Genomic DNA, 50,471 nt, shown 5'->3' on the forward strand with positions numbered 1-50,471 from the left:
AGCTGATCCTAATGAAATGTATACAGGATATAGTACCTTAACAGTACATCCTGCAGTAATTGATGAATTTTATAGTAACCGCTATTTACCTATCCAATCTCTAAATATTAAACATTCTTTTTATGCCAATGAGTTTGTGATCTTAAAAGATGAATTGGGTAGTGCCAAATCTGCATTGCTTAAAGTAAATGCAGATGCTAGCAAATTGGAACCTTTATTTTTGAGTAATGATCCAATCTGGGGAATTGCTGCTCGTAATGCACAGCAACGAATGGCATTAGAATTGTTACTAAATGATGATATTCCTTTAGTCACAATTACAGGTAAAGCAGGAACAGGTAAAACGTTACTTGCTTTAGCGGCTGCATTGTCCAAAGTAGAAGATGAACAAAAATATAAAAAGCTACTCATTGCAAGACCTGTTGTACCTATGGGTAAAGATATTGGTTATTTACCTGGAGAGAAAGATGAAAAATTGCGTCCCTGGATGCAACCGATTTACGATAATTTAGAGTTTTTATTTGATACCAAAAAAGCAGGCGATATCGACAAAATTTTGATGGGACTGGGTAGTATTCAGGTTGAAGCCTTAACGTATATTCGTGGACGTTCTATTCCGGGTCAATTTATTATTATTGATGAAGCTCAGAATCTATCCCGTCATGAAGTCAAAACGATTGTATCGCGTGTAGGTGAAGGTAGTAAAATTGTACTGGTTGGTGATCCCGATCAAATAGATCATCCTTATCTCGATTCAATCAGTAATGGATTAACGCATGTCGTAGAGCATTTCAAACAAGAAGGAATCAGTGGTCATATTACGCTGGAAAAAGGAGAGCGTTCCAAACTGGCTCAACTGGCTGCTGATTTGCTATAACGTCATTATTAATTTATTAAAAAAGACTCTAGTGTGCATTAGTAGCACAGTAGAGTCTTTTGTTTATTATCTATTACTATACTCGTAAATATATGTCTTAATGATCTGAAGGATTCACTAGAGTAAATTCAGTACCATTTTGCTGATGTAAAAGATTCTTTTCAGCAAATTGATCAAATAAACTAGCAGTAAAGTTAAAATCTAGATGATCGATAGACTGTAATACATACTGAGCACCATCATAACTTTGGATAAAATGATTAAAAAAAGCGATATCTACAAAGTCTGTATTAGAGATATTGGCTTCGATCATTGTTCCTTGCTCACTTTCGAATAAGCAATGTTCACCGTGCCAATGCCATGTCCATTGCATACCCGAATAAAACACAAATTCCTCGGTTGGCTCTACATCATAAATAAGATCAAACAACCATTCGAAATTAGTAGATGTAAGTGGCTTCGATAACAAAGATTTTTGATGATCGGGAATTACTTGTTGCATAGAAGCACATAATTCTCTAGCCATATCGGTATAGAGTTGGAATAGCTTTAAAATATCAGCTTCGTTAATCATATACAAAATCCTTTCACATCCAGCCTGTCCAGTACATACATGTTGTCCGATTAATTCAATGATAGCTCTAGCTGAATTTTCATGAGTTGTGGTTCTGTAGTTACAGCAGTAGCTTTTAAATAAGCTATAATTTGTTGTGGATAAAAACCAAGATCAAATTCGTTTTCAAGCATCCGGCAGGTGGTATCAGGCAATTGCAGACCATTAAAAACAAGCTTGTCTACATAAAATTGGATTGCATTTTGAGGCTGATTCACGATTTCGTAATGACCTGTAATATCCAAATCTAAATTGCCTTCTTTGCCATGAATACTCAATTGATTTTGTGCAAATTTGAATTGAAATGATTCTGGTAACTGACCTTGGACATGTAAAAATTGATTCAGTTGCTGCTCATCAATAGAGATGGTGTAATGTGTTCCACTAATCTGGATCGCCCCGGGCTGTGATTTCAAGTAATCCGGGAACTGCTGCATCGATATAGCAATAGCTCTGAAATATTTTTTAACTTCATACAGTCCAATATTTTTCCAATACTCATTCATTTCATTCATTAATTGACGAGCAATTTCAGGATTAGAACTTGTAGCAAGACTTTGATGAATCGATTGTTGCAAATTAGCTACACGTATACGCTGATTAGATAAATTACTGCTAATCTCTCCTAATTCTGTTGCTGTAGCATATAACTCATTTTTTTGTTGTGTAAGTTGTGTATACTGCTCTTGATAATCACTTAATAGCAACTGGTCATGATCAATAATCATTCGATAGTAATCGTAAAAAGCGATCATTCCCGACAGACTACCTGTAGATAAAAAAAGAGCCCAAAAATCATCTCTTTCTCCTGTATAATAAGAAACAAGCACAGAATCTGCTTGATGCCTTGCTTGTGACAATAGCTTTTCTTGATGATTCAAACTTTTTTCTAATTGAGTATATTTCGTTTGAGCTACATGTTGCTGATCTGTAATCCGTTTGATTTCTTGATCTAATTCATTCACAGATAGACTATTTTCTAATAACTGTCGTGTTGGTTCGTCTAATTGTGGTGGTGCTTCTAATGCTTGTGCTTGCGCCGAAGAGAGCAAACACTGCGAAGTTAGAGCTAAAGTCAAACAGAAGCAGACGATTTTAACCGAATATAAGTATTTCATAGATCGCCCCTCCTTAGCGCTTGGATATCTAAGCGCAATTTTTTACAATATTATTCCGAATAATGCATAATCTATCATTATTATAGCATCGTACGTATTACTGTTGAATATGAGTCTAATTATACCTATTTTAAAATGCATGGAGGTTACAAAATTGATTATTGATATTTTTGGAGCAGGAGCTATAGGATTACTTTTTTATAGCAAATTAATAAGTAATGATTCTTCAGCTATTATTCATTTGTGGACACGTACCGTAGAACAAGCATCTATTATGAATCAACAAGGTATAACGATCCAAACATCTACTATAGATCATCATAGTGAACCACAGTTATGGATTCCATCTGCTACACAAAATGCTTATGCAATCGATGAATTAAATAACTATTCTCATATACCCAAAGCGGATTATATATTAGTCACGGTTAAGCAGAAAGATATAACAGCAGATTTAGTTGGTAAAATTCAGCAACGAGCAGGGCAACATACTCGTATAATCTGTCTACAAAATGGAGTACGAACCGATAGCTTATGGCCTTCACCATGGCAGGTTTATGCAGCAATTACCACAGAGGGTGCTAAAAGAATGTCTATAAACGAAGTCCATTATACCGGTATAGGAAAAACGGTTATAGGTAGTCGAAGTAATCTTTCTAGTGCTAGAGTAGGTAATAAGACCAAATCAATAGATAAAGAAGAGCAACTATTAATACAACCTTTGCTAAACGAACTACAACAAGCAGGATTTGATATTCGGTTGTCGAATAATATCGATAAAGATATATATCGGAAGCTTATTATAAATGCTGTAATCAATCCATTAACAGCGATTTGGCGTATAATGAATGGTGAATTACTTGTTTCTGAACAGAGACTATTTGTAATGCAGCAATTGTATAATGAAGTTATTGAAGTATATCAAGCCGCAGGAATAGAGAGTTCTTCTTTATGGTGGGAAGAGATTTTAGAAGTATGTCGTGCTACATCTACCAATACATCATCTATGCTTGCAGATGTATTACAAGGTAAAACAACAGAAATAGAGTGGATTAATGGTAGTATTATTAAAATGGGTCAAGATTACGGTATAGCCACACCCGCAAATTACTGGGTATACCATTTAGTTGAGGCTATGAATAGACAGGAGGATAATTGATGGGGGTATTTTTGGGATTATTATTGAACGGGTTTATCTTTTTAAGTCTAGTTCCATTTATTCCATTTGTATTAACATATGTGATTAATAGGCTAAAAGGTAAAGAAAAGAAACCAGCGATAGGTATGGCTATGGATGTAACCACTCCTTTTTTATATATTTCTGTAGCCGCTTTGTTCAATAATACATTCAATACCAAAACAGGATTCTATATTTTCTTATTGATTTTATTGTTAGGGATTGGTCTAATTGGTGGTGCACAAAACCGATTAAAAGGAAAAGTGGACTACAAACGATTATTTCGTGCCGTTTGGCGTGTTTCTTTTTTATTGTTGAGTATAGGTTACATTGCTTTATTGATTACTGGTATTCTGCAATACATAACACAATAATTTTGTCGAAAAATGGAATATATTTGCTTGATGTTAGGTATTCGACCGTGACGTGAAGCATAATATACGCTTAAATGTGACAGTTTTATATAAAATAACGAAAAAAAGATGATTTTTTAAATATAAGTTATAGATTTTTTTGACCACTGGTTGTATAATTTAAAAGCATATACCACATTTTTTAGGGGGAAACTGCTAGATGAAGAGAAAAAGTTGGTTAGTACTTATGGCGCTTGTCATGGCGTTCGGAACTTTGCTTGCAGCTTGCGGCAGCGGTTCTAGCAACACAGGAACAAGTGGAGAATCAGGAGATGGCACTACAGCAGCAGCTCAAGACTTACACATTAACATGAGCGCTGAGCCTCCAACGTTTGATCCAGCTCAGGCAAAAGATAGTCAAACAAATACTGCCTTGAGACTAATGTATGAAGGTCTTACACGTCCAGGTACAGATGGTAATCCTGTTCCAGGCGTTGCTGAAAAATGGGATGTTTCTGAAGACGGATTGAAATATACTTTCCATCTTCGTGATAATGCACAATGGAGTAACGGCGAACCTGTAACAGCTAAAGATTTCGCTTATGCTTGGGAACGCGTTCTAAGCCCAAAAACAACTCCAGCATCTGAGTACGCTTACCAACTTTATTACATCAAAAATGGACAAGAATTCAACGAAGGAAAAGTTAAAGATTTCGCTGATGTTGGTGTTAAAGTCGTAGATGACAAAACACTAGAAGTGACTTTGGCTAATCCAACTTCTTACTGGTTGGGATTGACTTCTTTCTACACGTACTACCCTGTTAATCAAAAGAATGTAGAAGCTAACCCACAATGGGCTTCTAAAGCGGATACAATGATTACTAACGGTGCATTCAACTTAACAACTTGGACAACAGGTCAAGAATTGGCTTGGACAAAAAATGCTAAGTATTGGGATGCTTCTAGTATTAAATTAAATACAATCACTTCTTCATTGGTTAACTCTGGAGCTACTGAGTTCTCAAGTTACCAAAGTGGACAATTGGATTATGCTGGAGCACCTACTGGTGAAATTCCAACAGACCAAATTCCAGCTGCAAAACAACAATACCCAGATCAATTCCAAGCTAAAGGTATTGCAAGTACGTACTACTACTTGTTTAACGTTAAAGAAAAACCATTTAACAACTTGAAAATCCGTCAAGCATTCTCTATGGCGATCAACCGTCAAGCGATTGTAGACAACGTAACATTGGGTGGACAAATTCCAGCTTATGGTTATGTACCACCAGGAATCAAAGGTAACAACGAAGAATTCCGTACAGAGTACAAAGATAGCTACTTCACAGAAGATGCTGCTAAAGCTAAACAATTGCTAGCTGAAGGTATGAAAGAAGAAGGTTATACTACTCTTCCTGAAATTACTTTGATTTACAACTCTAGTGAAGCTCACCAAAAAATTGCTTTGGCAATTGCTGATATGTGGAAAAACAATCTTGGTGTAAGTGTTAAAACACAAAACCAAGAGTGGAGCGTGTTCTTGGATAATCGTCAAAGTGGTAACTACCAAATCGCACGTGCAGGTTGGACAGCGGATTATAACGATCCTATGACTTTCTTGGATATGTGGATGACTGGTAATGGCAACAATGATGCAAAATACAGCAATCCTGAATATGACAAATTGTTGAAAGATGCGCAAGCAACTCAAGATAATGCTAAACGTATGGATGATATGTCTAAAGCAGAAAAAATTCTAGTGCAAGATGATATGGCTATGATGCCAATCTATTACTACACTAGCGTTTCATTAGTTAAACCAAATCTTAAAGGTATATTTGTAGACTTTAGTGGTGCAATTGACTTTACTCGTGCTTATTTCCAATAATTAAGTAAGATTTCGGTTTAATGATTGCAGCGGGATATGTATGTGTGGATTCTCCATCCATATATATCCCGTTTTTGCGTGTTTATCATTTTTCCATATATTGCTATTCTAAACATGATAATTTCAAGTTCTACTTGTTATCTATTAGATGAAGTTTTAAAATGAAAAAGTTGTTGAATAATGACGAGCTGTTTTTAAACATATTCAATAAACTAGAAAATGTGATAAAGGAGGTTCTTGGGGAAATGGTTCGTTATATCGCCAGTAAATTTTTGTATATGCTGTTATCATTGTTCATTTTGGCATCAGCTACATTTTTCCTGATGAAAGCTATACCTGGTAATCCGTTTATGTCAGAAAAAAATGTACAGCCTCAAATCAAAGAACGTCTAATGGAGCAGTATGGATTAAATAAACCAATTGCTGAACAGTATTTACAGTACCTAGGAAATTTAGTTAAAGGTGATTTGGGGATTTCGATGAAATACCAAAATCAGGAGGTTACACAACGTATTGCTGATACATTCTCACCTTCATTACAAATCGGTATTTTCGCTATTATTATTTCGATTGTAGCGGGTATTGTATTGGGATTAATCGCTGCACTTTACCATCGCAAATTAATTGATAATGTAGCTATGATTATTGCTGTATTAGGTATCGCTGTTCCGAGTTTTGTATTGGCAACATTGATCCAGTATATTTTTGCTCTAAAACTAGGTTGGTTTGATGTTATGGGCTTTAATGAACCAAGTGACTTTGTACTTCCAGTTATAGCACTTGCTGTTCAACCGATTGCATTTATAGCACGATTAACTCGTTCAAGTATGCTAGAAGTATTGAATGCAGATTATATCAAAACAGCTAAAGCAAAAGGTCTAAATGGTTTTACCATTATGACTAGACACGTTGTACGTAATGGTATTCTTCCAGTAGTTACGTATGTAGGTCCTATGACTGCAAATATCGTAACGGGTTCTGTTGTTATCGAGCAAATCTTCGGTATCGGCGGTATTGGTAGAGTATTCGTAGATAGTATTACTAACCGTGATTATACAATGATTATGGGAGTAACTATTTTCTATGGTGTGTTGTTGATGCTTGCTCGTTTTGTTACAGATATTTTATATGTGCTGGTAGATCCGCGGATCAAATTATCAGGTCGGAAGGGGAGCTAAACGTTGTCAGCTAGCGGAAACAAAAACAATCAAAATGCGACTACAGATGTGGTCGGCGAACCAATCGCACTGCAACAGGAAAGTATCTCTTTATGGCAGGATGCTTGGATTCGTTTAAAAGGTAATAAAGTAGCTATGTTTAGCTTGGGTACTTTGATTCTTATTATTATCGCTTCGATCGTTGGACCAATGATCTCTGCTTTTAACTATTACTCTAATGATTTGATGAATACTAATAAGCCACCTTCTGGAGTTCACTGGTTTGGTACAGATAACCTTGGACGTGATATGTGGGTTCGTACCTGGATGGGTGCACGAATCTCTCTTATCGTAGGTTTGGCAGCAGCAGCAATTGACTTAATTATCGGTATTATTTATGGTGGAATCATGGGTTACTTCGGTGGCCGTGTAGATAACATTATGAACAAATTTTCCGAAATTCTTTATTCTATTCCTTATTTGCTAGTTGTTATTCTATTGTTGGTTGTATTTGAGCCAGGTTTGGGAACAATTATCGTTGCTTTGACTGTAACAGGTTGGATTACGATGTCCTGGATCGTTCGTGGTGAAATTATGCAACTGAAAAGTAGAGACTTCGTATTAGCAGCTCGTTCTATGGGTGCAGGTGCTGGACGTCAATTGTTCAAACATCTTTTGCCTAATGCTTTGGGTCCTATTATCGTTACTGTAACTCTTTCTGTACCAAGTGCTATCTTCTCTGAAGCATTTTTGAGTTTCTTGGGTCTAGGTGTACAGGCTCCTGTCGCTTCGTTGGGTTCTATGATCAATGATGCATTAACAGGATGGAATTTGTATCCTTGGCGTATGTGGTTCCCGGCTGCTCTAATCTGTTTGACAATGCTTGCATTTAACTTGCTAGGCGACGGTCTTAGAGACGCATTGGATCCAAAATTGAGAAAATAAAATCTATAGGAGGTGGAACAAGTGGAGAAAATCTTAACAGTAAAGAATTTAAGCGTATCCTTTCAAACGCGTGCTGGTGAATTTGATGCGGTAAAAGATGTCAATTTTGAAATTGGCAAAGGCGAAACGCTAGGTATTGTTGGGGAATCCGGTAGTGGTAAGAGTGTAACAGCTCAAACAATTATGCGTCTGATTCCTTCTCCGCCTTCTAAGATCAAAAGTGGAGAGATTGAATTCCTAGGTCAAAGTCTACTTGCTAAAACGGATAAACAAATGGAAGCAATTCGTGGTAAAGATATCGGTATGATTTTCCAAGATCCGATGACTTCCTTGAATCCAACAATCAAAGTAGGTAAACAAATTACAGAAGTATTGCGTAAACATCAAAATATGTCTTCTGCTCAAGCTAAAGAAAGTGCGCTTGAAATGTTACGACTGGTTGGTATCAAAAATTCTGATGTTCGTTTTAATCAATATCCTCACCAATTCTCTGGTGGTATGCGCCAACGTGCGATGATTGCAATCGCTCTAGCTTGTCGTCCATCATTGCTAATTGCGGATGAGCCTACAACAGCACTAGACGTAACGATTCAAGCTCAGATCCTTGATCTGATGAAAGATATGCAACAAAAATTGGGTACTTCAATCATTTTGATTACCCATGACCTTGGTGTAGTAGCAGGTATGTGTGATCGCGTGGTTGTTATGAAAGAAGGCGATGTTGTTGAAACAGGAACAACTGCTGAAATTTTCAAAAACCCTCAACATCCATATACACAACGTTTGCTTAATGCATTGCCACGTTTGGATGAGCCTAAAAAACCTAAATTAGCGTCTGCTAAACTTAATCTAGACCCACGTAAACCGTTGGTTGAAGTAAAAGGATTAAAACAGCATTTTAATTTAGGTAAAGGTAATATCCTTAAAGCGGTTAATGATATTAGCTTCAACATCTACGAAGGTGAGACACTTGGAGTTGTAGGAGAATCTGGTTGTGGTAAATCAACAACAGGTCGTACGATTCTTCGTTTATACGAACCTACCGGTGGTAGTGTGAAGTTTAACGGAACAGACATTTATGATCTGTCTCCACGCAAAATGAAAAACATGCGTAAAGATATGCAAATGATTTTCCAAGATCCATATGCTTCTTTGAACCCTCGTTTTAATATTATGGACATTATCGGTGAGTCTCTAGATATTCATGGTCTGGTGAATAGCCGTGCTGAACGTAAAAAACGTGTAGAAGAATTGCTGGATATGGTAGGCTTGAACCCAAGTCATGCTCTTCGTTATCCTCATGAATTCTCCGGTGGTCAAAGACAACGTATCGGGATTGCTCGTGCACTTGCTGTAGATCCTAAATTTATTATCTGTGATGAGCCATTGTCTGCTTTGGACGTATCGATTCAAGCACAGATTGTTAAATTGCTAGAAGAACTACAACAACGTCTTGGATTGACTTATTTGTTTATTGCGCATGATTTATCCATGGTAAAACATATCAGTGACCGTGTAGCGGTTATGTATATGGGTAAAATTGTAGAATTGGCTGAAAGTGAAGAACTGTATGCTAATCCTCTACATCCTTACACCAAAACTTTGCTATCTGCGATTCCTATTCCTGATCCAGAAGTAGAAGCAAATAAACGTAGAATCTTATTGCCTGAAGAACATCTTGCCGCTTCTCAAGAAGCAGCAGCAACTTTGGCAGCTAAAGATCCGTTTAATTTAGAAAATTCTCAGTTGATCGAAGTATCTGAAGGTCACTGGGTTTCTCAACCTTCTGCTTAATTTATACTTTCAAATCAAAAAACCGCCATTTGCTGGCGGTTTTTTGGTTGTTACTAAAAATATTCAAATATTTTAAGAATAGCTTTTGACTAAACAGTACTAACTTCGTTACAATCAAATAAGATTTAATAAGTTACGATTAGTAACAATCAAAAGCAATAGCGATGAGGAGGACTTCACCCCATGAATGTGATTCCGGAGAGCCTACCCGCGAATCAGCCGCTCGCTGAGCGGTACATCAATGATTTTGCATCGGTAAGCAGTTTGTATAATATGAATGTCTCTGATCCACAAACATGGATCAAACGTGCAGAATGGCTGGATCAGAGTAAAGACTGCCGAATCGACCGTGGAGCTTTAGTTGACTGCTTAACCATATATAACGGTAAGTACAATAATCATGAAGCTGTACAGCAATCTTTAGCAACACTACGAACAGATGAAGCACTTGTGATGGTAGGTGGACAACAAAGCGGACTATTTACAGGGCCACTGTTAGTCATTTACAAAGTGATTACATTGTTAGCATCTGCGCGTGAAGCGTCACAGCGTCTACAACGTCCAATCGTACCTGTATTCTGGATAGCAGGTGAAGATCATGACTGGGATGAAGTGAATCATACGTATCTACCTGATCAAGATGGAGCGGCTGTGAAAATTCGCTTAGATCATGAACGTGGTGGACATTCACCGGTGAGTCGTACATTTATTCATGAACAGAATACTGAACATATTTTGAATCAATTTGAAAGTCTGTTACCGGATACTGAAAATAAAAATCAATGGACACAGACATTGCGAAATATTATGGAGCATGCTACAGATTTGAGTAGTGCATTTGCTGAACAATTGGGTCTTTTATTTGGCCGTTTTGGATTGGTACTCATCGATTCAGATGATGCTGCTATTCGTCGCTTAGAAATTCCAGTATTTCGTCAATTGATAGAACATAATGATAAATTGACGCAAGCATATATGTCTGCTGCTGAGCAAGTAAGACAGTATGGATATGAAGAACAAGCGACAGTAGATGAAGAAAGTGCTAATTTGTTCTATATCCATAGTGATGAAGTATATACCAACGAACGTTTGTTATTGTTCAAACGCAATGGGATGTTTACAGATCGTAAAGGATTAGTTGTTTTTACCAAACAAGAGTTGTTACAGTTGTTAGAGCAATATCCAGAACGGTTTAGCAACAATGTATTAACACGTCCTTTGATGCAGGATTCATTATTCCCTGTACTTAGTACCATTTTGGGAACAGGCGAGATTGCATATTGGGCGTTAACAAAACAAGCATTTCCTGTCTTGAATCTACAAATGCCTCCGATTGTTCCTAGAATGTTATTTACAATGGTGGAAGAAAAAGTTAAAATTTTGATGCAACAGTATCAATTAACATTTGATGATGTCAGACAACGCTTTGATGATATTCGTCAGACCTGGTTAAGTGAGCAAGAAGATTATCATTTAGAAAAAAGATTCACTACATTCCGCGAGCAATTTCAACAATTGTATGCGCCTTTTGTAGACTCTTTGCATGAGATCGATCCTTCATTACCGCATCTCGGAGAAACGACTCAGCATAAGATTGATTTGCAAATTGATTATTTGTACCGCAAAAGTCAAAATGCGATAGCACGTCAACATCAGACAGGATTACAACGTTTGGATCGAATCGCGTATGCGTTGTATCCGTTTGGCAAGCCGCAAGAACGTACGATCAACAGCTATTACTATCTTGGACGTTACGGAGAGCGCTGGATCGATCAATTGTTAACCCTTGAGCCTGATTTTAACGGTTCGCATCGTCTTGTTTATTTATAAAAATAGGTTATCTATTCCAACTAACAAAGGAGAACTGTACAATGACATCATCTATTCAAGCAAGTATTGTTGCCGATATGGCACTTGCTCCTGAGGGACATCTTAAAATTGATTGGGCATCTTCTCATATGCCGGTATTAAATCGTATTCGAGCAGAATTTGAAAGAGATTTACCTTTCAAAGGTTTGAATGTAACGATCTGTTTGCACTTGGAGGCTAAAACCGCTTATTTGGCTAAAGTTATCCAAGCCGGTGGAGCTAATGTCACTATTACAGGTAGCAATCCCTTGTCTACACAAGATGATGTATGTGCAGCTTTGGTAGAAGACGGTATTACTGTATTTGCAAAATATAATCCAGGTGTTGAAGAATATAAAAGCTTAAACTTAAAAGCGTTAGAAGCGAAGCCTGATCTGATTATTGATGATGGTGGCGATCTGATTACATTTTTGTATGGAGAACGTCCTGATCTATTATCAACAATTCGTGGTGGAGCAGAAGAAACCACAACTGGAATCATCCGCTTAAAAGCTTTACAAAAAGAAGGAACGCTGAAAATTCCGATGGTTGCTGTAAATGATGCGTATTGTAAGCATCTATTTGATAACCGTTATGGAACAGGACAATCCGCTTTTGATGGTATTATTCGTACAACCAACTTAATTATTGCAGGTAAAACAGTTGTAGTAGTAGGTTATGGCTGGTGTGGTAAAGGTATAGCGATGCGTGCTAAAGGTTTGGGTGCTAATGTTATCGTAACCGAGGTTGATCCAATCAAGGCGGTAGAAGCACATATGGACGGCTTTGGTGTGATGCCGATGAATGAAGCTGCCAAGCATGGTGACTTCTTTATTACAGTAACAGGAAATAAAAGTGTTATTGCAGGCGAGCACTATGACGTGATGAAAGATGGCGCTGTGATTGCAAATGCTGGACATTTTGACGTTGAAGCGAATAAGCCTGATCTAGCATCTCGTTCTCAATCGATTCGTACAGTTCGCAAAAATATTGAAGAATACAAATTGACTGATGGACGCCGTATTTATCTGCTTGCAGAAGGTCGTCTGGTTAACTTGGGAGCAGCAGATGGTCATCCGGTTGAAATTATGGATATGACTTTTGCTTTGCAAGCAGTAGGTCTTCGTTATGTGAGCGAACACTATGAGCAGTTGGAAGCAGGAGTGATCAGTGTGCCTTACGAACTGGATGAACAAGTGGCACGCTTTAAACTAGAAAGTCTAGGTATTCATATTGATACATTGACTGAAGAACAAAAATTATATTTAGATAGCTGGTCATAATCTGTAAGCAATCTTAATATATTTAAAAAATAAAATAAAAGTTACTCATGCATAACAAAAAGAACTGATTTTTCCGATAAAGAGAAATCAGTTCTTTTTTATGCCTATTTTTGCAAATGAATTGGCTGATTTACATAAAATAAAATTTTTCAGTATTTTTCTAAAAAAAATGATATTAAAAAAGGATTTTGATTTTCTGCGTCGAATCTATTATGCTTATGGTAGTGGTGGATAGTGGGACAAAGTGGGAGACTATGGTTAAGAGGAGTGAAACGTCAATGTTTATGGGAGAATTTCAACATAGCATTGATGAAAAAGGTCGGATTATTATTCCTTCCAAATTTCGTGAACAACTCGGAACTTCGTTTGTAGTCACCCGCGGATTGGATCATTGTCTATTCGTCTATCCTATGGAGGAGTGGTCCCTCCTTGAGCAAAAGCTCAAATCTCTACCGCTGATGAAAGCGGATGCCCGTGCATTTAGTCGTTTTTTCTTCTCCGGTGCAACCGAAGTGGAATGGGACAAGCAGGGCAGAGTCAATCTGCCGGGAAATTTACGGCAGTATGCCAAACTCGAAAAAGAGTGTGTTATTATTGGCGTTTCGAATCGGGTAGAGATTTGGAGTAAAGAAACATGGTCAGAGTATTATGATACTTCTGAACAATCTTTTAATGAAATTGCAGAAAAGCTGGTTGATTTTGATTTCGACCTGTAATCGTCCGGGAGGTTTACATCTTGTTTCATCACATCACAGTATTAAAAGAAGAAGCGACAAAAGCACTTCAGGTTAAGCCTGATGGTATTTACGTTGACTGCACACTCGGGGGAGCTGGTCATAGTTCAGTTATTGCTGCTGAACTTGGAGCAGGCGGAAGACTAATAGCTTTTGATCAAGATGATACGGCACTTGCCAATGCGAAAATAGTACTTGCACCTTATGAAGATCGAGTAACGTTGATCAAAAGCAATTTCCGTCAATTGGAAGAGTCGCTATTGGCAGCAGGAGTACCGGTCAAAGATGGAGTTCCGCAAGTAGATGGCATTTTGTTCGATCTTGGCGTTTCTTCACCTCAATTCGACGACGGTGACAGAGGATTCAGCTATAACCATGATGCAACTTTGGATATGAGAATGGATCAATCTGCCGAACTCACAGCCAAAACTATAGTGAATACTTGGCCGGAAGAAGAAATCGCCCGCATTTTATATCGATATGGTGAAGAAAAATTTTCAAGACGGATTGCTAAAGTCATTGTTGCCAAGCGAAGTATCCAGCCGATCGAAACAACGGGGGAACTGGCTGAACTTGTCAAAGAAGGCATTCCAGCAGCAGCAAGAAGAACAGGGGGACATCCTGCGAAACGGAGTTTTCAAGCACTTCGTATTGCTGTAAATGATGAATTAGGTGCTTTTGAAGAAGCTCTTCATCAAGCAGTACGTTGTCTAACGCCTGGGGGAAGAGCAGCGGTTATCACGTTTCATTCTTTAGAAGACCGTATTTGCAAACAAATTTTTGCGGAATATGTGGAAAAAAACGTCTCACCACCTGGTTTTCCAGTCTACGTTAGTACTGGTGGAGAACTGAAGTTGATTAATCGCAAACCAATCCTTCCTTCGGAAGAAGAATTGGAAGAAAATTCGCGTGCAAGATCGGCTAAATTGCGTGTTGCCGAAAAGGTGGAAAAACAAACGAAAACTTAATTTAGAGGAGACGGATCAATGGCTTATACGCGCGGCAATCTAGCTGTCAAAGAACAATCGGCTGAAAAAGCTGCTCGACGATATCGTGAGACTACAAAGGTAGTCCTACGTCGTAGCGCACTCCCAACGAAAGAAAAGCTGCTTTATTTGATGACTATCATTTTTTGTGCGACAGTAGCAAGTGTAATTGTTTTTCAATATGCACATATCTATGAAGTGAATAAAAATATTCAAAGTATGGATAGTGAAACGGCAAGTATTAAAAAGCAAACGACACAAAACGAAATTCGCAAATATTCGTTACAAGATCAAATTGTTGAACGTGCCACTGCTCTAGGTTACATAGAGCCTACGGATACGGCTCCGATCCAAGTATCTCGGGTAAAGGGAACAGAAGCAACAACCTCGACGACGGATGAGACACAAGGCAAGTAAAACGGGGGAAACAACAGTGAATAAGAGAATAAAACTTCGTACTTTATTTATAGGGGGATGTATTACCCTCTTTTTTGCTGTACTGATTATTAAAGTATTCTGGCTACAAGTGGTTCAAACAGGTGTTTGGACGGACAAAGCTATTAAACAATGGACAGCTAACAGCGATATTTCAGCTAAGCGTGGTACGATTACAGACCGTAATGGTAATGATCTAGCAATGGATGCTCCGGCTTATAATGTTGCTCTTAATCCTAAAATCATCGCTAAGTATGGGATTAAAAGTGATGTTGTAAGTCAGCTTCATGCTATTTTAGGCACTGATGAAGTAGAAATTGAAAAGCAAGCCACTTCGGTTATAACCAGTGGTGATAATATCGGTCAACTCTTCACATGGCGTGAGCTTAATTCAGGTGGTCGTCTGATCGATCAAGAAAAAGCAGATCAAGTCAATGCTTTTATCAAACAGCTAAAAGAAAAAACTGGTCAAAAATGGGATGTAGGTGTGTATTTAAGCGCTGATTCCAAACGCTTTTATCCTAAAAATGAACTTGCTTCTCATGTGATAGGTTTTACGAACAAAGATGGCAACGCTGTTGCGGGAATTGAAGCGTATTATGATGAAAAGCTTAAAGGGACAGATGGTCATATTCAATATCTTCGTGATAAACAAGGAGATAAATTACCAGATTCCAAAGATGTCTATACTCCTGCTAAAGATGGAGATAATCTGACGTTAACGATTGATGAGACAATTCAGTATTATATTGAACAAGCTATGAAAGATGCTTATGAACAATTGAAACCTGAAAGTATTACAGTGATTGCAGCAGATCCTAATACGATGGAAATTCTAGGTATGGCAAATATGCCAACTTTTAATCCTAATAAGTTTAATGAAGTTACCGATCCTAAAGATTTCCGTAATCTGGCTATCAAAGCGATCTATGAACCAGGTTCTACATTTAAGATTGTTACTCTTTCTGGAGCAGTACAAGAAAATTTATTCAATCCTAATGCTAAATATCAATCAGGTTCTATTCGAGTAGGTGGATATACTTTACATGATTTGAATCATAGCGGATGGGGACCGATTAGTTACTTGGAAGGATTGAAACGTTCAAGTAACGTAGCTTTTGTTAAGCTTGGTTATGAAATGCTTGGTGCAGAACGTTTGCGTAAATATATCGATTCGTTTGGATTTGGAGAACAGACAGGCATCGAATTGCCTGGTGAAGCTAAAGGTGCAATAAACTTCCATCCTAATATTCCGACAGAAGTAGCAACCGCTGCTTACGGACATGGATTGGTACAAGTGACACCCATTCAACAGTTAGCCGCTATTTCTGCGGTAGCCAATGGTGGGAAATTATTAACACCACATCTAGTCAAATCGATCACTGATCCCAATACAGGTGTCACTGAAAATACACAGCCTAAAGTCGTTCGTCAAGTGATTGACCCGGCAACTTCTGAAAAAGTACGTGGTTATCTGGAACAGGTCGTTTCGGATCAGGAAATTGGAACAGGTCGTCATGCTTATATTGATGGTTATCGTGTTGCAGGTAAAACAGGTACTGCTATTAAAGTTATCAATGGTAAGTATGATTATACGAAGCAAGTGGTATCTTTTGTAGGATTTGCACCTGCTAATGATCCTAAGATCGCTATGATCGTAGTGATTGACCAACCGTCAGATTCGAAGCTAGGCGGAGGTACAGCAGCAGCTCCGGTATTTAAAAAAATCGTGAGTCAAGTATTGCCGTATATGGGTATTTCCAAAGTCTTTGACGATGGTGAAACAAAACCTAAAGCAGAAGTGGCTTCTAAAAAACTAATGGCTTCCTATACTGCTCCTACACTAACAGGTAAAATGCTTGCAGATGCGAAGAAAAAATTGCTTGCAGATGGTATTTCCTATACAACAGTAGGATCAGGTACAAAAGTCGTCAAACAGTATCCAGCTAGTGGAGCAGCTATGACAGGCGGACAAACCATTTATTTGATGACAGAAGATCCAACCAAAATGAGTATTCCTGATCTAAAAGGTGAATCTTTGCGGGATGCTCTGCAAATCTTATCGTTGATGAAAGTAGAAGTAACAGCGACAGGCGAAGGATATGTATCTGAACAGGTAGAGTCTTCTAGTAGTGGTAGACGATCTGTAACACTTACACTTAAATCTGCTCGAGCAACAGTCACAGGAGTCGATGATACAGAAGAAGATCCAGCGACTTCAGTTGAAGCCACCACACCAAAAGATGGAGCAACAGACAGTACAGAATCTACATCTTCTGAAGGGTCTTCAACAGACAAAGATACTTCTACAGATCCAAATGCTACAGAATCAAAAGATACAACATCTTCCGATACCAAAACAGATTCTGGCACTACCACTGAAAGCAGTACGGGTAGTAAGGGTAAATCGGAAAGCAGTACAGAGCAAAGCCCTACAAGTAGTCTTAAAATTCCAGAGCCTACCGGGGCGCCAACGAATTAATGTAATCTACGATCACCCGGCATCATCAGCAAAGATAGAGTGCAACTGACTCTATCTTTTGTCTGCTATTTGTCGGGTATCGTTATTAATATTTAGAAAAGAGGTAAAACTATGCTTTTGTCAGAAGCAGCACATCTGCTGATCACATCTCAAGTGCTAGGTGATGTTCACACAAAAATATCCGGTATGGAGATTGATTCTCGCAAAGTGAAGTCAGGTGATCTGTTTATCTGTCTGCCTGGTTTTACAGTAGATGGACATGATTATGCCGCTCAAGCGATTCAAAAAGGTGCTACTGCCTTAGTAGTAGAACGTCAACTTGAATTAGATATTCCACAATTGATCGTTAGTAGTTGCCGTCACGCGATGGCTGTATTATCTGATCATTTTTTTGAATATCCAAGTAGAACGTTAAATATGATCGGAATTACAGGAACAAATGGTAAAACCACAACTTCTTATCTGATTGAGCGTATTATGAATGATGCGCATATCAATACAGGGTTGATTGGAACTATTGAAATGCGTTATAACGGTACAGCAACACCTATGCCTCGTACAACACCAGAAGCGTTAGAATTACAACGTTTGTTACACGAAATGGTGCAAGCAAATGTAAAAAGTTGTGTGATGGAAGTATCCTCTCATGCTCTAGAGCAAGGAAGAGTAAAAGGAACAGATTACCGTACAGCTATTTTTACAAACATAAGTCAAGACCATCTCGATTATCATGAGACGATGGAAGAGTACATTGCAGCCAAAGGGCTGTTTTTTGCACGTTTGGGGAACCGTTATGAAATAGATCCTGCAAAGCGTAAATATGCTGTTTTGAACAACGACGATCCTGCTGCTGAATATTTCCGTAAAATTACAGCGGCAGATGTGATTACATATGGAGTCGATCATCCTGCTGATGTATATGCTTCACAGATTAGAATTACATCTCAAGGCACGACTTTCCAAGTGGATACGTTTAAAGGCAATACAGAAATCACACTTCAAATGGTCGGTAAATTCAATGTTTATAATGCTTTAGCAGCGATCACAGCTGCTCTCATTGAGAATATTCCGTTAGAACACATAAAGTCTAGTCTTGAACAGATTGCTGGTGTAGATGGGCGTGTAGAGTCTGTAGATGGCGGTCAACCTTTTGCAGTGATTGTGGATTACGCTCATACACCGGATGGATTGGAAAATGTATTGCGTACGATCAATGAATTTGCAGAAGGTAATATTATTACTGTTTTTGGATGCGGTGGTGATCGTGATCGGAGCAAACGACCTTTGATGGGACAGATTGCTGCTAAATATAGTGATTATGTATTGATAACTTCAGACAATCCGCGTACAGAAGAACCAGCTACTATTTTGGAAGATATTCAAAAAGGATTAGAAGAGCAACAGATTGCTACAGACAAATACGAATCTATTGTTGATCGCAGACAAGCGATTGAAAAAGCGGTTGAAATGGCTAAGCCAGGAGATGTAGTATTGATTGCGGGAAAAGGTCATGAGACGTATCAGATTATCGGTCAACAAACATTGGATTTTGATGATCGGTTGGTAGCCAAAGAAGCGATAAGGGGTCTTTACAAGTGATAAATACAACACTCGGTCAAATAGCCGATATATGTGGTGGACAGCTTCAAGGTTCAGCAGATGTTCGTTTAAAAGGCGTTAGTATTAACTCCCGTCAATTGGTTGAAGGCGGATTATTTATTCCTATCGTTGGTGAAAAGTTCGATGGACATGAATTTGTGACATCAGCCTTAACTGAAGGAGCTGTAGCTTCATTATGGCAACATAATCATGGAACGCCACCGTCTGGAAATATAGTCATTGTTCAAGATACTTTGCAAGCACTACAACAACTAGCTGAAGCGTACGTTCAACAAACAGGTGTGAAAGTAGTCGGTATTACAGGTTCGAATGGTAAAACGACAACAAAAGATATCGTTTATGCTTTGCTAGCAGAAGCTTATCAAGTGCACAAAACAGAAGGTAATTTCAATAATCATATAGGATTGCCTTTGACCATATTAGCAATGCCTGAACAGACTGAAATCTTGATTTTAGAAATGGGTATGAGTGGACGCGGTGAGATTGAACTGCTATCAAATATCGCTCATCCAGAGACAACGATTATTACCAATATTGGTGAATCTCATCTTCAGCAATTGGGCAGTCGGGAAGAAATCGCACGTGCGAAATTAGAAATTGTCAGTGGATTACGTTCAGAAGGCTTACTTGTCTATTTAGGTGATGAACCTTTATTAAAACAAATTTTGGCGGAACCCGCATTTGAGCAAAAAGAGATGCGTAAAATAACATTTGGGCTAGATCATACGAACAATGTGTATCCAACAGGCGTAATGTTTCAAGGTAAACATACTGTTTTCACAACAAATAGTGAAGCAGACGAAGCATGGACATTGCCTTTGCTAGGTATGCACAATGTGACTAATGCTTTAGCAGCGATAACAGTAGCTCAACATTATGGGGTCACAGCAGAACAGATCCGTCAAGGCTTATCCAAGCTACAACTGACAGGAATGAGAATTGAGATCATTCAAGGTCGTAATGGAATCACTTTGTTAAATGATGCTTATAATGCAAGTCCTACTTCAATGAAAGCCGCTATAGACGTATTAGGTAATCTCAAAGGATATCATCGTAAAATTGCAGTACTCGGTGATATGTTAGAGTTGGGCGAAGAGGAAGCGATATATCATCAGGAAGTAGGAAAATATATCGATGGACAAGCAGATCTGTTATTCACGTATGGTGTGCTTGGACAACAGATAGCTAATGGAGCTGCTAAAGTATTAGATGCTTCTCAGATTCATTCTTATCTTTCCAAACAAGAACTGATTAACGATCTATTGCAAATGGCTCAGGAGAAAGATGCTATTTTATTTAAAGCATCGCGCGGGATGAAGTTAGAAGAAGTCGTACAGGCGCTGATGCCTGATTCAACAAGTAACGCAGAGGCGCTGGAGGAGTAAAACGACATGGATTTTCGAATATTATTTTTAACAGCAGCAGTTTCATTTGTATTGGCAGTGATTGCTGCACCGCTTTTAATTCCGGTATTGCGCCGTATGAAGTTTGGACAGCAAGTACGTGATGATGGCCCACAGAGTCATTTGAAAAAAGCAGGCACGCCGACTATGGGCGGTATTATCATTATGATTGCTTTTACATTAGCGTACGTAAAATTTTCTGTAGTAGATACTAACTTCTGGGTGTTATTGGTGGCTACACTTGGATTCGGGTTAGTAGGGTTTTTGGATGACTTTATTAAAATTGGTTTGAAACGTTCACTTGGACTAACAGCAAAACAAAAGTTGTTTGGACAGTTGTTATTTTCTGCAATTGTCTGTTATATTTTGCTCAAAAGCGGACATAGCACAGCACTAGGTATTCCTGCTACATCGTTTTCATTTGATTGGGGTCCTTGGTTTTATTATCCATTTATTGTGATTATGTTGCTGGCGATCAGTAATGCAGTTAACTTTACCGATGGATTAGACGGATTATTGTCCGGGGTAAGTGCGATAGCTTTTGCAGCGTATGCAGTAGTAGCGGTTCAAGCGACTTCACCTGCGGCAGCAGTATGTGCAGCAGCTATGATCGGTGCTGTGATCGGATTTTTAATATTTAATATGCATCCAGCTAAAGTATTTATGGGTGATATGGGTTCTTTAGGTATCGGCGGAGCGATTGGTGGCATAGCGATTGTAACCAAAAGCGAATTGCTCTTTTTAATTATTGGTGCTGTTTTCGTGATTGAATTGCTGTCTGTTGTAATACAGGTTGTATCTTACAAAACAAGAAACGGGAAACGAGTCTTTAAGATGGCGCCGATTCATCATCATTTTGAATTGTCAGGTTGGTCTGAATGGCGTGTAGTAACTACATTCTGGGCAGTTAGTCTAGTATTAGCAGTGATCGGAATTTATTTGAGCAAGGGGTTGTAATACATGAATGATCCTGAGACATATCGTGGACAACAAGTGATCGTAATCGGATTAGCACGAAGTGGCGTAGAAGCAGCCAAAGCTTTGCATCGTCTGGGAGCCATCGTAACGGTTAACGATTTGAAGCCAAGAGAACAATCACCAGAAGCAGCAGAGTTAGAAGCTTTGGATATTCAAGTGATTTGTGGAGGGCATCCTGAAGGTTTGATTCATAAAGGGATCGCTCTTATGGTCAAAAATCCAGGTATTCCTTATACAGCTCCTCCAATCAAACAAGCACTCGATTTAGGGATAGAAGTGATCACAGAAGTTGAATTAGCTTATCGTATCTCTGATGTGCCTATGATTGGGATTACAGGATCTAACGGTAAAACGACCACAACAACATGGGTAGGCAAAATGTTGGAAGCTAATCATCTTCATCCTATCGTAGGTGGTAATATAGGGATTCCATTATGTGAAGCTGTTAGTGACGCTCAGCCAGAGAATTGGATCGTAGCCGAATTAAGTAGCTTTCAATTGAAAGGCACACGTGATTTCAATCCGAAAATCGCTTGTCTGTTAAATGTAGCAGAGACACATCTGGATTATCATGGTTCGATGGATGATTATGTTTCTTCCAAACGTAAAATTTTTGAAAATCAAGGCAAAGACGATACAGCAATCATTAATTGGGATGACAGTTATTGCCGTAGCCTTGTGCCTTATATTCAAGCAGGTACTTTAATTCCATTTTCGATCACAGAGAACTTGGGCAATTATATAACAGCAGCCAAGCCATCCGCTTCAGCTACACATTCACCATTATCAGCAGGGTTATACGTATCTCCTGCCTATATTCCAGAAATGGAAGATGAATTACCGCGTACAATGATGTATTGTGATCAAGATGGAGAAGTGGCTATTTTACCTGTACATGAATTGGGTATACCTGGTCGTTACAATGTAGCCAATGCGTTAGCAGCTTGTGCGATTGCTATTACAGCTGGATGTCGTCCTCAAGATCTGGCTGATGTCTTACGTGATTTCCGAGGTGTAGAACATCGCTTAGAATATGTAAAAGAACATGATCAAGTGCAGTATTATAACAATTCCAAAGCAACCAATGCCAAAGCAACGATTACAGCATTATCCGCTTTTCAAGATAAAGGCATTGTGCTGATTGCTGGTGGTCTGGATCGTGGTTCTGATTATAAGGATTTGTTACCTGTATTTCAGCAACAGGTTAAAGCGTTAGTTGTTTTGGGACAGACCCGTCACAAATTAGCTAAAGTAGCAGAACTTGCAGGAATTACAAAAGTGCAAATTATCGAAGAATCAGAGCAACCAGAACTAGCTATCAAGCAAGCAGTAGAGCAAGCGGCAATGTTTGCTGAACCGGATAATATTGTATTATTATCTCCTGCATGTGCAAGCTGGGATATGTTCTCGTCTTATGAAGAACGTGGTCGTGCTTTTAAAGAAGCTGTACACCAGCTATAAGGTTCAACTGAGATAAGTAGCATAAAACGTACATCTACTTTACAATAGATCATTCAGCTACTTAACGAATAAATAACAATAATGAAATTTGAATTAAGGAGGTGATTTATCATGCGGGTCGTATTGACCGGCGGAGGTACAGGTGGTCATATCTATCCAGCACTTGCGATTGCTCAGCAGTGTGAGACCGAAGGATTAGATGCTGAATTTTTGTATATTGGTGGCAAAAGAGGATTGGAAAACAAAATTGTTCCTGAAGAAAAAATCCCTTTTGAATCTATTGATATTACCGGTTTTAGACGCAAGTTATTTTCTTTAGAAAATTTCAAAACGATAAATCGCTTCATTCAGGGTGTGAAAACTTCAAAACAGTTACTTAAAGAATTTAAGCCTGATGTAGTCATAGGAACAGGTGGCTATGTATGTGGACCTGTAGTATATGCCGCTGCCAAGCTTAAAATACCAACTATTGTACATGAGCAAAATGCGATTCCTGGATTAACGAATCAATTTTTGAGTGGATATGCAAGTACAGTAGCTGTAAGTTTTCAAGATTCAGTGAATCGTTTTCCGCGTTCAAAGCATGTGATGTTTACAGGCAACCCGCGGGCGACTATGGTACAAAATGCAAATCGTGAACGTGGACTTGCTTCCTTAGGTCTACCTGCTGATGCACAGATTGTATTAGTTGTAGGAGGTAGCAGGGGCGCTAGAGCACTTGTAGAAGCAATGGTTCAAATTGCTCCTTTGCTCAAACAAAACAATCCAGCAGTACATTATGTATTTGTAACAGGCGAAATTTATTACGAAGAAATTCGTGAACGTATTCGAGATGCTGTAGGATCATTTCCTTATTATCTTCATGTACTTCCGTATATTCCTAATATGCCCGAAGTTCTAGCAGCTACTTCGTTGTTAGTCGGTCGTGCAGGTGCTTCTTCGTTGGCTGAGGTCACTTCATTAGGTACGCCATCTATATTAATACCGTCACCTAATGTTACAAATAATCATCAAGAAGCTAATGCTTGGGCTTTACAAAAAGCAGGCGCAGCAGAAGTATTATTAGAGCGTGAGTTGACAGGGGAATCATTGTTAGCTCGAATAGATAAAGTAATGAGTGATGAAGAGGTTAGACAGAACATGTCCAAAGCAGCAACAAGCTTGGGTACACCTCAATCTGCATTTTTGATTGTTGAAGAAATGAAGCGTTTGTCAGGTGTTCTGTCCCGCTAGAAGGGGGAAGTTAACAAAATGCAGCAGTGGATGAATCTTTTATCCCAGCATGCTGTCGGTCAAGTTCTTATCAATGAACCGTTAGCAAAATATACAACATGGAGAATTGGCGGCCCTGCTGATGTACTGGTGATACCCAGCAATCAAGATGAGCTAAGTACACTTATGACTATTTTGCATGAGCATGATATTCAATGGACACAGCTAGGACGAGGTTCTAATCTTTTAGTCGCAGATAAAGGAATTCGCGGAGTGGTTATCAAATTAGGCGAAGGTTTTGATTACGCTAGATTTGAAGAAGATCGGATTATCGCAGGTGGTGCACACTCTGTCGTCAAACTTTGTGTTTTAGCTGCTAAAAAAGGATTGTCTGGTCTTGAATTTGCTGGCGGTATTCCGGGGTCTGTAGGTGGCGCTGTCTATATGAACGCAGGAGCTCATGGATCAGATACATCTAAGATTTTGCAGTCTGCTCGAATAGTTCTTCATGATGGACAAATCGTGAGCTATAGCGTAGAAGATATGCAATATGCTTACCGTCATTCGATTTTGCAAGAACAACCTGGAATCGTTGTTGAAGCCTCATTTCAAATGAAAACAGGCGATCGCGATACCATTATGGCTGAAATGAATAAACATAAAGATCGTAGACGGATTACACAACCTTTACAGCAACCTTCAGCAGGAAGTGTTTTCCGCAATCCACCTGGAGATCATTCTGCTCGCTTAATCGAATCAGCAGGACTCAAAGGGTACCGGATTGGTGGAGCCGAAATATCGACTCAACATGCTAACTTTATTGTAAATGTGGGACAAAGTACCGCAGCTGATGTATTAGAGTTAATATCACATGTGCAACAAGAAGTATCTAAACAGTTTGGCGTACAACTTCAACCTGAAGTATATCTGATGGGTGAAAAGTAAAAGTGAACCGTATCAAACCGTAGCCAAAGCACATTTAGGTATTCAGCATTCTGCATGATATAATGACAAAGACTTTATTTCAGACAAGTGGATGACTGAATTCAGTTGGTACAAAAGACTATATTGAATAAAACCTAAAAAAGATTTGTGGAGATCGCTATGGTAAAGCAAAAATTAACTGTTATTCCAAATAACAAACCGGCTGGCAATCGGAGACCTTCTTTTAATCCAAAAATAACTCGTAAAACGCGACTGATTATTTTATTGTCGCTTATCCTTTTAGTCGTAATCGGAATTGTATTTTGGTTTTCGCCTATTGGTAAAATATCTCAGATCACGTTTAAAGGAAATACGTTTACAGCCAAAACCGATTTGTTAAATGTAAGTGGATTGGCGAAAGGAAATGCTTTTTTTGGTACATCGGCTACAACGATCGAAAAGCGATTATTAACGATCAGTTCGATCCAAGATGCAGAAGTAATCAAGCATTTTCCAGGTCAAATTGATGTGACGATCAAAGAATATCCTGTAGTTGCTTATGAACTGCAAGATTCAGGAGAACTCACAGCTATTTTACAAAGTGGAGCTTTGGTAAGAGCAGATACACGCGGAGTGGCTGTTGAAAAACCTGTGCTTACAGGATGGTCTGATTTTGAAGCTCAGAAAGTGCAATTATGCAAAGTATTAGGGACTATTCCTAATGAGTTGTCTTCTGATATTTCTGAAATTAGTCCTTCACCAACGCCTTCGTTTCCAGACCGGATCAAAATCTATACACGTTCTCGCTTTGAAGTGATCACAAGTGTGTCACTTTTGGCAGACAAAGTAGAGTATCTAAATCAGGTTATCGAGACTCAACCGCCAGGTGTCATTACAATGCTTGAAGCAGATGCCTATACGCCTTTCAACCCGGAAGACGTAGCAGATCAGGAAGTTGCACCGTAAGATTTAGCCTTTTGTAATCGATAAATGCGAACGTTTTGTAAAATCATATAGATACAATACTTTCTGCAATGACCGAAAGATGCTAGAATGAAAGTTGTAGATATTAAAGTTTTGTAAACTTTTAAAAATTTACGGTGAAAATAGCCTACCTGATCGTTTTTTCTTCAACCTTTTTATAATGCAAACCAGTGTTCAAAAAGTTTGGAGAAAAAAGAGGGAAAGCATATGTAATGTTGAATATTAATGTAGAGAGCAATTTTGGGAAACAATTTATTTCGGAAATTCAATTTCCAACACATAATGGTGTGATTCTAAAATATTCGAATACACCGTTTTTATTACAGGATAGCGGGAGGTGCCTAGGGCTTGAGCAACAATGACATCATTGTTAGTTTGGACATCGGTACATCCAAAGTTCGTGCTATTATCGGGGAAATCAACAATGGAACCTTTAATATTATTGGAGTTGGATCTGCCGACTCGGAAGGAATTCGCAAAGGTGCGATCGTAGATATTGATCAAACTGTGCAATCCATCCGTAGTGCTGTTGATCATGCTGAGCGTATGGTCGGCATTCAGATATCTGAAGTTATCGTTGGTATTTCAGGCAATCATATCGGACTTCAAACGAGCCACGGAGTAGTTGCCGTATCCAATGAAGATCGTGAGATTGGTGAAGAAGATATCGAACGTGTTTTGAAAGCGGCAGAAGTAATCGCTCTGCCACCTGAACGGGAAATTATTGACGTTGTTGCTAAACAGTACGTGGTAGATGGGTTAGAAGGAATTCAAGACCCGCGCGGAATGATTGGTGTTCGTCTAGAAGTAGAAGCTACTATTATTACAGGTGCTAAAACTTCGATCCATAATCTTCTTCGTTGTGTAGAAAAAGCAGATTTGCGTATCAAAGATCTTGTATTGATTTCATTAGGTGCAGGTCAATTGGCTTTGTCCAAAGATGAAAAATCGATGGGATCGATTCTAGTTGATATTGGTGCAGGTTCATCTACTATTGCAATCTTTGAAGAAGGTTCGCTTAAAGCGACATCAACTTTACCGATTGGTGGAGAATTTGTAACGAACGATATCGCTTATGGATTACGCACATTAACAGAGCATGCTGAAAAAGTAAAACTGAAATATGGTTGTGCATTGATAGATGATGCTGCATCTGATGTAGTATTCAAAGTTATGCGTATTGGCAGTAACGTAGACAAAGAATTTACACAGCAAGATTTAGCAGCCATTATTGAGCCTCGTGTGCAAGAAATTTTTCAACTGATTCGTCAAGAAGTCACAAGACTCGGTTATCAAGAGCTTGCTGGTGGTTATATACTGACAGGAGGTACAGTTTCAATGCCGGGCGTTTTGGAAGTAGCTCGCGAAGAACTGGCAGCTTCTGTAAGAATAGCAGTTCCTGATTATATTGGTGTACGTGATCCTGCTTATACAAGCGGGGTAGGCATTTTGTACAATGTCATCCGCAATATCCGTGGTGGTGGAAGCACGGCTGGAGCTAACAAAAAAGCACCAGCACGTAACAAAACAACCTCGACCCCGGAAAGCAGTGCCAAGCCGGGCTTGATTGAACGGTTAAAAAATATGTTCAGTGAGTTTATATAAGCTAGAGTTCAATATTATATTGAAACAAGCTATTCATGGACAACGAGGGGGAGATGGGAAAGTATGTTAGAATTTGATTTCGAAATGGAAAGCCTAGCCCAGATCAAAGTCATCGGTGTAGGTGGCGGCGGAAGTAATGCTGTTAACCGTATGATTGAGAATGGTGTTCAAGGCGTGGAATTTATAACAGTTAATACTGATGCTCAAGCATTGCACTTGGCTAAATCTGAACACAAATTGCAAATCGGTGATAAACTGACACGCGGTTTGGGTGCAGGAGCTAATCCAGATGTAGGTAAAAAAGCAGCTGAAGAATCTCGTGACCTGATCATGAGCACTCTTAAAGGTGCAGATATGGTATTCGTTACTGCGGGTATGGGTGGCGGAACAGGAACAGGTGCAGCACCGGTTATTGCTGAAATCGCTAGAGAATGTGGCGCATTAACAGTAGGTGTGGTAACACGTCCATTTACATTTGAAGGACGTAAGCGTTTTTCACAAGCAGAACTAGGTATCGAAGGATTGAAAGAAAAAGTCGATACATTGATCGTTATTCCTAATGATCGCTTGCTTGAAATTGTAGATAAAAAGACACCGATGTTAGAAGCTTTCCGTGAAGCAGATAATGTGTTGCGTCAAGCGGTACAAGGTATCTCTGATCTAATTGCTGTACCGGGACTAATCAACCTTGACTTTGCCGATGTAAAAACGATCATGACTGAGCGTGGTTCAGCTTTGATGGGTATTGGTGAAGCTACAGGAGAAAATCGTGCAGCAGAAGCAGCACGTAAAGCGATTATGAGTCCATTGCTTGAAACTTCGATCGAAGGTGCACGTGGTGTGATTATGAATATCACTGGCGGTAACAACCTTTCCTTGTATGAAGTCAATGAAGCAGCAGAGATCGTTATTTCAGCTTCTGATCCAGAAGTAAATATGATCTTCGGTGCGATTATTGATGAAGACCTCAAAGAAGAGATCAAAGTTACTGTTATCGCAACAGGATTTGAACACAAACCAGCACAACCATTGCCACCGGTACGTCGTCCGTCTCAGCCTGTCGATGAATCTACACCTGCTGCACCAACCAATGCAGAAGACAAAGCTCCGACATCACGTCCGTACAACAATACAAATACTACACAACCTAGTGGAGATCAGTTGGATATTCCAACATTCCTACGCAATCGTTCTCGTCATAAAAACGATTAGGTGCTAGCAATATAATGATTATGCGAAGGGCTTGTTTTCTACGGAAAACAGGTCTTTTTCATTTGAGTATATGTGGAGTTGAATCTACAGCTATTCTCTTTGATGGAATAAGTTGAAAAGATGAGTTACAGGTTGAATAGTTGTATGATTGAAGTAAGATACAGTTATATTCAATATAGTTAAAATATTTTGTTTACTATGAGGTGTATACATGGAGAAGTTTGTAAGCCGTATGATAGATAGCGGACCTGAATTATTTGAGTTAGATACTTCTGCCTATAGTCAAGGAATCACAGCAGGATTTACCGGACGTAAAGGTGGAGTTAGTCAAGCGCCTTATGATTCTTTTAATTTAGCGTATCATGTAGAAGATCAACCGGAAGATGTATTGCAAAATCGCAAACTATTATGCGATGAATTAAAGTTTGATTATACTCACTGGGTATCTGGTGAACAGGTACATAGTAATCATATAGAGATCGTTACAGCAGAACATGCAGGCAAAGGTTGGCTTGATCGAGAAAGTGCTTTTCAAAATACCGACGGATTAATCACGAATGTACCAGGTATCTTGTTAACTTCATTTTATGCAGATTGTGTACCGCTGTACTTTATAGATCCTGTACAACAGGTCGTAGGGCTTGCTCATGCAGGTTGGAAAGGCACTGTCGCTAATATTGCAGGTGAAATGATCGAAGCGATGAGAACGCAATATGGAAGTGTTATATCTGATATCCATACTGCGATAGGCCCTTCTATCGGTGGGGAAAGTTATGAAGTCGATGATAAAGTGATGGATGCCGTAAACGTTTGGAAAAGCAAGTTAATGGGTAATGGTGAACAACCTCTTTATGCCCGTCCGGGTGATAATGGTAAAACTTGGCTAGACCTCAAACAATTAAATCGACAATTCATGATTTTTGCAGGAATTCCTGCTGACCATATCGAAATGAGTAATTGGTGTACTTACCGTAACCATGATCTTTTTTTCTCGTATCGAGCTGACGGAGGAACAACCGGCAGAATGGCGAGTTGGATAGGTATAGAAACGGAGTGAAATACAGTTGGGATTACAAGAACGAATAGAGCAAGTCGAACAACGAATTCATCAAGTCTGTGAACGAAGCGGACGCAAGCGTGAAGACATTCAGCTTGTAGCTGTAACCAAATATGTTTCTGTTGCCAAAACGGCGGAGGTACTAGATGCAGGTCTATTACATCTAGGAGAAAATCGCTGGCAAAATGCTGAAGATAAATGGAATCAATTACACGAACGTGGAGTGTGGCATTTTATCGGTCACTTACAAACCAATAAAGTAAAAGATGTAATTGGCAAATTTGAATATATTCATTCCTTAGATCGCTTATCACTAGCAAAAGAAATACAAAAAAAAGCAAGTTCTATGGATATTCGTGTTAAAGTATTAGTACAAGTTAATATCTCTGGTGAAGAATCCAAATATGGATTGCCACCGGAGCAAGTGAATTCGTTTTTTGAAAGTATTGCTTCGTTCTCAAATCTAGAAGTAGTAGGTTTGATGACGATGGCTCCAGAAGTTGATGATGCAGAAATGACACGTCCTGTTTTTCGAGGACTTCGTGAATTAAAAGATGATATCAATAAGCGTGGATTAACTAAAAATCCACTAACACATTTATCTATGGGCATGTCGGGTGATTTTGAGATTGCTATAGAAGAAGGCGCTACACTAGTGCGACTGGGTTCCATATTAGTAGGGAAAGAGGAGGATTAACGATGGGAGTAATGAATCGCTTTATGAACTTCTTAGGGCTTCAAGAAGAAGAGGAAATTGTTGAGCGCGAACAGATTATGGATGATGATGAAGAACCTCGTGAAACCTCTGGCACAGAATTACGTAAGAACAATAGAGCCAGCAATGTAGTTAGTATTCATTCTCAGAAAAATGTAAAAGTGATTTTGAATGAGCCGCGCAGTTATGATGAGGCTCAAGATATTGCAGACCATTTGCGATCTCACCGATCGGTTATCGTCAATTTACAGCGTGTTCGTATCGATCAAGCGACACGTATTATTGATTTTATGAGCGGTACCGTCTATGCACTTGGAGGCAGTATTTCAAAAATCGGGGGCAACATTTTTCTGTGTACACCGGATACCGTCGAAATTGAGGGCACGATCGCTGAAATTTTAGGCGAAGATTACGAATATAACAAGATGAGGTGACGCAATTTTGGAAACGGCTTTTGCAGTTTTAAATGCTTTATATCGAATCTACACGTATATGATTATTATTTATATTTTGCTGTCCTGGTTGCCTAGCGCGCGTGAAAGTTCTTTTGGGCAAATTTTGGCACGATTAGTAGAACCTTATCTTGCTCCTTTCCGTCGCTTTATACCACCGATTATGGGAGCAATTGATATATCTCCGATTGTAGCTTTATTCGTATTACAATTGGCATTTAGCGGATTAGTATTTTTATTAAGAAGTCTTATTTACTAATTTTAATTATTTTGTAACAAACAATCTATTACACTTGCTCTAAATATGAAAGGTATGAACAACATCATGCAAAGCAATATTTATCATCATTTTCATCCAGATGAGCGAGAGTTTGTGGAACGGGCTGCGGAGTGGATCGATAACGCAGCCCGTTATCATGAGCTAAAGCTGACCGATTTTTTAGATCCACGTCAAGCTTATATTCTGAATATTCTCGCTGCTCGTAATCTAGATGTGCATATTCGTTTGGATGGAGGATCAGAACATTCAGAACGTAAACGTGCCGTCATCGGACCGGATTATATGGATTTGGATAACGAAGATATGCAGTTATCAGTATTATCGATCACGCCAGAAGGGCGTAAATTCGCTGATTTGGAACATGGCGATTATATGGGTTCTATTTTGGGACTGGGGATCAAGCGAGGTAAAATTGGAGATATCCACGCGTTGGCGGATGGTTGTCATACGGTGGTATCGTCTGAGATTGCTTCTTATTTGCATTTAAATTTAACACAAGTTCATCGCTTGCATGTAATGACAGAGATTTTACCGATTACTGAATTACAGGTCGCTACTCCAGAATTGCAATCGATGGAGCTAACTGTAGCTTCTTTACGCTTAGATGGGATAGCAAGTGATGTATACCGACTAAGCCGTAGTAAAATCCTGGTGCCAATCAAAGCGGGACGTTGCCGTGTGAATTGGAAAGTAGAAGAAAATCCTTCTCATGCTTTGCAACAAGGCGATATGATTTCTATTCAGGGGCTTGGTCGCTTTAAAGTATTAGAAATGGATGGAATTACAAAAAAAGGAAGATATCGAGTCAAAGTAGGTAAATTTGTTTGATAAAGAATAGAATAGGCTTCTATTTAAATCGTGAATATACAGCAAATTTATTTATTTTTTAACGTCTTTGGCAGGGATATATCCTTATGCGTCGAAATGAAGTATCATAGCAATAACGAGGCAATTCAACGGCCTAAACATTACAGGAGGTGTCCAACATGCCATTAACCCCGCTGGATATACATAATAAGGAATTCTCGCGTCGTTTGCGTGGTTATGACGAAGACGAAGTGAATGAATTTCTAGATCAAGTGATCAAAGATTATGAAGGGGCGATTCGTGAAAACAAAGAACTGCAAAGTCAGTTAATGTCTATTCAAGAACGTCTGGATCATTTTGCAAATCTGGAAGATACGTTGAGCAAAACGATTATTGTTGCTCAAGAAGCGGCAGATGAAGTTCGTAACAATGCGAAAAAAGAAGCTCAATTGATTATTAAAGAATCCGAGAAAAATGCGGATCGTATTATCAATGAGTCTTTATCCAAATCTCGCAAAGTTTCGATGGAAGTAGAAGAACTCAAAAAACAAGCTTCTATTTACCGCACACGTTTCCGTACATTGGTAGAAGCTCAATTAGAGCTACTTAGCCAAGATGGATGGGATGCTTTGGAAAATCAAACGCGTGAACTTCAACGCACAAGCAATGAACGTGATCGTGAAAGAGATCGTCTAGAAGATCGCGATCGTGACCGCGATAGAGACAGAGATCGTGATAGAGACCGCGATAACGAAGAACAACATAGTTCAGGTGATTTGTACTAAGGTTACAGGTTCTAAGTTGACATTTATAGTCTAAAGCGCTATAAATATTCTATAACTTTATTTCAATTGATTCGTGTAGACGAATATAAATATGAACATCAACATTCATTGATAGGGTCAGTAAATTATACATCGTGTTCACAGAGAGTTGGCGGTTGGTGCAAGCCAATGAACATCGTATAATTGAATATCCCCCTGGAGAAGCGAGGCTGAACGAGCATCAAGTAAGCCAAGCCGGAGTGCCAACCGTTACAGAGGCACCGCATCATTTGTGCGGATCTAAGGTGTCACTTCACCTGAATACAGACAAAACAGTAGAAATACTGAATTTTAGTTTGTATAGATGTATAAAGGTCGAAGTGAAACAAGGGTGGTAACGCGAGCAACCTCGTCCCTTTTATGGGATGGGGTTTTTTGATGTTTTCATACGGGATAGTTAGAGTGCATTCGATATTAATAGATGGGGAAGGATGACAAAATCATGCAAAGAGTCGATGTCAAAGAAAAAGCACGCACACGTGATTTACGGATTTTAAATAAATGGAATGAGGAAAATACATTCCAACGTTCGATTCAGAATCGGGAAGGTAAGCCTAACTTCGTTTTTTATGAAGGTCCACCAACAGCAAATGGTAAGCCACATATCGGTCACGTTTTGGGACGTGTCATCAAAGATTTTGTAGGTCGTTATCAGACGATGAAAGGATACCGTGTTGTTCGTAAAGCAGGATGGGATACACATGGTCTTCCTGTTGAACTAGGTGTTCAGAAAAAATTAGGAATCTCTCACAAACATGAAATCGAAGAGTATGGTGTAGAGAAATTTATTCAAGAATGTAAAGCAAGTGTATTTGAATATGAGCAACAATGGCGTGATCTTACATCTGGGATTGGATATTGGACTGATCTAGATCATCCATATGTAACGCTTGAAAATAACTATATCGAAAGTGTGTGGAACAATCTTGCGACGATTCATGATAAAGGTCTATTGTATCGTGGACACCGTGTAAGTCCATATTGCCCTGATTGTCAGACAACACTGAGTTCTCATGAAGTTGCTCAAGGATACAAAGATGTCAAAGATTTGAGCGCAACAGCGAAGTTCAAGCTTGATGACAGCGGTGAGTATGTTCTTGCTTGGACAACAACACCTTGGACATTGCCTTCTCACGTTGCTTTAGCAGTTAATCCAGATATGGATTATGTACGTGTAAGTCAAGATGGAAGTGTATATATCGTTGCTAAAAATTTGGTAGACGATGTGATGAAAGATGGTAAAGGCGAATACGAAGTACTAAGCACATTAAAAGGTGCAGAATTAGTAGGCAAAACGTATGCTCCGCCATTTAACTATTTTACAGCAGAAAAAGCGAACATCATTCTAGGAGCAGACTTTGTTACCGATGCAAGTGGTACAGGTATTGTTCATATGGCGCCAGCACATGGTGAAGATGATTACCGTGTATGTCGTGAAAATGGTATTAGCTTTGTGAATATGGTAGATCTAGAAGGTAAATTTGTAGCTGAAGTGACTGATTTTGCAGGTCGTTTTGTAAAAGATTGCGATATCGATATCGTGCGTTTGTTGTCTGAAAAAGATCGTTTGTTCAGCAAAGAAAGATATGAGCATACGTATCCATTCTGCTGGCGTTGTGATACACCACTATTATACTATGCAATGGATAGCTGGTTTATCCAGACGACAGCCGTTAAAGAACAATTGATCGCTAACAATAAAGAAGTAGATTGGTATCCAGGTCATATCCGTGATGGACGTTTTGGTAAATTTTTGGAAGACTTGGTGGACTGGAATATCAGTCGTGATCGTTATTGGGGTACACCGCTTAACGTATGGGTATGTGCAGAAACAGGTGAACAGTTTGCACCGCACAGTATTGCAGAACTTCGCGCGCGCGCGATTGGTGATGTGCCTGAAAATATCGAATTACACAAACCGTATGTAGATGATATCAAAGTACGTAGTTCATGTGGTCAATATGAGATGTTCCGTACACCGGAAGTGATCGATGTATGGTTTGATAGTGGATCAATGCCATTTGCGCAACAGCATTATCCTTTTGAAAATCAAGATACATTCCAAGAGCAATTCCCGGCAGATATGATCTGTGAAGGTATCGATCAGACCCGTGGTTGGTTCTACAGTCTACTTGCGGTATCTACATTAATCACAGGCAAAGCTCCTTACAAAGCAGTTATGGCGACAGGTCATGTATTAGATGAACAAGGACAGAAAATGTCCAAGTCTAAAGGAAATGTAATCGATCCGTGGGAAGTCATTGATGAATACGGAACAGATGCTTTCCGCTGGGCATTGCTATCTGATAGTGCGCCATGGAACAGTAAACGTTTCTCTAAAGGTATCGTAGGTGAAGCGAAATCCAAAATGGTGGATACACTTGTAAATACACATGCATTTATGACATTGTATGCAACGATTGATGGATTCGATCCAGCAGAACATCCTTTCCAACCGTCAGAGCATAAGTTGGATCGTTGGATTCTATCTCGTCTGAACAGCTTAATCAAGCAAGTTGAAAAAGGGCTTGCTGTAAATGATTTCTTAAATGCTTCCAAAGCGATCGAAGCTTTTGTAGATGAATTGAGTAACTGGTATATCCGTCGCTCGCGTGACCGTTTCTGGGGTAGTGGTCTAACAGAAGACAAATTAGATGCTTACCGTACTTTAACAGAAGTCCTATTAACGACAGCTAAATTGATTGCACCATTTACACCAATGTTAGCGGAAGATATCTATCTTAACCTCAGCAGTGGCGAAAGTGTGCATATGGATGATTATCCTGTTGCCAATGAAGACTTGATCGATCTTGAGTTAGAACGTGATATGGAAACAGCTCGTCGCATTGTCGAACTAGCACGTAATGTACGTAATGAGACAGGTCTCAAAACACGTCAACCTTTATCTGAATTGATCGTGTCGCTGGACAAAGATTTTGATTTGACCAGCTATGAATCAATCATCAAAGACGAGATCAACGTGAAAGGTATTCATACCGAAACCGATGATTCTGGATTTGTAGACTTTACATTGAAATTAAACCTTAAAGTAGCCGGTAAAAAATATGGTAAAAATGTAGGCTTCTTGCAAAACTTCTTCAAAGGCATGTCTGTAGAAGAAACACGTAAAGTGGTTGAAGATGGATTCTTGCATATTCTTTCACCAGAAGGCGAAGAGCTACAAGTGACGAATGAAGAATTATTAGTAGAGAAAAAAGCGAAGTCTGGATTTGCTTCTGCTTCAGGGTATGGTCTAACAGTGGCACTCAATACAGATGTAACACCTGAACTTGAGCAAGAAGGATGGGTACGTGAAATTGTACGTGCGGTTCAAGACTATCGTAAAAAATTAGATCTACCTATCGAAAAATACGTGAATTTAACGTTATCTGTGAACGATGATCTTCGTCAAGCAATCCAAACATTTGATCATGTATTACGTGAAAATGTATTGGTTAACGATGTAGCATTTGCTACTGAAGAAGGCATGGAACAAGTTGAATTGATGGGACAAAATGTAGGTATCCGTATTTCGTAACAAAAGACAGGATGAAGCAGATCATATATCTGATCTAACATAAGCATGGGTATGATCTATCTACTTTTATAGTAGGAAGATCATACCCATGTTTTTTTATTATAAAGGTTCTCAATAGACGACTGATTCTAGGCTGTGCTACAATAAACAAAGCTATGTTTAGTGAGGTTATCGTACTAAGCATATGGACGAGATATCTATAGGGTGGAGGATTATTGTGATATATTATGTGATTGCAATTATAGCGATTATTGTAGATCAGTTAACCAAATACTGGATCGCTACTGGAATGGAACGAGGAGATCAGATTTCAGTGATCGGCAATTTCTTTTTGATTACTTCCCACCGTAATCAAGGCGCTGCTTTTGGTATTTTGCAAAATCAACGTTGGTTTTTTGTCGTCATTACGTTAATAGTCGTTGTTGCGATTATATGGTATATCCAAAAAGTGAAATCACAACCGGATAAATTATTGCCTGTTGCTTTATCACTTGTTTTGGGTGGAGCGATTGGTAACTTTATTGATCGTGCACGTATGGGTGAAGTAGTGGACTTTTTACAATTTAACTTTGGCAGTTATACGTTTCCAATTTTCAATGTAGCTGATTCTTGTATTGTAGTTGGGGTTGCATTGATTATTATAGACGCACTGTTGGATATGAGCCGTCAGAAGAAACAAACTGCCGGTCATGAAGAGGAGAATGTTTAGTGAGTAAGCAAGATAAATCAGAGATGAATGAAGTTCAAGATAAAGACTGGGTAGAGCAAGAATTACCTGATCTAGAACATGCGGAAGAAACAGGCGAAGATGAGACAGAGATCGGTGCTGTTCAAGTGATGGAATGGACGATTGATGCAGAAGATGCTAAAACACGTATCGATAAATACATTACAGACTTATTGCCAGAAGGTTTCTCACGTTCTCAAGTACAACAGTGGATAACCGATGGCTTAGTCACAGTAGATGGCAAAGTGATCAAAGCTAATCATAAATTGATAGAAAATGAACAGGTTGTTGTTCAACTTCCTAGTCTATCTACTGTAGAAATCGAAGCACAAGATATTCCGCTTGAGATCGTCTATGAAGATTCAGATGTAATCGTAATTAATAAGCCTCGTGGTATGGTTGTTCATCCAGCAGTCGGTCATTCTTCTGATACGTTGGTTAATGCTTTGATGTATCATTGCAAAGACTTATCAGGTATTAATGGCGAAGTTCGTCCCGGTATTGTGCATCGTATTGATAAAGACACAACTGGATTATTGATGGCTGCCAAAAATGATAAAGCGCATGCTTCATTATCAGAACAGCTCAAAAATCATACCGTTACCCGTAAATATATTGCACTGGTTCATGGTAATATAGAACATGATCAAGGCACTATTGATGCACCGATTGGTCGCTCTAGCCAAAATCGTAAAATGTTTACCGTTACCGAGAAGAATAGTAAGCATGCTGTTACTCATTTTGTAGTGACAGAGCGTTTTGGCGATTTTTCATTAGTAGAGCTTCGTCTTGAGACAGGACGTACTCACCAAATACGTGTGCATATGAAATTTATCGATCATCCGTTAGTTGCTGATCCAATGTATGGACGTGTAAGAGCCAAAGCTTCTACACTAGATGGACAAGCTCTGCATGCGGCTGTACTTGGTTTTGTTCATCCAACTACAGGGGAATATTTAGAATTTCAAGCACCTATCCCTGATGATCTGGAACAAATATTGTTATCATTGCGTAATCGTTAATAAGTATTTTCATTTTAGAAGTCAGTCTGATATTCAGATTGGCTTCTTTTTTATATCTATGCATATGTAAAAGAGCAAAAATGTTTAAGGTTAAAGTTAATCACTATGAATAATTTATGAATAAAAAATGATAATAATGATATATTTACTTATAATTGTGGATATTTATTCGTATATATTGTATAATTATGATTATTGAAACAAAGTATGACTATTCTTTTACAACTATATAATCATTTCTTCATCATCCCACGGTAAGTTGTGCGGTTGACAGGTAGTGTTGTTTCTGTCATAATTCATTTCAGATGAATAAGCACCTTTAATTCAGTCCCGTGAGACTGGCAAGGTAACGTGAACGATGTTCACTGTAGGACACCCTCTGTGTGGAGTGGTGCATACTACAGTGCGTCTGAGTATGACTGTCATGACGTGTGTCTATGACTACAGACTCCTTGCCGTTTTAGGGCAGGGAGTCTTTTTTATACCCTGACCGAAGAACGTGCAATAGAGTCAAGCAAGAGTATGAACCAGACACGCGTTATGATGTTGACCACGGGGCCCAGGGTGTACACAACCTGAGGAGGCTAACGATAATGAGCACAGAGACTCGCATTATCATGGATGAAACAGCAATCCGCCGCGCACTTACACGTATTGCACATGAGATTTTGGAGAAAAATAAAGGGATTGAAGATTGTATTCTGATTGGGATTCGTACAAGAGGTATTTACCTGGCACAACGGATCGCAGAACGTATTCAAGAAATTGAAGGTAAACCTGTTCCTTGTGGTGAGCTGGATATTACAGGATATCGTGATGATCAAGACAATGGACGTCCTACAGATATGAATAGCAGTACGATGCTAACACCTGCTAATCTAACGATTCGTAACAAAAAAATTATTTTGTTCGATGATGTACTGTACACAGGTAGAACGATTAGAGCCGCTATGGATGCACTAATGGATTGCGGACGACCTGAAATGATTCAATTAGCAGTCCTTGCAGATCGAGGACATCGTGAACTTCCGATTCGCCCGGATTATATCGGCAAAAACGTACCAACTTCCAAACTGGAAGAAATCGAAGTACGACTAAGCGAAATCGATGGTAGCGATCAAGTCAATATTATGCAACATCGTGAGGTGACTGCATGATTATGACAACTACTACATTGAAACAACGCAGTCTACTGGGTCTCAAAGGTATGAGTCAACCGGAGTTAGTTTCAATACTCGATCGAGCAGCTTATTGGGATGCACATACAGAGAAGCAAGTGTCTGTTTTGCAATCACGCTTTGTAGCGAATATGTTTTTTGAAAATAGTACACGTACACGTTTTTCTTTCGAAATGGCTGAAAAGCGCTTGGGTGCAGAAGTGTTGAACTTCACCTCGGCAGTATCAAGTGTAGAAAAAGGCGAATCCATTTACGATACCGTTCGAACACTTGAAAGTATGGGAATTGATGCAGGCATCATTCGCTTGAAGCCCTCAGGAGTATTGCAAGAATTAGCAGAAAAAGTGAATGTACCTTTAATCAATGCGGGTGATGGTAACAATGAACATCCAACCCAAGGATTGCTTGATTTGTACACGATGCGTCAAGAGTTTGGAGAGTTAAAAGGTCTGCATGTAGCGATTGTAGGTGACATTTTGCATAGTCGTGTAGCACGCTCGAATCTCTGGGCTTTACAGACAATGGGTGCCAAAGTAAGCTTCTGTGCACCAAGCAATATGCGCGCTGATGATATCGGAGAAGTTTCTTATATCAGTATGGAAGAAGCGTTACAAGCAGATGTAGTGATGATGTTAAGAGTGCAACTTGAACGCCATGCTGTAGGCATGCTCAAGTCAGCAGAAGAATATCGCCTACAATATGGATTGACCGAAGAAAGAGCTGCCCGGATGAAACAGCATGCGATTATTATGCACCCGGCTCCAGTCAATCGTAATGTTGAGATCGATGATGCACTGGTGGAAAGTCCTAAATCAAAAATTTTCCCACAAATGCAAAATGGTGTACCGATTCGGATGGCTGTTATTGAAAGAGCCCTACGTAACTAAGCACTACGATAATCAACAATACAATTTCGGAGGTTAACAATGACACTTTTTATCAAAAATGCAAACGTATTGAACGGACAAAATGAACTGGAAATCAAACATATATGGGTAGAAGGCAGTCAGATTGAGCACATTTTTGCAGGAGATCAAAATACAGCAGCATTGCTTCAACAATATGGAGCAGGACAAGAAGTAACAGAGATCGATGCAACAGGCAAGTTAGTTACGCCAGGATTGATCGATATGCATGTACATTTACGAGAGCCTGGTTTTGAACATAAAGAAACGATTGCTACCGGAACAGCTTCAGCGGCAAAAGGTGGATTCACAACTATCGCTTGTATGCCAAATACACGACCGGTTACAGACAATGCCGATGTAGTGAAATTGGTACTGGACAAAGCAGCAGAAGCAGGGAGTGTCAAAGTACTGCCTTATGCAGCCATCACAGTCAACGAGTTAGGACGCGAATTAACCAATTTTGCAGCACTCAAAGCGGCTGGAGCTATCGGATTCACAGATGATGGTGTAGGCGTACAAAATGCACAAATGATGAAAAATGCAATGGCGCTTGCAGCATCGATGGATATGCCGGTTATTGCACACTGTGAAGATGATTCACTGGTGGTAGGAGCGGCTGTAAGTGAAGGCGAATTTGCTCGCAAACATGGTCTGAAAGGGATTCCTAATGAATCGGAAGCAATCCATGTAGGACGCGACATTTTACTAGCAGAAGCAACAGGAGTTCATTATCATGTGTGTCATGTGAGTACAGAGCAATCGATTCGATTGATTCGCTTAGCCAAATCGATCGGTATCAAAGTAACTGCTGAGGTATGCCCGCATCATTTAATCTTATCCGATGAAGATATTCCGGGTATGGATGCGAATTGGAAAATGAATCCACCTCTACGTACACCACGTGATGTAGAAGCTTGTATTGAAGCACTAGAAGATGGAACGATCGATATCATTGTGACTGATCATGCACCTCATAGTGAAGAAGAAAAAGCAAAAGGAATGGAATTAGCACCATTTGGAATCGTTGGATTCGAAACCGCATTTCCATTGTTGTATACCAAATTTGTCCAAACAGGACGCTGGACATTACAAATGCTTGTAGATCGGATGACATCTGATCCAGCTAAAGTATTCCGTTTGGCAACAGGGCGCTTAGAGCAAGGGGCTCCAGCAGATATCACATTAATCGATCTGGAAACAGAGCAAACGGTCGATCCAGCTACATTTGCAACAAAAGGAAAAAATACCCCATTTACCAACTGGACATTACAAGGTTGGCCACAGACAACGATCGTAGACGGTCAAGTCGTGTGGTCGCAGGAAGCTACGGCTTCCAAAGCATAAATATACTAAAAAATGATAAAAATATTCATTTGAATATAACTAACTTTTAAGATAGATAGAGGAGTGAAACGGGATGCAGGCAAAATTGTTATTAGAAGACGGAACATTATTTACAGGCCGTAGTTTCGGAGCAGAAGGCGAAACCACTGGAGAAGTTGTATTCAATACCGGAATCACCGGTTACCAGGAGGTACTATCTGATCCTTCATACTGCGGGCAGATCGTAACAATGACTTATCCGCTGATCGGCAATTATGGTATTAACCGTGATGACTTTGAATCGGTTCGTCCGTATATTAATGGATTCGTTGTTCGTCGACATGAGCCTGTACCTAGTAACTGGCGTGCTCAATATACGATTGATGAGTTGCTACGCGAACATGGCATTATCGGAATCAGCGATATCGACACACGCATGTTAACACGTCGTATTCGTCATCAAGGCACAATGAGAGGCATTTTGACAAGCGGATCATTATCGACCGAAGAATTGATGGAGCGTCTAAACAGTAGCGTATCGGCTACCAACCAAGTAAGTCATACATCAACTTCTCATATTTATACAAGTCCGGGTCCAAAAGAACGTATTGTACTTATTGATTACGGCGCAAAAACAGGGATTGTACGTGAGTTATCTCAACGTGGTTGCGATGTGGTTGTTGTACCTCAAGATACAACAGCAGAACAGATTCGCCGCTTACATCCAGATGGTATTCAATTATCTAACGGTCCAGGAGATCCGAAAGATGTACCAGCTGCTGTCAAAGTAATTGAAGAATTGCTTGGAGAATATCCAATCTTCGGTATTTGTCTAGGACACCAGTTGTTCGCTTTGGCTTGCGGAGCAGATACAGATAAATTGAAATTCGGACATCGTGGTGGTAATCATCCTGTCAAAGATTTGCAAACAGGTCGTTGTTATATCACTTCACAAAATCACGGATATACAGTGAAAGAAGCTTCAATCGAAGGAACAGAACTGGAAGTAACTCATATCAACAACAATGACAAAACGATTGAAGGCTTGAAGCATAAGAAATATCCAGCATTTTCTGTACAATATCATCCAGAAGCAGCACCAGGGCCTTTTGATAACGGCTATCTATTCGATCAATTTTTAACAATGATTCGTGAATATAAAGAACAACACCCTCAAAAAACGCGTCAAGCCGAAATGATGGCTGCTGTGAAAGGAGCTAACTGATATGCCTAGAAATAATGAACTCAAAAAAATACTCGTTATTGGTTCCGGACCTATTGTTATCGGTCAAGCTGCTGAATTTGACTATGCAGGTACACAAGCTTGCCAGGCACTCAAAGAAGAAGGGGTAGAAGTTGTACTCATCAACAGTAACCCTGCAACAATCATGACTGATACGAATATGGCAGATAAAGTCTACATCGAGCCTATTACACTTGAATTTGTCACTCAAATTATTCGTCAAGAACGTCCTGATGGTCTACTACCTACATTGGGTGGACAAACAGGCTTGAATATGGCTGTAGAATTGGCACGTGCAGGAGTACTAGAAAGCGAAAACGTGAAGTTGCTAGGAACTCAATTAGAATCGATCGAAAAAGCGGAAGATCGTGACTTATTCCGTGACTTGATGCGCGAATTGGATCAACCTGTTCCTGATAGTGTGATCGTAACCACACTTGAAGAATCGTTAGCATTTGCAAATGAGATTGGCTATCCAATTATTGTTCGTCCTGCGTATACATTAGGAGGTACAGGTGGTGGTATCTGTATCAATGAAGAAGAATTACGCGAAACGGTACAAGCAGGTATTCGTTATAGCCCGATCGGACAATGTCTGGTAGAGAAAAGTATCGCAGGTATGAAAGAAGTCGAGTACGAAGTCATGCGTGATGCAAACGATAACTGTATCGTAGTCTGCAACATGGAGAACTTTGATCCAGTAGGCGTGCATACCGGCGATAGTATCGTAGTTGCACCTAGCCAGACGCTTTCTGATCGTGAATATCAAATGCTACGCTCTGCATCTCTTAAAATTATTCGTGCGCTGAATATTGAAGGTGGATGTAACGTACAGTTCGCCCTTGATCCACAAAGTTATCAATACTATGTGATCGAGGTAAATCCACGTGTAAGTCGTTCATCTGCACTTGCTTCCAAAGCAACAGGATATCCAATTGCGAAAATGGCAGCGAAGATTGCAATGGGTTATACATTGGATGAAATCGTCAACCCTGTTACAGGACAAACATATGCTTGCTTTGAACCTACACTAGATTATATCGTTGCTAAAATTCCGCGCTGGCCGTTTGATAAATTTATCAGTGCTAACCGTAAATTAGGTACACAGATGAAAGCAACAGGCGAAGTAATGGCGATTGGACGTACATTTGAAGAAGCGATTCACAAAGCAGTACGTTCGCTTGAAATCGGTGTTCATCGTATTCATCTAAAAGATGCAGAACATATCGAAGATAGTGTATTAGATGAACGGTTAATAAAAGCAGATGATGAGCGTCTATTCTTGGTGGCAGAAGCATTCCGTCGTGGCTACAGCTTGGAACAGATTCAACAACTTACCAATATTGACTGGTGGTTCTTAGATAAAATTGAACGCATTGTCGCATATGAATCTGTACTTTCATCAGAAGATACATTGAGCGATGATACATTATATATGGCGAAGCGTCTTGGATTTACAGATCGTTCGATTGCGGAGTTACGCAATATCAATCATCCAGAAGATCCATTTAATAACGAACATAGCATTCGTGCATATCGTAAAGAAAATAATATGATGCCTGTATTCAAAATGGTAGATACTTGTGCCGCAGAATTTGAAGCTACTACACCATATTATTACTCTACATTTGAGACGGAAAATGAAGTAATCGAAAGCCCTAAAGAAAAAATCGTAGTGCTAGGTTCGGGTCCGATTCGTATCGGTCAAGGGATAGAGTTCGATTATTCAACTGTACATGCGGTATGGGCTATTCAAGAGTCCGGTTATGAAGCAGTCATTATTAATAACAACCCTGAGACGGTTTCAACAGATTTTAACACATCAGATCGACTGTACTTTGAACCGTTGTTCTTTGAAGATGTTATGAATGTTATCGAACAGGAAAATCCGATCGGAGTTATCGTACAGTTCGGTGGACAAACAGCGATTAACCTTGCAGCTCCATTAAGCAAAGCAGGCGTTAAAATTCTAGGAACAAGCTTGGCAAGTATTGATGAAGCAGAAGACCGCAAAAAGTTCGAAGCTTTATTGTCTCGCCTTAATATTGCACAGCCTGAAGGTAGCACAGTGCTATCGATAGATGAAGCGGTAGAAACAGCGCAAAAATTAGGTTATCCGGTACTGGTTCGTCCTTCTTATGTACTGGGTGGACGTGCAATGGAGATTGTATACTCTGATGAAGAATTATTGCTCTATATGGCAGAAGCAGTCAAAGTAAATCCAGAGCATCCGGTTCTGATTGACCGTTATATGCTAGGTAAAGAAGTAGAAGTGGATGCGATCTGTGATGGCGAAACAGTCGTTGTACCAGGAATTATGGAACATATCGAACGCGCAGGAGTTCACTCCGGTGACTCCATCGCAGTGTATCCTCCACAACATCTTTCAGAAGAATTGAAGCAAAAAGTGGTCGATATCACGATCCGTACAGCTAAAGAGCTTAAAACTGTCGGCTTGGTAAATATCCAATTCGTTATTTTCCAAAATGAAGTCTACGTGATTGAAGTGAATCCACGTTCTTCACGCACAGTGCCATTCTTGAGTAAAGTAACCGATATTCCAATGGCGAAGATTGCTACACAAGCGATTCTAGGCATTAAACTTAAAGATTTAGGATATAGCGAAGGATTGTGGAAAGAAAGCGAATATATCTCGGTCAAAGTTCCAGTGTTCTCTTTTGCCAAATTACGCCGTGTAGAACCTACGCTAGGACCTGAAATGAAATCAACAGGTGAAGTTATGGGACGCGATCTACTGTATGCCAAAGCTCTGTACAAAGGTCTAATCGGAGCAGGTATGAAAATCCCGGCAACCGGAGCATTGATTGCAACTGTAGCAGACAAAGACAAGCCAGAAGCGGTTCGCTTGCTTAAAGGATTTTACCGTCTAGGATACAAAATTATTGCAACAAGTGGTACAGCAAAAGCATTAGAAGAAGCAGGAATCAAAGTAACCGTGATTCATAAATTGACAGAAGGTGTGCCGAACATTCTGGATCTGATCCGCAGTGGACAAGCTAACTTTGTAGTCAATACCTTCACGAAAGGGAAAACGCCTGCTCGTGACGGATTCCGTATCCGCCGTGAAGCTGTTGAAAATGGTGTGGTATGTATGACATCACTGGATACGGTTGAAGCATTGCTCACAATGTTAGATACGATTAACTTCTCTTCTTACGCTATGCCGTCTTTGACTAATACAGTCACTGCAAATCCGAAAAAAGACGTTGTTAACGATATCGTAGTCGGTCAATTGGAAGATCAGGAAACGATTCTGAGCTAAAAATAAGCGACTACATCACACAAAACTAAAGTACGGCGGACCATTCTAGTGTCCGCCGTCATTTGTGTGCATATAATCGGTCTATACGACTTGTATAGTTATATTCGTATCAACCACAAATACGATATCTTCAAGGAGGTACAACAGTTGACACATTCGATCTCCCCATCGATAGCTAAGCGCTTGATTGTAGCGCTAGATTATCCTAATGTAGAAGAAGCACGAGTATTTATTGAACATCTTCAAGACATTCCATGTACGCTCAAAGTAGGCATGCAATTATTTTACAGTGCAGGACCTGATTTTATTCGTGAGTTAAAGTCAAAAGGATATTCAGTTTTTTTGGATTTGAAAATGCATGATATTCCGAATACTGTTAAAGGTGGAGCTAATAGCATCACCAAACTTGGCGTAGATATTTTTAATGTACATGCATCAGGTGGAGTACAGATGATGAAAGCGGCAGTAGAAGGTATGGAGTCTGCCCTAATAGCAGATACTGAATTAGAACGCCCTTTATTAATTGCTGTTACGCAGTTAACCAGTACGTCACAACAAGTGATGAATCAAGAAATTGGTATTCAAGGAACAGTGGAAGATGCTGTGGTTCATTACGCACGCTTAGCACAGCAAAGTGGTCTGGGTGGAGTAGTATGCTCTCCATTAGAAGTAGCGATGATTCATCAAGCATGCGGAGCGTCATTTTCTACGATTACTCCAGGTGTACGTCCGTCTGGTAGTGATATAGGGGATCAGACGCGTATATTAACGCCAGGGCAAGCGATAGCCGGTGGAAGCGACTATTTAGTCGTCGGTCGTCCGATTACCGGTGCAAATGATCCTAGAGAAGCGACACAACAGATTATAGAGGAGATGAGTTTACATGTTAACCATTGAAGAGATTCCAGCTCATATTGCATCTGCATTACTACAGATTGAAGCGGTAGCATTAAGCCCGCAAGAACCTTTTACCTGGACATCGGGTATCAAATCACCGATTTATTGTGATAACCGTCTTACGATGTCCTATCCATACATACGCGATCAGATAGCAGATGCGTTTGCTATGATTATTCGTGAGCAATATCCGGCTACAGAAGTGATCGCAGGAACAGCTACAGCAGGTATTCCTCATGCAGCTTGGGTCGCGCAAAAGTTAGATTTGCCAATGGCTTATATTCGTGACAAAGCCAAAGGACATGGTAAACATAATCAGATCGAGGGATTGATTCAATCAGGGCAAAAAGTAATTGTGATCGAAGATTTAATCTCTACAGGAGGAAGTTCGATCAAAGCGGCAGAGGCTGTGCGTGAAGCAGGAGCCGATCCATTAGCAGTACTGGCGATCTTTAGTTATCAATTAGACAAAGCTACAGACGCTTTTGCAGAAGCTAATCTGCCATTACAGACTCTCTCTAACTATACAGCCTTGATCGACAAAGCAGTAGAATTGGGCAAAATTCCAGCAGAAGATTTAGAACTGTTGCGCTCATGGCGTGAAGATCCATCTGCTTTTGGTAAATAAGTAGATCTAGATCACGATACTACATCGCGATAGTGGTAAAATAAAATCCATATATTTTGATATCATATAGAAGAGGGTATACTGCCTACAGTGTACCCTTACCTTTTAATAAACATACATATTTTGTAAAATGTAAACACGATCATGATAAAGTGAAGCATCTGCTTATACAAGATATGCAGAAAATTAACTTGACGTGAAATAGTGAAATACGGTATATTAATTGAGTCGCTGTTTATATTACATTCCAATTGAAATCGTTCTTTTGGAGATGCGGGCCTATAGCTCAGTTGGTTAGAGCTACCGGCTCATAACCGGTTGGTCGGGGGTTCGAGTCCCTCTGGGCCCATTAGAAAAAGACCCTTACATCTGTAAGGGTCTTTTTTTATAAGTAGTGATATTATCTTTTTCTACGTCGCATAAATAACATGACTAATAGCACAACAATAACAACAATTAGAATAAATTTCATAGCATATTACCTCCAAGCTTTAACCCTGATTAAGTAGTTCAAAAGAATCAGAATTATTTTTATTGATGAGAAGAGTCTTTCGTCGAAGAGTCTTTTTTAGAATCTTTACTGAAGTCCTCTTTAACTTTATCTACCGATTCGCTCACTGCTTCTTCTAGCAGATTTTCTGCGGAATGATTTTTATTAGAATCTGGATCTGGTATAGGATCTACACCCGCTCCACGTTCTTCATGGTTTTTGTACTCATCCGGTTTACTCATTATGAAGTCATCCTTTCGTCTATCTAGCTATTTTCGACATAATAGATATAATCATATTGTAAATCAATATAAAGGCTATGTTATCGAAATAAACCATTGTGACGTCAGATGAATCACAAATATAAACTTTTACTGATTTGATATGTGTATCCAAACATATTCTACAATCATAAAAAAGTACAAAAATTCACAATACATTATTTAAAATTTAATATATAATACATTTAAGTATAATTTGGGTATATAGAACTATATCTAATATTTTCTTAATGAAAGACGGTGGAGTTCATAATGAATACTTCTTCAATCAGTAATATGTTATATCAAAATGTGGGCGATGCAGCAGACCACATTATTAAAATAATAGGTGGACTTATCCACATTAATACTATTTTTATCGCTAGCAATGATGGTCTCAATAATGTGATTATGCGAGCTTACAATCGTGATGAACATCTTGTAGAAGAGGGAAGTATACTTCCTTTAGAATTAAGTTATTGCAGTCTGGTGATCAATAATGAAAAAACAAAAAGTAATATGCCTTTGATTATCGAGAATACCAATGAAAATGAATTAACACGCCATATGGATGTAACACGTTCTATAGGTGGTGGTTCTTTTATAGGATTACCGGTACGTTTGCGTGATGGTAGTATTTATGGAACGATTTGTGCATTGGATCGCAATACGTACAAGTTCAGTGAAGCTGATATTCAAACGTTAGAAACGATGACGATCTTTTTAGCTTATGTAGTAGAGCTAGAGAAGATGGTAACCGATCTTCAGCAAAAAGAAATTGAATTAGAACAAGCCCGTCTAAAAGCGGAAAAGTCAGCACAAGTGAATCGGAACCTTTTAGCTATTATGGGACACGAAATTCGCACACCGATGACCAATATCGTAGGTGTAGCTGATCTGATGATGGATTCAGAGATAGATCCACAGCAACAAGTCTATATGGATATAATTGAATCCAGTAATCAGTCGATGTTGACTTTGGTAGAAGATATTTTGAGTTTTAGTCATATGGAAGAAGGCGCAACGAAGATTGATCAAGAACCATTTGATCTCATGCATACTATTCATGAAGTGGTGACTTCACTCGGCACACCTTTGGATGACAATCCAATCGCATTGAAAATGAACACTAACCCCAGTGAACTTCCGTTGATTTATGGAGATGCATTGCGGTTGAGACAGATATTGATCAATACGCTTAATGCATTGCGTTTCAATTCTGTAGGACAATTAACATTATCAGCGTCAACAGCAATAAGCGATTCTGATAACAATGTATCATTGGATGTTACTGTTCATAATTCTCATATGACTGTAGATATCACAACGTTAGAACAGTTATTTGATTCATTAAAAGAAGCTAACGATATGTCATGGTATCAGCAATACGGTAGTATCGGTCTGAATCTGGCAATCAGTCGAAAATTAATCCATTTGATGAATGGAGAATTTGAAATGAATAGTGGAGAACAAGGAACGATTATTCGTTTTAATTTATTGTTGCCGCAGTATATTTCTTTTGAAAATGTAGATATTATATCTTAGAAAATCAACGTTTTGGTTAACTGAAAATAAAATCGTATCCAAAGTGTTGACAGTTAGATATCTAGCATGGTATGATCTTAAATGTTGGCGAAACAATCACAACAAGCGATAAAGTCAACAGGCATGAAGATGAATTTATTCATCTCAACATGTGCCGGGGTGGCGGAACTGGCAGACGCACAGGACTTAAAATCCTGCGGTAGGT

41 protein-coding genes, 1 tRNA gene, 1 pseudogene and 1 other annotated feature (1 of these 44 only partly in view) are annotated in these 50,471 nt (G+C 39.3%); of the genes and pseudogenes, 40 read left to right on the forward strand and 3 right to left on the reverse strand.

Translation table 11 applies throughout. The features are described from left to right. Positions 1 to 877, forward strand: partial view of a PhoH family protein gene (locus tag QCD85_RS20590; RefSeq protein ID WP_273613097.1) — the 3' portion only. 467 nt of this gene lie to the left of the window's left edge; only the last 877 of its 1,344 coding nucleotides appear in the window; the start codon falls outside the window, past its left edge; its stop codon occupies positions 875 to 877. Positions 878 to 974: 97 nt separating this feature from the next. Here the strand turns inward: QCD85_RS20590 and QCD85_RS20595 are convergent, their stop codons facing one another. Together QCD85_RS20595 and QCD85_RS20600 are read right to left on the reverse strand one after the other, a co-directional pair. Then, the gene (locus QCD85_RS20595; RefSeq protein ID WP_301263742.1) at positions 975 to 1,451 is read right to left on the reverse strand and encodes a DUF6896 domain-containing protein; all 477 of its coding nucleotides are present in this window, start codon (positions 1,449 to 1,451) and stop codon (positions 975 to 977) included. Between the two features lie 50 nt (positions 1,452 to 1,501). Beyond that, a complete protein-coding gene (locus QCD85_RS20600) occupies positions 1,502 to 2,608 on the reverse strand; it encodes a hypothetical protein (protein ID WP_301263743.1) in 1,107 nt (368 codons plus the stop codon). A 154-nt stretch (positions 2,609 to 2,762) separates the two neighbouring features. On the opposite strand from QCD85_RS20600, the gene QCD85_RS20605 reads away from it, so the two are divergent. From QCD85_RS20605 to QCD85_RS20790, 38 genes and pseudogenes are all read left to right on the forward strand, one after another. After that, positions 2,763 to 3,767 (forward strand): ketopantoate reductase family protein, encoded by a 1,005-nt coding sequence (locus tag QCD85_RS20605; RefSeq protein ID WP_301263744.1) that lies wholly within the window; start codon positions 2,763 to 2,765, stop codon positions 3,765 to 3,767. Next, the gene (locus QCD85_RS20610; protein ID WP_273613093.1) at positions 3,767 to 4,159 is read left to right on the forward strand and encodes a DUF3397 domain-containing protein; all 393 of its coding nucleotides are present in this window, start codon (positions 3,767 to 3,769) and stop codon (positions 4,157 to 4,159) included. Before QCD85_RS20605 ends, QCD85_RS20610 begins: the two co-directional genes overlap by 1 nt. Before the next feature lie 199 nt (positions 4,160 to 4,358). Beyond that, positions 4,359 to 6,026, forward strand: coding sequence for a peptide ABC transporter substrate-binding protein (locus QCD85_RS20615; RefSeq protein ID WP_273613092.1), 1,668 nt, complete (start codon positions 4,359 to 4,361; stop codon positions 6,024 to 6,026). Positions 6,027 to 6,271: 245 nt separating this feature from the next. Next, positions 6,272 to 7,204, forward strand: coding sequence for an ABC transporter permease (locus QCD85_RS20620; protein ID WP_301263745.1), 933 nt, complete (start codon positions 6,272 to 6,274; stop codon positions 7,202 to 7,204). A 48-nt stretch (positions 7,205 to 7,252) separates the two neighbouring features. After that, positions 7,253 to 8,128 (forward strand): ABC transporter permease, encoded by an 876-nt coding sequence (locus tag QCD85_RS20625; RefSeq protein ID WP_273616336.1) that lies wholly within the window; start codon positions 7,253 to 7,255, stop codon positions 8,126 to 8,128. Positions 8,129 to 8,149: 21 nt separating this feature from the next. Further along, positions 8,150 to 9,922: an ABC transporter ATP-binding protein gene (locus QCD85_RS20630; RefSeq protein WP_204823264.1), complete on the forward strand. Its 1,773-nt coding sequence runs from the start codon at positions 8,150 to 8,152 to the stop codon at positions 9,920 to 9,922. Positions 9,923 to 10,105: 183 nt separating this feature from the next. After that, positions 10,106 to 11,752 (forward strand): bacillithiol biosynthesis cysteine-adding enzyme BshC, encoded by a 1,647-nt coding sequence (bshC, locus tag QCD85_RS20635; RefSeq protein WP_301263746.1) that lies wholly within the window; start codon positions 10,106 to 10,108, stop codon positions 11,750 to 11,752. Between the two features lie 41 nt (positions 11,753 to 11,793). After that, on the forward strand, positions 11,794 to 13,053 hold the full coding sequence (locus tag QCD85_RS20640; RefSeq protein ID WP_301263747.1) for an adenosylhomocysteinase: 1,260 nt from the start codon (positions 11,794 to 11,796) through the stop codon (positions 13,051 to 13,053). A gap of 278 nt (positions 13,054 to 13,331) precedes the next feature. After that, entirely contained in the window at positions 13,332 to 13,769 is a 438-nt protein-coding gene (gene mraZ, locus QCD85_RS20645) for a division/cell wall cluster transcriptional repressor MraZ (RefSeq protein ID WP_204823267.1), read from the forward strand. 20 nt (positions 13,770 to 13,789) lie between these two features. Further along, positions 13,790 to 14,755: a 16S rRNA (cytosine(1402)-N(4))-methyltransferase RsmH gene (gene rsmH, locus QCD85_RS20650; protein WP_273613088.1), complete on the forward strand. Its 966-nt coding sequence runs from the start codon at positions 13,790 to 13,792 to the stop codon at positions 14,753 to 14,755. Positions 14,756 to 14,773: 18 nt separating this feature from the next. Continuing rightward, positions 14,774 to 15,190, forward strand: a complete 417-nt coding sequence (locus QCD85_RS20655; RefSeq protein WP_273613087.1) for a hypothetical protein — start codon at positions 14,774 to 14,776, stop codon at positions 15,188 to 15,190. 16 nt (positions 15,191 to 15,206) lie between these two features. Continuing rightward, on the forward strand, positions 15,207 to 17,690 hold the full coding sequence (locus QCD85_RS20660) for a penicillin-binding transpeptidase domain-containing protein (RefSeq protein WP_301263748.1): 2,484 nt from the start codon (positions 15,207 to 15,209) through the stop codon (positions 17,688 to 17,690). 111 nt (positions 17,691 to 17,801) lie between these two features. Further along, positions 17,802 to 19,289 carry a UDP-N-acetylmuramoyl-L-alanyl-D-glutamate--2,6-diaminopimelate ligase gene (locus tag QCD85_RS20665; RefSeq protein WP_301263749.1) on the forward strand — a complete coding sequence of 496 codons (1,488 nt, stop codon included), beginning with the start codon at positions 17,802 to 17,804 and terminating at the stop codon, positions 19,287 to 19,289. Continuing rightward, entirely contained in the window at positions 19,289 to 20,695 is a 1,407-nt protein-coding gene (locus QCD85_RS20670; protein WP_301263756.1) for a UDP-N-acetylmuramoyl-tripeptide--D-alanyl-D-alanine ligase, read from the forward strand. The genes QCD85_RS20665 and QCD85_RS20670 overlap by 1 nt, the downstream gene beginning before the upstream one ends. A gap of 6 nt (positions 20,696 to 20,701) precedes the next feature. Continuing rightward, positions 20,702 to 21,670: a phospho-N-acetylmuramoyl-pentapeptide-transferase gene (gene mraY / locus QCD85_RS20675; RefSeq protein ID WP_204823273.1), complete on the forward strand. Its 969-nt coding sequence runs from the start codon at positions 20,702 to 20,704 to the stop codon at positions 21,668 to 21,670. A gap of 3 nt (positions 21,671 to 21,673) precedes the next feature. Then, positions 21,674 to 23,152 (forward strand): UDP-N-acetylmuramoyl-L-alanine--D-glutamate ligase, encoded by a 1,479-nt coding sequence (gene murD / locus QCD85_RS20680; protein WP_301263750.1) that lies wholly within the window; start codon positions 21,674 to 21,676, stop codon positions 23,150 to 23,152. A gap of 111 nt (positions 23,153 to 23,263) precedes the next feature. Further along, the gene (murG, locus tag QCD85_RS20685) at positions 23,264 to 24,385 is read left to right on the forward strand and encodes an undecaprenyldiphospho-muramoylpentapeptide beta-N-acetylglucosaminyltransferase (RefSeq protein WP_273613083.1); all 1,122 of its coding nucleotides are present in this window, start codon (positions 23,264 to 23,266) and stop codon (positions 24,383 to 24,385) included. An 18-nt stretch (positions 24,386 to 24,403) separates the two neighbouring features. Continuing rightward, positions 24,404 to 25,309, forward strand: a complete 906-nt coding sequence (gene murB, locus QCD85_RS20690; protein ID WP_301263751.1) for a UDP-N-acetylmuramate dehydrogenase — start codon at positions 24,404 to 24,406, stop codon at positions 25,307 to 25,309. A gap of 159 nt (positions 25,310 to 25,468) precedes the next feature. Beyond that, positions 25,469 to 26,254, forward strand: coding sequence for a cell division protein FtsQ/DivIB (locus tag QCD85_RS20695; protein WP_273613081.1), 786 nt, complete (start codon positions 25,469 to 25,471; stop codon positions 26,252 to 26,254). A 366-nt stretch (positions 26,255 to 26,620) separates the two neighbouring features. Continuing rightward, positions 26,621 to 27,877 (forward strand): cell division protein FtsA, encoded by a 1,257-nt coding sequence (ftsA, locus tag QCD85_RS20700; RefSeq protein ID WP_204823278.1) that lies wholly within the window; start codon positions 26,621 to 26,623, stop codon positions 27,875 to 27,877. Positions 27,878 to 27,940: 63 nt separating this feature from the next. Next, positions 27,941 to 29,089 carry a cell division protein FtsZ gene (ftsZ, locus tag QCD85_RS20705; protein ID WP_274172260.1) on the forward strand — a complete coding sequence of 383 codons (1,149 nt, stop codon included), beginning with the start codon at positions 27,941 to 27,943 and terminating at the stop codon, positions 29,087 to 29,089. Positions 29,090 to 29,300: 211 nt separating this feature from the next. After that, complete coding sequence (gene pgeF, locus QCD85_RS20710; RefSeq protein WP_441005636.1) at positions 29,301 to 30,146, forward strand: peptidoglycan editing factor PgeF; 846 nt, start codon at positions 29,301 to 29,303, stop codon at positions 30,144 to 30,146. 7 nt (positions 30,147 to 30,153) lie between these two features. After that, a complete protein-coding gene (locus QCD85_RS20715) occupies positions 30,154 to 30,843 on the forward strand; it encodes a YggS family pyridoxal phosphate-dependent enzyme (RefSeq protein WP_274172262.1) in 690 nt (229 codons plus the stop codon). A gap of 2 nt (positions 30,844 to 30,845) precedes the next feature. After that, positions 30,846 to 31,295, forward strand: a complete 450-nt coding sequence (locus QCD85_RS20720) for a cell division protein SepF (RefSeq protein WP_204823282.1) — start codon at positions 30,846 to 30,848, stop codon at positions 31,293 to 31,295. A 4-nt stretch (positions 31,296 to 31,299) separates the two neighbouring features. After that, on the forward strand, positions 31,300 to 31,572 hold the full coding sequence (locus tag QCD85_RS20725; protein WP_373462044.1) for a YggT family protein: 273 nt from the start codon (positions 31,300 to 31,302) through the stop codon (positions 31,570 to 31,572). A gap of 66 nt (positions 31,573 to 31,638) precedes the next feature. Continuing rightward, the gene (locus tag QCD85_RS20730) at positions 31,639 to 32,421 is read left to right on the forward strand and encodes an RNA-binding protein (RefSeq protein WP_273613075.1); all 783 of its coding nucleotides are present in this window, start codon (positions 31,639 to 31,641) and stop codon (positions 32,419 to 32,421) included. Between the two features lie 158 nt (positions 32,422 to 32,579). Then, positions 32,580 to 33,083 (forward strand): annotated as a pseudogene (locus tag QCD85_RS20735) (DivIVA domain-containing protein); the annotation flags it as partial. A 201-nt stretch (positions 33,084 to 33,284) separates the two neighbouring features. Further along, positions 33,285 to 33,584: a binding site (T-box leader), on the forward strand. An 82-nt stretch (positions 33,585 to 33,666) separates the two neighbouring features. After that, positions 33,667 to 36,762 carry an isoleucine--tRNA ligase gene (ileS, locus tag QCD85_RS20740; RefSeq protein ID WP_273613073.1) on the forward strand — a complete coding sequence of 1,032 codons (3,096 nt, stop codon included), beginning with the start codon at positions 33,667 to 33,669 and terminating at the stop codon, positions 36,760 to 36,762. A gap of 217 nt (positions 36,763 to 36,979) precedes the next feature. After that, complete coding sequence (gene lspA, locus QCD85_RS20745) at positions 36,980 to 37,471, forward strand: signal peptidase II (protein WP_204823285.1); 492 nt, start codon at positions 36,980 to 36,982, stop codon at positions 37,469 to 37,471. Between the two features lie 23 nt (positions 37,472 to 37,494). Next, complete coding sequence (locus tag QCD85_RS20750; RefSeq protein WP_441005637.1) at positions 37,495 to 38,511, forward strand: RluA family pseudouridine synthase; 1,017 nt, start codon at positions 37,495 to 37,497, stop codon at positions 38,509 to 38,511. Between the two features lie 593 nt (positions 38,512 to 39,104). After that, positions 39,105 to 39,668 (forward strand): bifunctional pyr operon transcriptional regulator/uracil phosphoribosyltransferase PyrR, encoded by a 564-nt coding sequence (pyrR, locus tag QCD85_RS20755; RefSeq protein ID WP_274172265.1) that lies wholly within the window; start codon positions 39,105 to 39,107, stop codon positions 39,666 to 39,668. Next, positions 39,665 to 40,576 carry an aspartate carbamoyltransferase catalytic subunit gene (locus tag QCD85_RS20760; RefSeq protein ID WP_273613071.1) on the forward strand — a complete coding sequence of 304 codons (912 nt, stop codon included), beginning with the start codon at positions 39,665 to 39,667 and terminating at the stop codon, positions 40,574 to 40,576. Before pyrR ends, QCD85_RS20760 begins: the two co-directional genes overlap by 4 nt. 39 nt (positions 40,577 to 40,615) lie before the next feature. Beyond that, a complete protein-coding gene (locus QCD85_RS20765) occupies positions 40,616 to 41,941 on the forward strand; it encodes a dihydroorotase (RefSeq protein WP_301263752.1) in 1,326 nt (441 codons plus the stop codon). Positions 41,942 to 42,014: 73 nt separating this feature from the next. After that, positions 42,015 to 43,145, forward strand: a complete 1,131-nt coding sequence (gene carA, locus QCD85_RS20770; protein WP_273613069.1) for a glutamine-hydrolyzing carbamoyl-phosphate synthase small subunit — start codon at positions 42,015 to 42,017, stop codon at positions 43,143 to 43,145. A gap of 1 nt (position 43,146) precedes the next feature. Further along, positions 43,147 to 46,446 carry a carbamoyl-phosphate synthase large subunit gene (gene carB / locus QCD85_RS20775; RefSeq protein ID WP_273613068.1) on the forward strand — a complete coding sequence of 1,100 codons (3,300 nt, stop codon included), beginning with the start codon at positions 43,147 to 43,149 and terminating at the stop codon, positions 46,444 to 46,446. Positions 46,447 to 46,593: 147 nt separating this feature from the next. After that, positions 46,594 to 47,343, forward strand: a complete 750-nt coding sequence (gene pyrF / locus QCD85_RS20780) for an orotidine-5'-phosphate decarboxylase (RefSeq protein WP_301263753.1) — start codon at positions 46,594 to 46,596, stop codon at positions 47,341 to 47,343. Continuing rightward, a complete protein-coding gene (pyrE, locus tag QCD85_RS20785) occupies positions 47,330 to 47,971 on the forward strand; it encodes an orotate phosphoribosyltransferase (RefSeq protein ID WP_301263754.1) in 642 nt (213 codons plus the stop codon). Before pyrF ends, pyrE begins: the two co-directional genes overlap by 14 nt. 275 nt (positions 47,972 to 48,246) lie before the next feature. Then, a tRNA-Ile gene (locus QCD85_RS20790) sits at positions 48,247 to 48,320 on the forward strand. Positions 48,321 to 48,502: 182 nt separating this feature from the next. On the opposite strand, the gene QCD85_RS20795 is transcribed toward QCD85_RS20790, so the two are convergent. Next, positions 48,503 to 48,703 (reverse strand): hypothetical protein, encoded by a 201-nt coding sequence (locus QCD85_RS20795; protein WP_274172269.1) that lies wholly within the window; start codon positions 48,701 to 48,703, stop codon positions 48,503 to 48,505. 291 nt (positions 48,704 to 48,994) lie between these two features. Between QCD85_RS20795 and QCD85_RS20800 the strand changes: the two genes are divergently transcribed. Then, positions 48,995 to 50,266 carry a GAF domain-containing sensor histidine kinase gene (locus tag QCD85_RS20800; RefSeq protein ID WP_301263755.1) on the forward strand — a complete coding sequence of 424 codons (1,272 nt, stop codon included), beginning with the start codon at positions 48,995 to 48,997 and terminating at the stop codon, positions 50,264 to 50,266. Positions 50,267 to 50,471: the final 205 nt, after the last annotated feature.

The organism is Paenibacillus sp. PsM32, assembly GCF_030433815.1.
Classification (GTDB): Bacteria; Bacillota; Bacilli; order Paenibacillales; family Paenibacillaceae; genus Saccharibacillus; species Saccharibacillus kyungheensis.

Excerpts from the sequence above, each read along its gene's own strand:
- QCD85_RS20595 (WP_301263742.1), bottom strand. The coding sequence starts at position 1,451 with ATGATTAACGAAGCTGATATTTTAAAGCTATTCCAACTCTATACCGAT.
- QCD85_RS20600 (WP_301263743.1), bottom strand. The coding sequence starts at position 2,608 with ATGAAATACTTATATTCGGTTAAAATCGTCTGCTTCTGTTTGACTTTA.
- QCD85_RS20610 (WP_273613093.1), top strand. The coding sequence starts at position 3,767 with ATGGGGGTATTTTTGGGATTATTATTGAACGGGTTTATCTTTTTAAGT.
- QCD85_RS20615 (WP_273613092.1), top strand. The coding sequence starts at position 4,359 with ATGAAGAGAAAAAGTTGGTTAGTACTTATGGCGCTTGTCATGGCGTTC.
- QCD85_RS20620 (WP_301263745.1), top strand. The coding sequence starts at position 6,272 with ATGGTTCGTTATATCGCCAGTAAATTTTTGTATATGCTGTTATCATTG.
- bshC (WP_301263746.1), top strand. The coding sequence starts at position 10,106 with ATGAATGTGATTCCGGAGAGCCTACCCGCGAATCAGCCGCTCGCTGAG.
- QCD85_RS20640 (WP_301263747.1), top strand. The coding sequence starts at position 11,794 with ATGACATCATCTATTCAAGCAAGTATTGTTGCCGATATGGCACTTGCT.
- mraZ (WP_204823267.1), top strand. The coding sequence starts at position 13,332 with ATGTTTATGGGAGAATTTCAACATAGCATTGATGAAAAAGGTCGGATT.
- QCD85_RS20655 (WP_273613087.1), top strand. The coding sequence starts at position 14,774 with ATGGCTTATACGCGCGGCAATCTAGCTGTCAAAGAACAATCGGCTGAA.
- QCD85_RS20665 (WP_301263749.1), top strand. The coding sequence starts at position 17,802 with ATGCTTTTGTCAGAAGCAGCACATCTGCTGATCACATCTCAAGTGCTA.
- mraY (WP_204823273.1), top strand. The coding sequence starts at position 20,702 with ATGGATTTTCGAATATTATTTTTAACAGCAGCAGTTTCATTTGTATTG.
- murD (WP_301263750.1), top strand. The coding sequence starts at position 21,674 with ATGAATGATCCTGAGACATATCGTGGACAACAAGTGATCGTAATCGGA.
- murG (WP_273613083.1), top strand. The coding sequence starts at position 23,264 with ATGCGGGTCGTATTGACCGGCGGAGGTACAGGTGGTCATATCTATCCA.
- murB (WP_301263751.1), top strand. The coding sequence starts at position 24,404 with ATGCAGCAGTGGATGAATCTTTTATCCCAGCATGCTGTCGGTCAAGTT.
- QCD85_RS20695 (WP_273613081.1), top strand. The coding sequence starts at position 25,469 with ATGGTAAAGCAAAAATTAACTGTTATTCCAAATAACAAACCGGCTGGC.
- ftsZ (WP_274172260.1), top strand. The coding sequence starts at position 27,941 with ATGTTAGAATTTGATTTCGAAATGGAAAGCCTAGCCCAGATCAAAGTC.
- pgeF (WP_441005636.1), top strand. The coding sequence starts at position 29,301 with ATGGAGAAGTTTGTAAGCCGTATGATAGATAGCGGACCTGAATTATTT.
- QCD85_RS20720 (WP_204823282.1), top strand. The coding sequence starts at position 30,846 with ATGGGAGTAATGAATCGCTTTATGAACTTCTTAGGGCTTCAAGAAGAA.
- QCD85_RS20730 (WP_273613075.1), top strand. The coding sequence starts at position 31,639 with ATGCAAAGCAATATTTATCATCATTTTCATCCAGATGAGCGAGAGTTT.
- ileS (WP_273613073.1), top strand. The coding sequence starts at position 33,667 with ATGCAAAGAGTCGATGTCAAAGAAAAAGCACGCACACGTGATTTACGG.
- QCD85_RS20750 (WP_441005637.1), top strand. The coding sequence starts at position 37,495 with ATGAATGAAGTTCAAGATAAAGACTGGGTAGAGCAAGAATTACCTGAT.
- pyrR (WP_274172265.1), top strand. The coding sequence starts at position 39,105 with ATGAGCACAGAGACTCGCATTATCATGGATGAAACAGCAATCCGCCGC.
- QCD85_RS20760 (WP_273613071.1), top strand. The coding sequence starts at position 39,665 with ATGATTATGACAACTACTACATTGAAACAACGCAGTCTACTGGGTCTC.
- QCD85_RS20765 (WP_301263752.1), top strand. The coding sequence starts at position 40,616 with ATGACACTTTTTATCAAAAATGCAAACGTATTGAACGGACAAAATGAA.
- carA (WP_273613069.1), top strand. The coding sequence starts at position 42,015 with ATGCAGGCAAAATTGTTATTAGAAGACGGAACATTATTTACAGGCCGT.
- carB (WP_273613068.1), top strand. The coding sequence starts at position 43,147 with ATGCCTAGAAATAATGAACTCAAAAAAATACTCGTTATTGGTTCCGGA.
- pyrE (WP_301263754.1), top strand. The coding sequence starts at position 47,330 with ATGTTAACCATTGAAGAGATTCCAGCTCATATTGCATCTGCATTACTA.
- QCD85_RS20795 (WP_274172269.1), bottom strand. The coding sequence starts at position 48,703 with ATGAGTAAACCGGATGAGTACAAAAACCATGAAGAACGTGGAGCGGGT.
- QCD85_RS20800 (WP_301263755.1), top strand. The coding sequence starts at position 48,995 with ATGAATACTTCTTCAATCAGTAATATGTTATATCAAAATGTGGGCGAT.